Annotated in this window: 54 protein-coding genes, 2 tRNA genes and 4 pseudogenes (1 of these 60 running past the window's edge); 29 read left to right on the top strand and 31 right to left on the bottom strand. The window is 71.1% G+C overall.

Annotated features, from left to right (window positions below; translation table 11 throughout):
- A pseudogene (locus tag ON36_RS22680) lies at positions 1 to 404 on the top strand (acetyl-CoA C-acyltransferase); the annotation flags it as partial.
- Positions 405 to 471: 67 nt separating this feature from the next.
- On the opposite strand, the gene ON36_RS22685 reads toward ON36_RS22680, so the two are convergent.
- Together ON36_RS22685 and ON36_RS22690 are read right to left on the bottom strand one after the other, a co-directional pair.
- Complete coding sequence (locus tag ON36_RS22685) at positions 472 to 1,341, bottom strand: Bax inhibitor-1/YccA family protein (protein ID WP_043657272.1); 870 nt, start codon at positions 1,339 to 1,341, stop codon at positions 472 to 474.
- A gap of 151 nt (positions 1,342 to 1,492) precedes the next feature.
- Positions 1,493 to 2,641 carry a class I SAM-dependent methyltransferase gene (locus ON36_RS22690; RefSeq protein ID WP_043657275.1) on the bottom strand — a complete coding sequence of 383 codons (1,149 nt, stop codon included), beginning with the start codon at positions 2,639 to 2,641 and terminating at the stop codon, positions 1,493 to 1,495.
- Positions 2,642 to 3,036: 395 nt separating this feature from the next.
- Between ON36_RS22690 and ON36_RS22695 the strand changes: the two genes are divergently transcribed.
- The 7 genes from ON36_RS22695 to ON36_RS34255 all read left to right on the top strand — a co-directional run bounded on the left by ON36_RS22695 (position 3,037) and on the right by ON36_RS34255 (position 8,018).
- The gene (locus tag ON36_RS22695; protein ID WP_043657277.1) at positions 3,037 to 3,612 is read left to right on the top strand and encodes an AMIN-like domain-containing (lipo)protein; all 576 of its coding nucleotides are present in this window, start codon (positions 3,037 to 3,039) and stop codon (positions 3,610 to 3,612) included.
- Between the two features lie 57 nt (positions 3,613 to 3,669).
- Positions 3,670 to 4,116, top strand: a complete 447-nt coding sequence (locus ON36_RS32925; protein WP_245558166.1) for a DUF6153 family protein — start codon at positions 3,670 to 3,672, stop codon at positions 4,114 to 4,116.
- A gap of 84 nt (positions 4,117 to 4,200) precedes the next feature.
- Positions 4,201 to 4,812, top strand: coding sequence for a DUF305 domain-containing protein (locus ON36_RS22710; protein WP_043657281.1), 612 nt, complete (start codon positions 4,201 to 4,203; stop codon positions 4,810 to 4,812).
- A 106-nt stretch (positions 4,813 to 4,918) separates the two neighbouring features.
- The gene (locus tag ON36_RS22715) at positions 4,919 to 5,458 is read left to right on the top strand and encodes an Rv2240c family protein (protein ID WP_043657285.1); all 540 of its coding nucleotides are present in this window, start codon (positions 4,919 to 4,921) and stop codon (positions 5,456 to 5,458) included.
- 110 nt (positions 5,459 to 5,568) lie between these two features.
- Positions 5,569 to 6,846, top strand: a complete 1,278-nt coding sequence (locus ON36_RS22720; RefSeq protein WP_245558167.1) for a serine hydrolase domain-containing protein — start codon at positions 5,569 to 5,571, stop codon at positions 6,844 to 6,846.
- A gap of 71 nt (positions 6,847 to 6,917) precedes the next feature.
- Positions 6,918 to 7,643, top strand: coding sequence for a GntR family transcriptional regulator (locus ON36_RS22725; protein WP_043657288.1), 726 nt, complete (start codon positions 6,918 to 6,920; stop codon positions 7,641 to 7,643).
- Positions 7,644 to 7,727: 84 nt separating this feature from the next.
- Entirely contained in the window at positions 7,728 to 8,018 is a 291-nt protein-coding gene (locus tag ON36_RS34255) for a hypothetical protein (RefSeq protein ID WP_043657291.1), read from the top strand.
- Positions 8,019 to 8,068: 50 nt separating this feature from the next.
- Here the strand turns inward: ON36_RS34255 and ON36_RS22735 are convergent, their stop codons facing one another.
- From ON36_RS22735 to ON36_RS22745, 3 genes are read right to left on the bottom strand one after another with little or no spacing between them, the layout of a single operon-like run.
- The gene (locus ON36_RS22735; RefSeq protein ID WP_083885320.1) at positions 8,069 to 9,658 is read right to left on the bottom strand and encodes a GMC oxidoreductase; all 1,590 of its coding nucleotides are present in this window, start codon (positions 9,656 to 9,658) and stop codon (positions 8,069 to 8,071) included.
- A 57-nt stretch (positions 9,659 to 9,715) separates the two neighbouring features.
- Positions 9,716 to 10,339, bottom strand: a complete 624-nt coding sequence (locus tag ON36_RS22740; protein WP_043657294.1) for a DUF305 domain-containing protein — start codon at positions 10,337 to 10,339, stop codon at positions 9,716 to 9,718.
- A complete protein-coding gene (locus ON36_RS22745; RefSeq protein ID WP_043657298.1) occupies positions 10,336 to 11,859 on the bottom strand; it encodes an LVIVD repeat-containing protein in 1,524 nt (507 codons plus the stop codon). Before ON36_RS22745 ends, ON36_RS22740 begins: the two co-directional genes overlap by 4 nt.
- 83 nt (positions 11,860 to 11,942) lie before the next feature.
- Between ON36_RS22745 and ON36_RS22750 the strand changes: the two genes are divergently transcribed.
- The 3 genes from ON36_RS22750 (at position 11,943) to ON36_RS22755 (ending at position 12,994) form a co-directional block, all read left to right on the top strand.
- A complete protein-coding gene (locus ON36_RS22750) occupies positions 11,943 to 12,542 on the top strand; it encodes a TetR/AcrR family transcriptional regulator (protein ID WP_043657300.1) in 600 nt (199 codons plus the stop codon).
- A 69-nt stretch (positions 12,543 to 12,611) separates the two neighbouring features.
- Entirely contained in the window at positions 12,612 to 12,767 is a 156-nt protein-coding gene (locus ON36_RS35540; RefSeq protein WP_085999678.1) for a DUF6131 family protein, read from the top strand.
- Positions 12,768 to 12,781: 14 nt separating this feature from the next.
- Complete coding sequence (locus ON36_RS22755) at positions 12,782 to 12,994, top strand: hypothetical protein (protein ID WP_043657436.1); 213 nt, start codon at positions 12,782 to 12,784, stop codon at positions 12,992 to 12,994.
- Here ON36_RS22755 and ON36_RS22760 read toward each other — a convergent pair.
- Positions 12,988 to 13,446: an SRPBCC family protein gene (locus ON36_RS22760; RefSeq protein WP_043657303.1), complete on the bottom strand. Its 459-nt coding sequence runs from the start codon at positions 13,444 to 13,446 to the stop codon at positions 12,988 to 12,990. The genes ON36_RS22755 and ON36_RS22760 overlap by 7 nt on opposite strands.
- Before the next feature lie 120 nt (positions 13,447 to 13,566).
- Between ON36_RS22760 and ON36_RS22765 the strand changes: the two genes are divergently transcribed.
- From ON36_RS22765 to ON36_RS22795, 7 genes are all read left to right on the top strand, one after another.
- Positions 13,567 to 15,006 carry a peptide MFS transporter gene (locus tag ON36_RS22765; RefSeq protein WP_043657306.1) on the top strand — a complete coding sequence of 480 codons (1,440 nt, stop codon included), beginning with the start codon at positions 13,567 to 13,569 and terminating at the stop codon, positions 15,004 to 15,006.
- A gap of 51 nt (positions 15,007 to 15,057) precedes the next feature.
- The gene (locus ON36_RS22770) at positions 15,058 to 16,590 is read left to right on the top strand and encodes an amino acid permease (RefSeq protein ID WP_052314258.1); all 1,533 of its coding nucleotides are present in this window, start codon (positions 15,058 to 15,060) and stop codon (positions 16,588 to 16,590) included.
- A gap of 91 nt (positions 16,591 to 16,681) precedes the next feature.
- Complete coding sequence (locus ON36_RS22775) at positions 16,682 to 17,332, top strand: fasciclin domain-containing protein (RefSeq protein WP_043657441.1); 651 nt, start codon at positions 16,682 to 16,684, stop codon at positions 17,330 to 17,332.
- 122 nt (positions 17,333 to 17,454) lie between these two features.
- Positions 17,455 to 18,105, top strand: coding sequence for an ECF RNA polymerase sigma factor SigK (gene sigK, locus ON36_RS22780; protein WP_043657309.1), 651 nt, complete (start codon positions 17,455 to 17,457; stop codon positions 18,103 to 18,105).
- On the top strand, positions 18,102 to 18,833 hold the full coding sequence (locus tag ON36_RS32930) for an anti-sigma factor (protein WP_052314259.1): 732 nt from the start codon (positions 18,102 to 18,104) through the stop codon (positions 18,831 to 18,833). The genes sigK and ON36_RS32930 overlap by 4 nt, the downstream gene beginning before the upstream one ends.
- Positions 18,834 to 18,877: 44 nt before the next feature.
- Positions 18,878 to 20,563: a molybdopterin-dependent oxidoreductase gene (locus tag ON36_RS22790; RefSeq protein ID WP_043657312.1), complete on the top strand. Its 1,686-nt coding sequence runs from the start codon at positions 18,878 to 18,880 to the stop codon at positions 20,561 to 20,563.
- 118 nt (positions 20,564 to 20,681) lie between these two features.
- Positions 20,682 to 20,758, top strand: a tRNA-Leu gene (locus ON36_RS22795).
- A gap of 291 nt (positions 20,759 to 21,049) precedes the next feature.
- Here ON36_RS22795 and ON36_RS37110 read toward each other — a convergent pair.
- From ON36_RS37110 to ON36_RS22820, 9 genes and pseudogenes are all read right to left on the bottom strand, one after another.
- Entirely contained in the window at positions 21,050 to 21,358 is a 309-nt protein-coding gene (locus ON36_RS37110) for an immunity protein CdiI family protein (RefSeq protein ID WP_506330706.1), read from the bottom strand.
- 38 nt (positions 21,359 to 21,396) lie between these two features.
- The gene (locus tag ON36_RS33740; RefSeq protein WP_218001230.1) at positions 21,397 to 21,900 is read right to left on the bottom strand and encodes a hypothetical protein; all 504 of its coding nucleotides are present in this window, start codon (positions 21,898 to 21,900) and stop codon (positions 21,397 to 21,399) included.
- A 44-nt stretch (positions 21,901 to 21,944) separates the two neighbouring features.
- Complete coding sequence (locus ON36_RS34980) at positions 21,945 to 22,835, bottom strand: hypothetical protein (protein WP_157224983.1); 891 nt, start codon at positions 22,833 to 22,835, stop codon at positions 21,945 to 21,947.
- A gap of 4 nt (positions 22,836 to 22,839) precedes the next feature.
- Positions 22,840 to 23,142 carry a WXG100 family type VII secretion target gene (locus ON36_RS22800; protein ID WP_043657315.1) on the bottom strand — a complete coding sequence of 101 codons (303 nt, stop codon included), beginning with the start codon at positions 23,140 to 23,142 and terminating at the stop codon, positions 22,840 to 22,842.
- Positions 23,142 to 23,480, bottom strand: a complete 339-nt coding sequence (locus ON36_RS33745; protein ID WP_083885321.1) for a WXG100 family type VII secretion target — start codon at positions 23,478 to 23,480, stop codon at positions 23,142 to 23,144. Before ON36_RS33745 ends, ON36_RS22800 begins: the two co-directional genes overlap by 1 nt.
- A 108-nt stretch (positions 23,481 to 23,588) precedes the next feature.
- A pseudogene (locus ON36_RS36965) lies at positions 23,589 to 23,862 on the bottom strand (hypothetical protein); the annotation flags it as partial.
- A gap of 3 nt (positions 23,863 to 23,865) precedes the next feature.
- Positions 23,866 to 24,359: pseudogene (locus ON36_RS36970) on the bottom strand (pyruvate carboxylase); the annotation flags it as partial.
- 209 nt (positions 24,360 to 24,568) lie between these two features.
- Complete coding sequence (locus tag ON36_RS22815; RefSeq protein ID WP_043657322.1) at positions 24,569 to 25,018, bottom strand: cupin domain-containing protein; 450 nt, start codon at positions 25,016 to 25,018, stop codon at positions 24,569 to 24,571.
- A 41-nt stretch (positions 25,019 to 25,059) separates the two neighbouring features.
- Entirely contained in the window at positions 25,060 to 26,283 is a 1,224-nt protein-coding gene (locus tag ON36_RS22820; protein WP_043657324.1) for an acyl-CoA dehydrogenase family protein, read from the bottom strand.
- Positions 26,284 to 26,377: 94 nt separating this feature from the next.
- Here ON36_RS22820 and ON36_RS22825 point away from each other — a divergent pair, with 94 nt between their 5' ends.
- Positions 26,378 to 26,644 (top strand): YdeI/OmpD-associated family protein, encoded by a 267-nt coding sequence (locus ON36_RS22825; RefSeq protein WP_043657327.1) that lies wholly within the window; start codon positions 26,378 to 26,380, stop codon positions 26,642 to 26,644.
- A 2-nt stretch (positions 26,645 to 26,646) separates the two neighbouring features.
- On the opposite strand, the gene ON36_RS22830 is transcribed toward ON36_RS22825, so the two are convergent.
- From ON36_RS22830 to ON36_RS22875, 10 genes are all read right to left on the bottom strand, one after another.
- Positions 26,647 to 27,219 (bottom strand): TetR/AcrR family transcriptional regulator, encoded by a 573-nt coding sequence (locus ON36_RS22830; RefSeq protein WP_043657329.1) that lies wholly within the window; start codon positions 27,217 to 27,219, stop codon positions 26,647 to 26,649.
- The gene (locus tag ON36_RS22835) at positions 27,216 to 28,454 is read right to left on the bottom strand and encodes a cytochrome P450 (RefSeq protein WP_043657331.1); all 1,239 of its coding nucleotides are present in this window, start codon (positions 28,452 to 28,454) and stop codon (positions 27,216 to 27,218) included. The genes ON36_RS22830 and ON36_RS22835 overlap by 4 nt, the downstream gene beginning before the upstream one ends.
- 84 nt (positions 28,455 to 28,538) lie before the next feature.
- Positions 28,539 to 29,495: a Ppx/GppA phosphatase family protein gene (locus ON36_RS22840; RefSeq protein WP_043657333.1), complete on the bottom strand. Its 957-nt coding sequence runs from the start codon at positions 29,493 to 29,495 to the stop codon at positions 28,539 to 28,541.
- A gap of 106 nt (positions 29,496 to 29,601) precedes the next feature.
- Entirely contained in the window at positions 29,602 to 30,123 is a 522-nt protein-coding gene (locus ON36_RS22845; protein WP_043657335.1) for a DUF501 domain-containing protein, read from the bottom strand.
- Positions 30,120 to 30,758, bottom strand: a complete 639-nt coding sequence (locus tag ON36_RS22850) for an FtsB family cell division protein (protein WP_043657339.1) — start codon at positions 30,756 to 30,758, stop codon at positions 30,120 to 30,122. The genes ON36_RS22845 and ON36_RS22850 overlap by 4 nt, the downstream gene beginning before the upstream one ends.
- 49 nt (positions 30,759 to 30,807) lie before the next feature.
- Positions 30,808 to 32,094 (bottom strand): phosphopyruvate hydratase, encoded by a 1,287-nt coding sequence (eno, locus tag ON36_RS22855; RefSeq protein ID WP_043657342.1) that lies wholly within the window; start codon positions 32,092 to 32,094, stop codon positions 30,808 to 30,810.
- Between the two features lie 116 nt (positions 32,095 to 32,210).
- Positions 32,211 to 32,936 carry a lytic transglycosylase domain-containing protein gene (locus ON36_RS22860; protein ID WP_043657344.1) on the bottom strand — a complete coding sequence of 242 codons (726 nt, stop codon included), beginning with the start codon at positions 32,934 to 32,936 and terminating at the stop codon, positions 32,211 to 32,213.
- Between the two features lie 9 nt (positions 32,937 to 32,945).
- The gene (locus ON36_RS34985) at positions 32,946 to 35,537 is read right to left on the bottom strand and encodes an ABC transporter ATP-binding protein/permease (RefSeq protein ID WP_083885322.1); all 2,592 of its coding nucleotides are present in this window, start codon (positions 35,535 to 35,537) and stop codon (positions 32,946 to 32,948) included.
- Complete coding sequence (locus ON36_RS22870; protein ID WP_043657347.1) at positions 35,534 to 36,472, bottom strand: ABC transporter permease; 939 nt, start codon at positions 36,470 to 36,472, stop codon at positions 35,534 to 35,536. Before ON36_RS22870 ends, ON36_RS34985 begins: the two co-directional genes overlap by 4 nt.
- On the bottom strand, positions 36,469 to 37,980 hold the full coding sequence (locus ON36_RS22875; protein ID WP_043657350.1) for an ABC transporter substrate-binding protein: 1,512 nt from the start codon (positions 37,978 to 37,980) through the stop codon (positions 36,469 to 36,471). Before ON36_RS22875 ends, ON36_RS22870 begins: the two co-directional genes overlap by 4 nt.
- 321 nt (positions 37,981 to 38,301) lie before the next feature.
- On the opposite strand from ON36_RS22875, the gene ON36_RS22880 reads away from it, so the two are divergent.
- Genes ON36_RS22880 through ON36_RS22900 form a run of 5 tightly spaced genes read left to right on the top strand, consistent with a single transcriptional unit; the run spans position 38,302 to position 44,209 of the window.
- Positions 38,302 to 39,429 carry a TauD/TfdA family dioxygenase gene (locus ON36_RS22880; RefSeq protein ID WP_043657352.1) on the top strand — a complete coding sequence of 376 codons (1,128 nt, stop codon included), beginning with the start codon at positions 38,302 to 38,304 and terminating at the stop codon, positions 39,427 to 39,429.
- Entirely contained in the window at positions 39,398 to 40,411 is a 1,014-nt protein-coding gene (locus ON36_RS22885) for an ornithine cyclodeaminase (RefSeq protein ID WP_052314260.1), read from the top strand. Before ON36_RS22880 ends, ON36_RS22885 begins: the two co-directional genes overlap by 32 nt.
- Complete coding sequence (locus tag ON36_RS22890) at positions 40,402 to 41,748, top strand: alanine racemase (RefSeq protein WP_043657354.1); 1,347 nt, start codon at positions 40,402 to 40,404, stop codon at positions 41,746 to 41,748. The genes ON36_RS22885 and ON36_RS22890 overlap by 10 nt, the downstream gene beginning before the upstream one ends.
- 32 nt (positions 41,749 to 41,780) lie before the next feature.
- Entirely contained in the window at positions 41,781 to 42,815 is a 1,035-nt protein-coding gene (locus ON36_RS22895; protein WP_043657357.1) for a PLP-dependent cysteine synthase family protein, read from the top strand.
- Positions 42,812 to 44,209, top strand: coding sequence for an MATE family efflux transporter (locus tag ON36_RS22900; protein ID WP_043657359.1), 1,398 nt, complete (start codon positions 42,812 to 42,814; stop codon positions 44,207 to 44,209). Before ON36_RS22895 ends, ON36_RS22900 begins: the two co-directional genes overlap by 4 nt.
- A gap of 69 nt (positions 44,210 to 44,278) precedes the next feature.
- Here ON36_RS22900 and ON36_RS22905 read toward each other — a convergent pair whose 3' ends face one another.
- The 6 genes and pseudogenes from ON36_RS22905 to ON36_RS22930 all read right to left on the bottom strand — a co-directional run bounded on the left by ON36_RS22905 (position 44,279) and on the right by ON36_RS22930 (position 51,725).
- Entirely contained in the window at positions 44,279 to 44,854 is a 576-nt protein-coding gene (locus ON36_RS22905) for a TerD family protein (RefSeq protein ID WP_043657362.1), read from the bottom strand.
- 34 nt (positions 44,855 to 44,888) lie between these two features.
- On the bottom strand, positions 44,889 to 45,368 hold the full coding sequence (locus ON36_RS22910) for a pyridoxamine 5'-phosphate oxidase family protein (RefSeq protein WP_043657365.1): 480 nt from the start codon (positions 45,366 to 45,368) through the stop codon (positions 44,889 to 44,891).
- 146 nt (positions 45,369 to 45,514) lie between these two features.
- Positions 45,515 to 46,225 carry a nucleoside triphosphate pyrophosphohydrolase gene (locus ON36_RS22915; RefSeq protein WP_043657368.1) on the bottom strand — a complete coding sequence of 237 codons (711 nt, stop codon included), beginning with the start codon at positions 46,223 to 46,225 and terminating at the stop codon, positions 45,515 to 45,517.
- Positions 46,222 to 49,833, bottom strand: a complete 3,612-nt coding sequence (mfd, locus tag ON36_RS22920) for a transcription-repair coupling factor (protein ID WP_043657371.1) — start codon at positions 49,831 to 49,833, stop codon at positions 46,222 to 46,224. Before mfd ends, ON36_RS22915 begins: the two co-directional genes overlap by 4 nt.
- A 410-nt stretch (positions 49,834 to 50,243) precedes the next feature.
- Positions 50,244 to 50,889: pseudogene (locus ON36_RS22925) on the bottom strand (TetR family transcriptional regulator).
- Between the two features lie 170 nt (positions 50,890 to 51,059).
- Positions 51,060 to 51,725: a TetR/AcrR family transcriptional regulator gene (locus ON36_RS22930; RefSeq protein ID WP_043657374.1), complete on the bottom strand. Its 666-nt coding sequence runs from the start codon at positions 51,723 to 51,725 to the stop codon at positions 51,060 to 51,062.
- A gap of 224 nt (positions 51,726 to 51,949) precedes the next feature.
- On the opposite strand from ON36_RS22930, the gene ON36_RS22935 reads away from it, so the two are divergent.
- The 5 genes from ON36_RS22935 to ON36_RS22955 all read left to right on the top strand — a co-directional run.
- Positions 51,950 to 52,020: transfer RNA gene (locus tag ON36_RS22935), tRNA-Gln, on the top strand.
- Positions 52,021 to 52,117: 97 nt separating this feature from the next.
- Positions 52,118 to 53,608, top strand: a complete 1,491-nt coding sequence (gene glmU, locus ON36_RS22940) for a bifunctional UDP-N-acetylglucosamine diphosphorylase/glucosamine-1-phosphate N-acetyltransferase GlmU (RefSeq protein ID WP_043657377.1) — start codon at positions 52,118 to 52,120, stop codon at positions 53,606 to 53,608.
- Complete coding sequence (locus tag ON36_RS22945; protein WP_043657380.1) at positions 53,605 to 54,585, top strand: ribose-phosphate diphosphokinase; 981 nt, start codon at positions 53,605 to 53,607, stop codon at positions 54,583 to 54,585. The genes glmU and ON36_RS22945 overlap by 4 nt, the downstream gene beginning before the upstream one ends.
- Positions 54,586 to 54,823: 238 nt before the next feature.
- The gene (locus ON36_RS32935; protein ID WP_157224984.1) at positions 54,824 to 55,528 is read left to right on the top strand and encodes a hypothetical protein; all 705 of its coding nucleotides are present in this window, start codon (positions 54,824 to 54,826) and stop codon (positions 55,526 to 55,528) included.
- A 46-nt stretch (positions 55,529 to 55,574) separates the two neighbouring features.
- Positions 55,575 to 55,841: the 5' portion of a hypothetical protein gene (locus ON36_RS22955; protein ID WP_157224985.1), read on the top strand. The gene runs 63 nt beyond the window's last position; 267 of the gene's 330 nt are visible here — the first part of the coding sequence; the start codon lies at positions 55,575 to 55,577; its stop codon lies off the right edge, out of view.

Raw genomic sequence — 55,841 nt, forward strand, 5'->3', positions numbered from 1 at the left:
GCGACACCAAGGCCAAGGAGCTGGGCCTGACCCCGCTGGCCCGCATCGTCTCCACCGGCGTGTCCGGCCTGTCGCCGGAGATCATGGGTCTCGGCCCGATCGAGGCTGTGCGCCGCGCGCTGAAGCTGGCGGGCAAGAGCGTCTCCGACATCGACCTGTTCGAGATCAACGAGGCCTTCGCCGTGCAGGTGCTCGGCTCGGCGCGTGAGCTGAAGATCGACGAGGACAAGCTCAACGTCTCCGGTGGCGCGATCGCGCTGGGCCACCCGTTCGGCATGACCGGCGCCCGCATCACCACCACGCTGATCAACAACCTCCAGACCTACGACAAGCAGTTCGGTGTGGAGACCATGTGCGTCGGCGGCGGCCAGGGCATGGCGCTGGTCATCGAGCGCCTGAGCTGATCGACCGGGAAAGACCGAACCCCCGGCCTCCTGTGGAGGCCGGGGGTTCGTCGTCGTGCGGGGTCGATCAGTCGCGCTGGAAGTAGCTCAGCAGGCGCAGGATCTCGACGTAGAGCCAGACCAGGGTGACGGTCAGGCCGAGCGCGACGCCCCAGGCCGCCTTCGCCGGGGCACCGGCGCGGATCAGCTGGTCGGCGGCGTCGAAGTCGAGCAGGAAGCTGAACGCGGCGATCGCGATGCAGACCAGGCTGAACACGATGGCCAGGGCGCCACCGTCGCGCAGGCCGAAGCCGCCGTCGGTGAAGAAGCTCGCGATCAGGTTGCCCAGGGCGAGCACGACAACGCCGACCATCGCGCCGAGCAGCATGCGGGTGAAGCGCGGCGTGACGCGGATGGCGCCGGTCTTGTAGACGACCAGCATGCCGGCGAAGACGCCGAACGTGCCGAGCACCGCCTGACCGATCAGCGCGCTGCCGCCGACACCGCCGAAGGTGACGTCGGTGAACATCAGCGAGAGCGCGCCGAGGAACAGGCCCTCGAACGCCGCGTAGGACAGCACGATGGCCGGGTTGTCCATCTTGTTGCCGAAGCTGGCGACCAGGACGAGGACCAGGCCGACGAGGCCGCCGCCGATGACGAACAGCGGCGCGAGGCCGGGGCTGTTGTAGGACAGCGCGTAGGAGATGATGGCCGCCACGGTCAGCACGGCCAGGGTGATGCCGGTCTTGGTGACGACATCGTCGATGGTCATCGTGCGGGTGGCGGGCGCAGGCTGGTACGGCTGCTGGTAGGGCTGCTGACCGTACTGGCCGTACTGCTGCTGTCCGTACTGGTTACCGAACTGACCGGCACCGGCGGCGCCCGTGCCGAAGTTGGCGTAGTTGCCTGCCTCCTGCCGCGGGAGGTTCCGGAACACCGGATTCGATGTGCTGCGCACCTGTGTGCCTTTCTCGGAGTGGTTGCCGCTGTCACAGCCGGTTCGGGCTGCGGTCTCGACTTTTCCAACGCCCGGCAACCGGACAAGGTTCCCGAAACCACCGGACACCCAACCAGCCGGACAAATCGGACTCTACCCCGAAGGGCCGCCCTTATCCCTGTCCGTCACGAAGTCCACGCACCGACCGCGTGACCGTGAACTTCTGGTTGCGCCCGATGACGTCGGTGCGGCCCACCATGCGCGACATGACCCCGCGATAGTCCAGATGCGAGTTGTAGACCGTCCACAGTTCGCCGCCCGGCCGCAGCACCCGGCCGGTCTCGGCGAACATCTTGATGGCCGAACCGGTGTGCACCGCGGCCCCCACGTGGAACGGCGGGTTGCACAGCACCAGGTCGGCGCTGTTGTCGGCGGTGGCCGACATGGCGTCGTCGCGGACCACCGAAACCCGTTCCCCGACACCGTTGGCCACCGCCGTCGCCTGCGCCGAGGCCACGGCCGCCGCGGACTGGTCGGTGCCGAGCACGCGGATCGCGGGCCGGGACTTGGCCAGGGCTACGGCGAGAATGCCGGTGCCGCAGCCGAGGTCGACGGCGTCCCGGGCGTCGGGCTTCATGCGGTCGAGGTGCTCCAGCAGGAATCGGGTGCCGATGTCCAGGCGCGGGCCGGAGAAGGCGGCGCCGTGCGCGACGACCTCGCCGCCGAGTTCGGCGATGTACTCGCGCACGGGGAACCGCGTCGCGTCGACCGGGCGGGGGCCCGAGACCAGCAGCACCCGCGACTTCTGCCTGCCGCGACTGGCCCTGACCTCGGTGAAGAACTCGCCGAGCACGTCGTTCATGGCCGGGGTGAGGTACTTGTCGCGGCCGCCGGCGAACACGAGCACCGACGGGTCGGCGTAGCGGGCGATGGCCTCGGCGACCTCGGCGAGGCCCGAGAGCACGCGTGGCAACCGCATCAGCACCAGCCGCGCGCCCGTCAGCAGATCGGGCCCCAGCGGGGCGGCGCCGTAGCGATCGGCGAGCCCGAGCACGCGGGCGTTGTTGGCCAGGGCGAGTTCGCCGGTCAGCAGATCCTGGTGAACCCGGAGGCCGGTGTGGCCGTAGCGGGTGGCCGCGCCGAGGGTCAGCGCGCCGTAGCTGTCCCCGATGACGGCAATCGTCCCGCTATCCGCGCCGGTGAGCGCCTCGTCGGCGGTGTCGAGGAGGAGGCGATCGGCGGCATCCACCGCGTAGAGGTTCGGCGCCTCCACATCCGGATACCGGCGCAGCCGGGTCAACACATCCTCGACGATTTCCACGCCACAAGTGTGCTAGATCGTTGCCCCACGGTCACATCCACCCCGGAATTGCCGTGGTGTTGTTACTCACACTCGACTGTCTCGCGATGTAAAACACTGGATACGAACACTTCTCGGCGATTAGCGGGTTCCTAGCGTACCGGGGGCCGCGTCATTTGTTGACGAAACATGTTGTTCCGCAGATCTTCACCGCCGACGGCGCTCCGCCGGGGCGCTTCGACCGTCGATGTCCGTTTTCCGCCGTCGGACCGCGCGGCCCAGCGCGGACCCGGACCGATCGGTCCATCCGGCCGCCTGGACCTCTCCGGCACGAGGCCAGCAAACCTCGCCGTCCGGGCAACACGGCCGCCTCGCCTGCCCCCGTCCGGGCGCCCGACCGGTTTACCATCGGCACCATGCGTAACGTCCTGGTGCCCCTCCTCGCCGCCGCGGCCGTGGCCGTGGCCGGCTGCGCCACGGACAGCCCGGCGGCCGCGCCACCGTCGTCGACGACGCCCCCGGCGGGCACCTTCACCGACGCCACCGGCGCCCTGCCCGCCGACAGCGACCCGAAGACCGCCGAGGCGGGGCCCCGCGCCGCGCTGACCGTCACCGAGATCCGCCTCGGCAAACAGCCGGGCTTCGACCGGGTCGTCTACCAGTTCGGCGGGACCGGCACCCCGGGCTGGGACGTCCGCTACGTGGATCAGGCGGTGCGGGACGGCAGCGGCCGCACGGTCGACGTCGCGGGATCGATCCTCGAGGTGCGCATCCTGGGCGCGGTCTACCCCTTCGACACCACCGAGGTCCCCTACGCGGGCCCCGATCCCACCACCGATCCCGGCGTCCCGGAGATCACCGGCGTCTACAAGCCGCTCGTGTTCGAGGGCGTGGCGCAGTCCTTCATCGGGGTGCGCGGCGACCGCCCCGCGTTCACCGTGTCGAGCCTGACCGGTCCGACGCGGCTGGTCGTGGACATCGCCACCGGCTGAACCCGTACCGCGTGAGGGTATCGGCGGCGGCCGACGCCGCCTCGCTACACTGACCCCGTGGCCGATCGCCGAGAGCTTCCGCGCGCACCCGGGGTGTCCCGGGCGCTCGGCCTGCTCGCGCTGCTGGCGGGCATCGTCGCCATGCACGCGGCGGTCTTCGCGGGCCCGTCCGGCCACGAGACCACCGGGCACGCAATCCCGGCCCAGGCCGCCGGCTCGGCCCCGGGCCCGGCGGCCGCCCCGGCGCTCGCCCCCGCGGGCAGTCCCGACCACGAGGACTTCGGCTGCATCATGGCCGGCTGCGGCGAGCACGCCGGGCTGCACGGTTGCGTGTTCGTCCTGGTGGCCGCGGCCTTCGCCATCGCCCTCGTCCTGCTCTACCGGGTGCCCGGCACGGGGCCGGGCCCGGGCGGCGCGCTGCGCGGTTTCCGTCGCGCGCCGCGCGAGCGTGCGCCGCCGTGGACCGTGCTCTCCCTGGCTCAGCTCTCGATTCTGCGGATCTGACAGGTCGGCCCGGCCGTCCCACCAGGGACCGGTCGCGCCTCGTCCTGCCCATCGCACGTCGAATCCGATCCGAGGAGCACACCCATGTCCGTTTTCCGTGTCACCGCCGTCGCCGTCGCGACCGCCGCCACCCTGTTCGCCGCGGGCTGCGGCGACGACAGCGCGCCCGCCCCCGCCGCGACCTCGAACACCACGACGCCCGCCCCGACCGGCACGCAGGCGGCCGCCTACACCGAGGCCGACGTCACCTTCCTGCAGATGATGTACCCGCATCACGCGCAGGCCGTCGAGATGGCGCGGCTGGTCCCCTCCCGCTCGCAGAACCCGGAGCTGATCGCCCTGGCCGCGAACGTCGAGAAGGCGCAGGCGCCGGAGATGGAGCAGATCACCACCCTCCTGACCGGCTGGGGCAAACCGGCCCCCACCGCCGACATGGGCCACGGCGGCCACGGCGGTCACACCATGTCCGGCATGATGACGGCCGATCAGATGACCGCGCTCGCCGCCGCTTCCGGCCCCGCCTTCGACCGGATGTGGCTCGAGATGATGATCGATCATCACCTCGGCGCCGTCGAGATGGCGAAGACCGAGCTCGCGGCCGGGGTGAACACCGAGGCCCGCGCGCTGGCGACGGCGATCGTGGCCGACCAGGAGAAGGAGATCGCCCAGATGCGGGCCATGCTCGCTCAGCGCTGAGCGGTACCGCCGCGCCGGATCACCCGCTCCGGCGCGGCGGGCCAGGCTGACGCCACGCCCCGCGAGCCAGTACCGTCGATGTGTTGTCCCGAGGGAGGAGAGGGAGATGCGAGTACTGGAACGCGTGGGTCTTGGCACCGCGCTGGCTGCCACCGTGACCGGCGTTGTCCTGGTCAGCGCCTGCACCACCCAGGTCGACGGCAAGGCCGAGGTGAGCCAGCCGGAGCTGTCGGCCTACCGGTCGGAGGTCTCGGCCTCCTCGGCGGCGGCGTCGTCGTCCAAGGCCGCGGCGATCGCGCGGGTGACGCTCAACGCCTGCGACCAGATGCGCGCGGCGAACAGCAGCTCGGTGAAGTCGTTCAACGCCTACATCACCGCCAGCAACAATCACGCGCCCGACGAGAACACCAAGGCGACCGAGGCGGTGACCACCCTGCGCACCAACGCCAAGGAGCTGGACCGCAAGATCACCACCGACGTGCTCGCCGAGGTCGCGACCGCGCTCAAGGCCTACCGCGACGACACCAACGTGCTGGCCGACACCCTGGAACGCCGGGCGGGCACCGACGAGCTCAACGGTGTGATCGACAAGTTCAACACCACCAAGGACCACGCCATCGAGGTGTGCAGGCCGCACAGCAAGTGAGCCGCCCGTAACGCGTACAGCGCCGTTCACGATTCTCACCGCGGAGCGTAACCGAGAGGGAGATCGTGCACGTCTCGTTGAGAAGCATTGCAGCAGTTGCCGTTTCGAGTTTGAGTCTGGTTCTGGCACCCGCCGCGGCGCACGCGGACCCGGCCACCCCGCAGCAGTGCCGGGTCACCTCGGACCGGGCCCCGGCCACCGCCGACCCCGCCGCGGTCGCCCTCGATCCCGCCGGCGTCGCCGCGGCCATGGCGACGGCCGACGACTCGACCCGGTTCAACGTCCAGCTCTACCGCAACAACTGCCTGGTCGCGGCGGGCCCGCACAACGCCGCCTCGGGCGGGGTGGCGTGGAACCTGTGGAGCGGCACCAAGAGCGTGGTGTCCCTGGTCGCCGGCATCGCCGTCGATCAGGGCAGGCTGCGCGTCGACGACCCGATCGATCGGTACCTGCCGCCCGGCCTCGGCGATGCCGAACACCGCGCGATCACCGTGCGCAGCCTGCTCACCGAGTCCTCCGGGATGGAGGTGGCGGTCGCCGCCGAGGGCGCCGCGGGGCTGGTCCAGCTCGATCCCAACGTGGTCGCCCAGGCCATGGCCATGCCCATCGAGAAGCCGCAGGGCACCGAGTTCAAGTACAGCCAGCGCGCGGTCGACCTGCTGGCCTATGTGATCGGGCGCGCGGTCGACGAGGACTTCCAGACCTTCGCCCAGCGCACCCTTTTCGATCCGCTCGGCATCCAGCGCGGCGACTACTACTGGGCACGCGACCGCGCGGGCAACACCTACGGCCACGCGCACCTGATCCTGCCGCCGGACGACTTCGCCAAGCTCGGCCTGCTCGTCGCCAACCACGGCGCCTGGAACGAGCGGCAGGTGGTCTCGGCGGCGTACCTGCGCGAGGCGACCACCCCCTCGCCGACGCACCCCTGCTACGGCTACCTGTTCGTGGTCAACGGGCCGCAGTGCTCGCCGCAGTTTCCCGGCCTGCCCGCGGACGCGGTGAAGATGTCGGGCATGCTGCGCAACGACAGCTACATCGTCCCGAGCCTCGGCCTGGTGTTCAGCTGGACCGGTGTCAGCGTGCCCAACGGCCCGCTCGGGCTGACCCACCAGGTCATGCGGCAGCTGGTCGCGGCGTTCCGGGACGTGGCGATCCCGGATCCGGGCCCGTACCAGCCCCTGCCGGACGTGGCGGTCACCGATCCGATGATCGCGAATCCGGCGCCGTTCCTCGGCCTGGCCGGTATCGGCGACTACGCCTATCCCGGGTGCAGTTTCCTGTCCTGCCTGGGCGAACGCCCGAAGGCGCCGTTCTCGGACTGGCCGCCGGGCTGCTTCATCCTCGGCTGCGCGGGCACCGACGCGCGGACGCCGGGCATCCGGTAGCCGGGAGTATCCTGTCCGGGACCGGACAGGACCAGTAGGGACCTGCCGGAGGCGACCGGAGGAGGGTCCCCATGCCCGTTCCGCTGCGCGACAGCGCCGTGCCCAAACACGAACAGCTGCGCGCGATCCTGCTGCAGAAGTGCACCAGGGAGCTGCAGCCGGGCGATCTGATGACCAGCGAACGCAATCTCATGCAGGACTACGGCGTCAGCCGGATCACGGTCCGCGAGGCGATCGGGCAGCTGGTCAACGAGGGCTATCTCGTGCGCGTGCGCGGCAAGGGGACTTTCGTCGCGCACCGGCAGATGCAGTCGCGGTTGCACCTGGCCTCGTTCAGCGAGGAGATGCGCGCCCAGGGCCACGAGCCGACCACGCTGGTGCTCGCCGCCGAGCGGGCACCGGCGCCGGAGCCGACGCTGCGCGCCCTCGGGCTGCCGGGCGGCTCGTCCGCCTTCCACGTGCGGCGGCTGCGGCTGGCCGACGGCGATCCGGTCAGCGTCGACGACGGCTGGTTCCATCCCGAACTGCTGCCCGGCCTGATCGAGCACGACCTCACCGGCTCGCTCTACCAGCTCACGGCCCAGCGCTACGGGCGCGTGATCGAGCGCGCCGAGCAGACCGTCGACGCGCAGGCCGCCGATCCCGGCGTCGCCGAACTGCTCGACATCCGCAAGGGCGCACCGGTGTTGCACTTCGACCGGATCTCCTTCAGCGGCGACCACGCGGTCGAGCACACCGAGAGCTGGTACCGCTCGGATCGGTACCGGTTGCAGATGGAGGTCGGCAGGCGGAGCTGAGCAACCTGGGCCGAACACGTGTGAAATCGGCTTGTTTCAGATACCGTGGCCCCACTTTCCCAGTGCTAGGCCGGAGGTCTCCCCATGTCCCACCGAACAACTCTCGCGCGCGCGGCCTTCGTCGTCGCCACGGCCGCTGCCGCCGCGCTCGTCACCACCGGAACGGCGAGCGCCGCGGGCGGTCTCGACTGGGACCTCTTCCCGTCGGGCTCCGCCGAGATCGGCCCGCCCACCGGTAGCGCGGGCTCGGTCGACATCGGCCTGCCCACCGGTTCCGTCGACGCCGACTTCGGTTCCGGAGCGCCCAAGCCGCCCGCCTCCGGGTCCGGCACCGGCTCGGGCGGCACGGGCTCGGGCACCGGCTCGGGCAGCTGATCCCCACCGGGCCGTGCCACCCTCCCCCTCCGGGTGGCACGGCCCGGCGCTCAGATCAGCGTGCCGACATCGGTGCGCACCAGCGTGTCCAGCGCGCGCTCGGCGAGCGCGGCGATGGTCATCGACGGGTTGCAGGCGGCGGTGTTGCCCGGCATGAGGGCGCCGTCGAGGACGTAGAGCCCGCGCTGACCGAGCACCCGGCCGTCGAGATCGCACACGCTGCCCATGTTCGCCCCGCCCAGCGCGTGCCAGGTCGAGGGGAACACCGCGTTGGTGTCGACGACCTGCGCGGCCGGGCCCGCCACCCGCCGCACCGCCGCATCGATGTGGACCTGGATCGCGGCGTCGCCCTCGGTGGGCCAGCGCAGCGTCGCGCTGTCGGAACCGCCGTCGTAGACGAACTCGCCGCGGCCCCGGCTCACGCCGTAGCCGACCAGCATGGTGCTGCCCGCGTCCATCGCCAGCGGCGGGATCGAGGCCTGGATGAAGGTGTACGCCGCCTGCGGGTCGTCCCAGTTCCTGCTGCCGTAGACGACCGGGCCGCCCTGGGCCGCACCGAATCCCGCCGTCGGCTCGCGCCAGACGTAGATGCGGTCGGCGTTGGTGCCCCAGCCCTTGCCCAGCTCGTCGGGCAGGTCCGGGATCGCGCCCGTCGCGCCCGCGCGCACCAGCAGCCGGGTGGTGTTGAGGCTGCCCGCGGCCAGCACGAGCGCCGAGGTGGTGATGATCTTGTTCTCCAGGACCGTGCCCGAGGTGTCGAGCCGGTCAACCCGCACCACCCAGCGACCGTCCGGCGCCCGCTCGACGCCGGTGACCTCGTGCAGGGTCTGCACGTCGACCAGCCCGGTCGCTTCGGCGGCGGCGATGTAGGTGACGTCGACGGAGTTCTTGCCGCCGTTGTTCACCCCCATCGCGCCGTCGCCGTTGGTGTAGGAGGGCTTCATCTCCCCGCGCAGCTCGGCCAGCGCGTAGTTCCAGTCGATCGGCATGGGGATCTTCGAGACCGGGAAGCCCGCGGCCCTTGTCCGTTCGGCGAAGACGCGGGCGGCCGCGTACGGCGCGCTGTCGACCAACTCGTCCGGGGCGGTGGCCAGCCTCAGCATGCGCGCGACCCGGGGGTAGAAGACCTGGTCCATGCGGCCCCAGTCCAGCCCGGCCGGGAAGTGCGCCTCGAAGACCTCGCGCGTCGGCTGCAGCGACATGCCCTGGTACACCAGCGATCCGCCGCCGAGGCCCGCCGCGCACAGGGCGGTCATCCCGGTGCCCGCGACCGCTTCCACCAGACCGGTGTACTTCTCGAACAGCAGCGGCGTGCCGAACAGCGCCGGGCTGGAGCGGTGCCACAGCAGCCGCTTGTCGGGCCGGGTGGCGTGCGGGAAGGTCTCGGAGTTCGGGCCGGTCGCCCAGCGCCGACCCCGTTCGAGCAGCAGCACCGGCACGCCGGCCTGGGCGAGCCGCAGCGCGGTGACGCCGCCGCCGAAGCCGGAGCCGATCACCACCACGCGGCGGTCCTCGCGGGTCAGCGGGACGCCACCGACGCGGGCCGCGATCCCGCCGCGCGCCGAGGCGGTGCCCGCGGCGGCGAGCAGCAGGCCCGCGGCGGCGCCGCTGAACAGGGAACGGCGGGTCATCGTCGCCATAGCACTACCTTCATCGTGTCGTTGCTGTCGTTCGGGTCGTTCGGGATCGGTCGCGGGTCATCCGCCGCGCCGGTCGAGCAGCAGGGACAGCAGGCCGATCTCCTGCCCCTGGGTGCGCACCATGTCGCGGGCGCTGCGTTCGACCTCGCCCCCGGTGAGCAGCGCGTCGGCCGCCGCGGCCATCTCGACGCCGCCCGCGTGGTGGCGCCGCATCAGCTCGAGGAACAGCACCTCGGCCCGCGTGCCGCGCGCGGCGGAGAGCTCGTCGAGTTCGGCGGCGGTGGCCATGCCCGGCATGGGGGCGCCGGAGGGGTGCGTGGCCGCCGCGTGGTCGTGGCCGCCGGAGGCGGGCATCCACGCCATCGGGCGCTCGCCGGTGACCGGCGCGCCCGCCAGCCGCAGCCAGCCCAGCAGCATGCCCAGTTCGGTGCGCTGGCCGTCGGCGATCTGGCGGGCCAGCGCGACCACGTAGGGGTCGGCGGCGGGGTCGAGCCGCTGGGTGAGCAGGAGGGCCTGGCCGTGGTGGGCCACCATGTCCTGGACGAACCCGATCTCGGTGTCGCTCAGGACGGGTCGCGCCGCGGGCGGCGACAGCGCCGGCCGCAGCGCCGCGCCCATGACGAGCAGCAGCGCGGCGAGCGCGACTCCGGCGGCGACCCGGAAACCGCTGCGGCGACTCATGATCCGGTGGTCGAGTCCTGGCCGGGCGGTGGCGTGTAGACCTGCGGGGACAGCTCGAGCGCCAGGAATCCGTTGTCGGCGCAGGTGGTCCAGATCTGGTTGCCGCGCCATTCCGGCGGCGAGAAGCACCAGTCGGTCGACAGGTCACCGAAGGCCACGGTGCCGGTGCGCGCGCTCCACGCCTGCGCCGGGTCGAAGCGGCCCGCCAGCATCGCCTGCGCGACCGAGGGCGCCGCCAGGACCGGCGGCCCGATGATCGAGGCCAGCGCGTGCGGCGAGTTCCACAGCTCGGTGTTCTCCCCCGTCCGCGCGGGCGGGTTGAAGTAGCCGATCTCGCGGAAGTTCCCCGGCTCGCGCACGTCGAAGACCCGGATGCCCGAGGAGGTCCAGCCGCAGGCGAGGGCGGTGGGGTCGACCGGCCGGTCGGCGGCGCAGTAGTGGGCGTCGTAGGCGAACAGCGAACCGCCCGAGGCCGAGGCGAGCATCGAGTCCTGATGCTCGGGCAGGTTGATCTCGAGCTTGATCGAGGCGGTGACGCGCGGGTTCCGGTCGTCGGAGACGTCGATGAGTTTCACTCCGCCGGAACCGGCTTCGTCGACGGCGAAGACGTAGGGCGTCCCGCCGTAGGTCACCGGTACGGCGTGCTGGGTGGCCCAGCCGTCCGACCACGGCAGGGCGGCGAGCTCGCGCACCTCCGGCCGCGGATCGCGCCGCTGGACCGCGCCGATGTCGAAGATCTTCATCCCGCCGAGGTTGTCGGCGAGGTAGAGGCGGTTGCCGTCGGGCGAGACGCCGAGTCCGTGCATGGACAGGCCGGGCAGACCCTGCCACACCACCTTCGGGTTCGCCGGGTCGGCCAGGTCGACGGCGCTGACCAGGCCGGGCGCGGTGCCCGAGCTCCAGTAGGTGCGGCCGTCCGGGGAGAAGCCGCCCTCGTGCGCGGTGATGGGCAGCGGCAGCGACAGGTCGGTGCCGGTGCCGGGATTGAGCAGGCGCGGGTGCGCGCAGTCGCTGATGTCGTAGACCGAGAGCATGCCCGCGCCGGTGAGGGCGGGCACGCCTGCGCCGACGAGCAGCTTGCGCGCCTTGTTGACCTTCAGGCTCTCCCAGGTGCCCGCCAGCATGGCCGGTTCGGCCAGCGTGGCGGTGCGCACGGGCGCGGCGGGATCGCTCACGTCGACGACGTGCACGCCCGCGTCGGGGCCGAGCAGGTCGCCGGGGAAGAAGGTGCCGACGTAGGCGCAGTGGTCGAAGGTGACCGAGGTGATGCCGCCGCCGCGCCCGCCGAGGGCGCCGAGCAGCCGCATGTTGCAGCGGAAGCCGTCCCTGGAGCGGCCGCTGTCGCGGTCGGCGGCGGGGACGTCGCCCTGGAGGCCGGATTCGGGCGCGGAACCGGGCAGGCAGTCGGCGCGGGTGGCGGCCGGCGCGGAATGCGCGACGACGGCGCCGAGGGGAAGCAGGAGGGCGGCGGTCAGGGCGAGACCGGAGCGCCGCAGCGCGCGGGTGGAGAATGCGATCATTTCTTGTTCGTCGCCCCGGCGAGGAGGGGCGCCTTTCACGAAGTAGTAACCGTGTTACCGGGCGCCGACGCTACCATTCCGGTGTGAGCAGGGGAACAGAATCGGACGGATCGGCAAGAATTGTCGCGGTGGTGCTCGATCTGCTGAATTCCGAAGGCTACGAGGCCGTCCAGCTCCGGACCGTCGCCGCCCGCGCCCACGTCTCGCTCACCCGGATCTACCGGCACTTCCCCACCCGCGACGAACTGATCATCGCCGCGCTCGCGCAGTGGATGGACGAGAACGCCTACGCCGCGATCACCCCGCCCGCCGCCGACGCCTCCGTCCGCGACAGCATCACCCAGGTCCTGCGCTGCGTCTTCGAGCCCTGGGAGCGCAACCCCAAGATGCTCGAGGCCTACCACTTCGCGCGCACCGGACCGGGGGGCCAGCGCCTCGACGAACAGGGCCTCGGCGTCGTCCTCCCCGTCGCCGAACCCGTCCTGCGCGACCTCGACCCCACCTACCTGCAGGACCTGGTGCTCATCCTGGGCAACATGGCGCTCGCGCTCATCGGACGCTTCGCCACCGGCACCCTCGAGATCACCGAGATCCTGCCCACCCTGGAGCGCACGGTCTACCGGCTCACCGCCGACAACGCCGCGCTCACGGCCCGGAAATCCGACCTGTTTCCGCCCTCCTGAACCGGGCATGTCTGAGCACACAGACGGACAACCCGGTCCGTCGCTCGCAGTGGTACAGGTGAAAGCTCGATGATTATTCTCGGAGCCGTCCTCTTCCTCGCCGGACTGTTGTTCGGTGTTCCCATCCTGGAGACGATCGGCATCGTCGTCCTGGTGATCGGTCTCGTTCTGCTGCTGGCCGGCTCCATCGGACGGCCGGTCGGCGGCAGGCGACACTATTACTGACGGAGGTGGGCACGATGACCAGCGTCCGCAGTATCCTCCCCGTCCTCATCCTGATCTGGCTCATCATCGGCGCGGTCGCCGCGGGCCAGCGGGGATACATCACCGATCGCGACCAGAACTGCGCCACCCTGGGGACGCTCGCCGTCACCGTGGTGGCCGGGCCGCTCAACTACCTGGGCGTCAACCCGAAGGTCGACAACTGCGACCTGCCGCAGCCGAGTCAGTGATCGGGGCGGGGCCGTCCGTCGCGCGCGATGATCAAGGCCGCCAGCCGGTTCAGTGATTCCTGGTTGCGCGCGGCGAACAGCAGGTCCTGAGCGGGCCCGGGCACGAGGTGCCCGGGCCCGCTGATCGCGCGTTCGACCATGTCGATGGTCGTGTAGCCGGGCTGGGTCTCGGTGAGGGTCAGGCGGATACCCGCCGACCCCAGCGACCAGAGCCTGGCCTCCAGCTCCAGCCGATGCGGGCGCTCGACCGAGCGCACCACGGTCGTGTCGCGGACCAGCACCGGCCACAGTCCCACGCTGTAGTGGATGCGGCTGCCGACCGCGGGCCAGTCCGGGTCGACCCGGCGGATGTGGGACGCGCCGACCACCCAGCTCGCGTACAGCCAGCCGTCGGCGAGCGTGGCGAAGGCACGTTCGCACGGCACCGGCACCGTCACGCGAGCAGTCAGCATCGGCCCCAGGATAATTCGATTCCGCCGCCGGATCACGGCGAGAGAGCGGCCGCGGCACGCCGAGGGCACGGAAGCCACAAAATTGCCGTCCGGCGCGGCCGGGCGTGCGATCGTTCAAGAATGTCGGCGGAGAGAACGTTCTTCGGTCACCCCATCGGGCTGACGAACCTGTTCGGTGTGGAGCTGTGGGAACGATTCTCGTTCTACGGCATGACGACCATCCTGGGCTACTACCTCTACTACTCGGTCACCGAGGGCGGCCTCGGCCTGTCGCAGAGCACCGGGGTGGGCATCGTCGGCGCCTACGGCGGCCTGGTCTACCTGTCCACGGTGCTCGGCGGCTGGGTCGCCGACCGGTTGCTGGGCATGGAACGCACGGTGTTCTACGGCGGCGTGATCGTCATGGCCGGCCACATCGCCCTCGCGATCATCCCCGGACTCGGCGGCGTCGGCATCGGCCTCGTCCTGGTCGCCCTGGGCAGCGGCGCGCTCAAGGCCAACGCCTCCTCCCTGCTCGGTACCCTCTACGCACCCGGCGACGGCCGCGTCGACGGCGGCTTCACCCTCTTCTACCTCGGCATCAACATCGGCGCCTTCGCCGGCCCGCTGCTGACCGGCCTGCTGCAACGGGAGTGGGGCTTCCACGCCGGTTTCGCCGCCGCCGCGATCGGCATGGCCATCGGCCTGACCCAGTACGTCGTGTTCCGGGGCAATCTGGGCGGGCACGGCCGCGAGGTACCCAACCCGATCACCCGGCGCGAGCTGGCCCCGGTGCTGATCGGCGTCGCCGTCGCCGCCGTCGTGGTCGCCGTCGCCGCGTTCACCGGGCTGGTCACCCTGGACAACCTGCCCGACGTCACCACCGGGGTCATCGCGCTGGCCTCGGTCGTCTACTTCGCCGTCCTGCTGACCAGTCCCAAGGTCAACGCCGTCGAACGCACCCGGGTGCGCGCCTTCATCCCGCTGTTCCTCGCCAACGCCGTGTTCTGGTCGCTGTTCCAGCAGATCTTCACCGTGCTCGCCGTCTACTCCGACGAGCGGGTGAACTGGGACATCTTCGGCTGGGACGCCCCGCCCAGCTGGATCGGCTCGGTGGAACCGGTATGGATCATCGCGCTCTCGCCGCTGTTCGCCATGATGTGGACCCGGCTGGGCAACCGGGCGCCGAGCACGCCGGTCAAGTTCGCGCTCGGCGTGATCGGCATGGGCCTGGCGTTCTGGTGTTTCCTGCTGCTCACCGGGTACGACGGCAAGACGGTCCCGGTGCTGGCGGTGTTCGCGATCCTCGGGGCGTTCGCGGTCTCGGAGCTGCTGCTCTCGCCGATCGGCCTGGCCGTCACCACGCAGCTGGCGCCCGCGGCCTACCGCTCCCAGATGATGGCGCTGTACTTCTTCTCCGTCGGCATCGGCACCTCCATGGCGGGCACCCTGGCCCGCTGGTACGACACCGACGACGAAGCGCCATACTTCGGCGTCCTCGGCGGCGTGACGGTGCTGGTCGGCCTGATCGTGTTCGCCCTGGCGCCCTGGATCAAGCGGCACATGGAAGGTGTGCACTGACCCGCTCGGCCGGGTACTCCCCGACAGACGTACGACCGAAGGAGAAACACCGTGACGACGCCGGAAGACGCAGCGGCGGCCAGCAAGTCCGCCGTTCGCTGGGGTGGGCTGTTGCGCACCAAGACCGTCGAGCAGTCCATCCTCGATACCGACGATCCCGACTCACGGTTGCGCAAGGACCTCACCGCCTGGGATCTGACCATCTTCGGCGTCGCCGTGGTGGTCGGCGCGGGCATCTTCACCCTGACCGCGCGCACCGCGGGCAATGTCGCGGGACCGTCGGTGTCGCTGGCGTTCGTCTTCGCCGCGATCGCCTGCGGCCTCACGGCGGTCTGCTACGCCGAGTTCGCCTCCACCGTCCCGGTCGCGGGCAGCGCCTACACCTACTCCTACGCCACCTTCGGTGAACTCGTCGCCTGGATCATCGGCTGGGACCTCATCCTCGAATTCGCCCTCGCCGCCTCGGTGGTCGCCAAGGGCTGGTCGCAGTACCTGGGCACCGTCTTCGGCGACACCCAGACCACCATGCATCTGGGCTCGGTCACCTTCGACTGGGGCGCGGTGCTGCTCATCGCCGTCCTCGGTGTGCTGCTCGCGATCGGCACCAAGGTGTCCTCGCGGGTGTCGGCGATCGCGGTCGCGATCAAGCTCGCGGTGATCGCGCTGGTGCTCGTCGTCGGCATCACGTTCTTCCAGCCGGAGAACCTCACGCCCTACATCCCGCCCTCGGAGCCCGGCGACGCGGGCAGCGGCCTGCACCAGTCGCTGTTCTCCTTCCTCACCGGCGCGGGCAACAGCACCTTCGGCTGGTACGGCCTGCTCGCCGCGGCGAGCCTGGTCTTCTTCGCGTTCATCGGATTCGACGTCGTGGCCACCGCGGCCGAGGAGACCAAGAACCCGCAGAAGGCGGTGCCGCGCGGCATCCTCGGTTCGCTGGTCATCGTGACCGTGCTCTACGTGGCCGTCTCGCTGGTGCTCACCGGCATGGTGCCCTACACCGAGCTCTCCGGGAAGGACGCCACCCTCGCGACGGCGTTCGCGATCAACGGCGTCGACTGGGCCAAGTCGCTGATCTCCATCGGCGCCCTGGCCGGCCTGACGACGGTGGTCATGGTGCTGTTCCTCGGGCAGACCCGGGTCCTGTTCGCGATGTCCCGCGACGGCCTGCTGCCGCGCTGGCTCGCCCACACCGGCACCCGCGGCACCCCGGTGCGGCTGACCGCCATCGTCGGCGTGATCTGCGCGGTGCTGGCCGGATTCGTCGACTTCGGCACGCTCGAGGAGATGGTGAACATCGGCACGCTGTTCGCCTTCGTCCTGGTCTCGGTCGGCGTGGTCGTCCTGCGCCGCACCCGCCCCGACCTGCCGCGCGGTTTCCGGGTGCCGTGGGTCCCGTTCATCCCGATCCTCGCGGTCCTGGCCTGCCTGTGGCTGATGGTGAATCTGTCGGTGGAGACCTGGCTGCGCTTCCTGATCTGGATGGCGATCGGTTTCGTCGTCTACTTCGCCTACGGCCGTCGCCACTCGGTGCTCGGCAAGGCCGAGAAAGCCCTGCGCGCGGAGGCATCCGACCCGGCTCCGTGAACCGCACCCATCCGGGGTACTGCGCAGGCCGAAATCCTTTCCGTCTTCAGCCGCGGCCGCTCGGCCGCCTGTACGAAAGTGACGGATGACGATGCGACCCCTGCGCAGTACCTTCGTGGCGGCCCTGCTGGTCGGTTCGGTGGTCGGGCTGACCGCCTGTTCCAGCGACAGCGACAGCTCCAGCACGAGCACGACTTCGGCGATGCCCGCGATGACCACCTCGGCCTCGGCCCCGGGCACCGCCACCGCGGCGGCGCCGGTCGGCCCCGGCTGTGCCCAGTACGCCGCCCAGGTCCCCACCGGCCCCGGCTCGGTGGCGGGCATGGCCAAGGATCCGGTGGCCGTGGCCGCCTCCAACAACCCGATGCTGACCACCCTGGTCGCGGCCGTGTCGGGCAAACTCAACCCCCAGGTCAACCTGGTCGACACGCTCAACGGCGGCCAGTTCACCGTGTTCGCCCCGGTCGACTCGGCCTTCGCGAAGATCGACCCGGCCACCGTCGAGTCCCTGAAGACCGATTCGGCCACCCTGACCAAGATCCTGACCTACCACGTCGTGCCCGGCCGGATCGAGCCCGCCCAGATCCCCGGCACCCACAAGACCGTCGAAGGCGCCGATGTCACGGTCACCGGTTCCGGCGACAACCTCGTGGTCAACGACGCGAAGGTGCTGTGCGGCGGCGTCCAGACCGCCAACGCCACGGTCTACATGATCGACACCGTGCTCATGCCACCGGCGTGACCGTGCGTGCGGCGCCCCCGCTCCGGGCAGTACGGTCGGGAGAGGATTTTTTTCACGGCACCCATCCGCCGGGACGGGCACGCCGAAATCCCTCCCATGCGCATTCGAGCAGGGGCACAACGATGACGCACGTCCCGGGATCCTCGCCGATCCGTCTGCAGTCGGCCGACGCCGAGCCGCCACCCGCCTGCCCCGCGGGTGGCGGTCCGGACGAGGCCGCGCAGGCGCGGCTGGCGCGCCTCCTCGGCGAGATCGCCACGGGAAACCGGCCGTCTTTCACCGCCTTCTACCGGGCGACCAGCCCGCGGGTCTTCGGGCTCGCGCTGCGGGTGGTGCGCAACCACTCCGCGGCCGAGGAGATCACCCAGGAGGTGTTCCTCCAGGTCTGGTCGCTGGCCGCCGACTACGACCCGCTGCGGGCCAGCCCGATCGGCTGGCTGATGATGCTCACCCACCGGCGGGCCGTCGACCGGGTGCGCGCCGAGCAGTCGGCCTCCCAGCGCGACCTGGTGTTCGGGCACTGTCACCTCGGCCGCGACCACGACACCGTCGCCGAGGAGGTGTCGCAGCGGCTCGACGAACAGTCGGTGCTGGACTGCCTGGACACCATGACCGAACTCCAGCGGGAGGCGGTCGCGCTCGCCTACTACGGCGGGCGCACCTACGTCGAGGTCGCCGAGACCCTGGCGGTGCCGTTGCCGACGGTGAAGAGCCGGATCCGCGACGGGTTGAAGAGGCTCGAGAACTGCTTGACCGGAGGGAATCCCCGATGAGCGAGACAGATCGGCGCACCCCCTGGTCGTGGTTCGACGAGGCGTACCCGTACGCCCTCGACGCGCTCGACGAGCGGGAACGCCGGGAGATCGACGACCGGCTGCGCGAGGCCGGAGCCACCGTCGCCGCCGACTTCCACGCCGCGGTGCGCCGGATCCAGGAGACGTTGGCCGCGCTCAGCGCGGTGGACGCGGTGCCGCCACCCGCGCGGCTGGAGGCGGCGCTGGAAAGGGCGCTCGACGAGCGCACCGTCGGGCGCGTGCATCCGCTGCGTCGCCGGGCCCGCCCCGGTTTCGGCGGACGCTGGTTCGCGGTGGCCGCGGCGGTGGTCGTGGTGGCGGGCGCGGCGCTCGGCATCACCGCCGTCGTCGACCGGTCCGGCGACGCTCCGGGCACCGTCACCGCCCAGCAGGTGCTCGACCGGCCCGACAGCCGGACGGGTTCGGCGCCGATGGCCGGGGGCGGCGAGATGACCGTGGCCGTGTCGAACGAACTCGGCGCCGCGGCGGTCGCCTTCCACGACATGCCCGCACTGCCCGCCGACCGCGCCTATCAGCTGTGGCGGGTGCCCGCGGGCGGCACGCCGGAGTCGGTGGCGGTCGTCGCCGGTCCCGGCATGGTCGTGGCGACCGTGCGGCCCACCGACACCCTCGCCGTCACCGTCGAACCCGCGGGCGGCTCGCCCGCTCCGACCACGACGCCACTCGGCAGTATGACCGTCGGCTGACCCGCGCGGCGGGCCCTGCCGACATCCCCTTCCAGGAGGTCAGCATGGCCCGCCGTGCATCCCGTCCGCTCTCCGCTCTCGCCGCCGCGCTCGCGGGCATCGCCGCCGCGGCCCTGTTCCTCGGCGTCGGCGACCTGATCGCGGTCCTCGTCGACCCGGCCGCCTCCCCGTTCTTCGTCCTCGGCGCCACCGTCGTCGACCACACGCCGAACTGGTTGAAGGACAGCGCGATCCGCTGGTTCGGCGCCAACGACAAACTGGCCCTGTCGATCACGATGGCCGTCGTCATGACCCTCGCGGCCGCCGCGATCGGCGTCCTCGCCCGCCGCCGCCCCGCCGCAGGCGCCACGATCCTGGCCGCGCTGGGGCTCGGCGTGGCGGGGGCGGCCCTCCTCCGCCCCTCGGCCACCCCCTGGTTCGCCGCGCCGTCCGTCGTGGCCACCGCCGCCGCCGTGCTCGCGCTCCTGGCGCTGGTCACCAGGCGAGCCGTCCCCGCCGCCCGGCGCCCGGATGGGCGCGCCGGACGTGAGGTCGGCCGTCCCGCCCCCGAGGAGCCGCACGCACTCGCGCTCCCGCCCGCGAAGCCGGACCGGGACCAACCCGGTGCGCCGCCCTCGGACGCTCAGGCCGACCGAATCGGACAGGGCGCACCGCCACCCCCCGGCCGACCACGTCGCGCCTTCCTCTGCACCCTCGCCGCCGTCGCCGCGGGCGCGGCCGCGGCGGGTGCGGCGGGCCGCTCTCTCGGTTCCCGCCTGCACGACATCGCCGCCGACCGGGCCGCTTTCGTCCTGCCCCGCGCGAGTGCGGCCCCGCCGGTCGCGCCGGGCACGGACCTCCGGCTCCCCGGCCTCACCCCGTTCCTCACCGCGAACGAGGACTTCTACCGCGTGGACACCGCCCTCCAGCTCCCCGCGCTGACCCGCGCGAACTGGCGCCTGCGCATCCACGGCATGGTGGACCGCGAGATCCGCCTCGACTTCGACGAGCTGTCCGCCCGCACCGCTGTCGAGTCGATCGTCACCCTGACCTGCGTCTCCAACGAGGTCGGCGGGGATCTGGCCGGCACCGCCCGCTGGACCGGCTACCGCCTCACCGACCTGCTCGCCGAGGCGGGCCCCGCCCCCGGCGCCGACATGGTGCTGTCCCGCAGCATCGACGGGTTCACCGCGTCCACCCCCCTGGCCGCGCTTCTCGGCAACCCCGACGCTCTGTTGGCCGTCGGCATGAACGGCACACCGCTGCCCGTCACGCACGGCTACCCGGCGCGCATGATCGTCCCCGGCCTCTACGGCTACGTCTCCGCCACGAAGTGGGTCGTCGATCTGGAGGTCACCCGCTTCGACCGCGCCGAGGCGTACTGGACCCGCCGTGGCTGGTCGCCGCGCGCCCCCATCGAGACCGCCTCACGCATCGACGTCCCCGCCGCCTTCGCCACCCTCCCGGCGGGCCCCGTCACCGTCGCGGGCGTCGCCTGGGCCCAGACGCGCGGCATCGCCGCCGTCGAGGTCCAGGTCGACGACGGCCCCTGGCAGCCCGCCACCCTCGCGGCCGCCTATTCCCTCGACACCTGGCGCCAATGGTCGTTCGCCTGGCAGGCCACCCCCGGCACCCATACCCTTCGTGTACGCGCCACCGACTCCACCGGCCGCCCCCAGACCCCCGACCGCACGCCTCCATTCCCCGACGGCGCCACCGGCCACCACACCCGCGTCCTCACCATCCGCTGACTCCCCACCCCCGAAACCCCGCCCACCAGGCGTTTCCCACGCCCCGCGACACGCCGAACGCCCCACTGCACCCGCTCGATTCCGGTACAACCGTACGAGTCGTTACGCTGTCCGGGACGCCCCTATAGCCCAATTGGCAGAGGCAGCGGACTTAAAATCCGTCGAGTCTGGGTTCGAGTCCCAGTGGGGGCACCAAAGGGCCAGGTCAGCCCTGGTTGCCGACTCGACGGACCAGCAACCCAGCGGCTGCACCCAAGAAACATCAAGAATTCCCAGCCAGTCGGCCGTCAGCCGCCCGATGATCCAGCATCCACGCCTGGTTCCTTCTCCAAGACATCCGATGAATCCGGAGCCAGCTCCGCCGCATGTGCCGCGGGCTCGCCCACCTTCAACCTCCGCACGTGACCCGGAAGGTCGCCGGACCGCTCACACTTCGGCCCAGACCGCAGACCCGACGGGAAATCCAGGTCCGCCACAAACGACCGATCACGCCAAGGAACACGGTGGCGAGTATTCGATTTCATAGCGATACCCGATTTCCTCCCTGAGTCGCTCCGCCAGAACCCTACCTACATCCCAGAACCGTTTCTCATCCGACGGAGAACTAAAACTTGGATCGCGCGGATCATCGGTGAGATCGTATATCGAATCCCATTCCTCCGCCCATCCGTTCAGGTCATCTGCCAAATGATTCGATATTCCGAGCGACGCCGGATCAACGTTCTCACATACTCCCCCACGGCATTTCCACGTCGCGAAGCACTGAACCTCTGGGAGTAGCTTGATATATGCCACACTGAACCTTTCCTATCGTGTAGAGCTTCACAGAGAAATTAGGATACCGGGTTGGCGCCTACGATAAATCCATTTCCGCCTACAGTGACGGCGACTTTGACAATTTTACCATTATGCATGACCTCGTAGACGGGGCGATCTCGCCCGGACACCCCCACCTGCTTCCCCTCAGTAACCGCCTTTACGACAACTTCGTCGATCTCATCCTTGGCGATCCCCTTTGCCTCAAATTCCTCTGAATGTCGCAGTACGTGCTGCAATCCGGCGCGATCATTTCCATTCTCAAGGAATACCACTCTGCCCGACGGATCGCGACCTATTTGGACAATGTTATTGCGATCGAATTTTGTTCCCGCAGCCTCAAGCTCTTTGATAAGCGCTTCCCGTTCCGCAATTGTCGATGCAAGTCCTGTCCTCGGCACACCTTGGTCAGCAGATCCCTTCCCTGTGTCGCCAATGTCAGCGAGCAGGATCGGTAAATTGGCAATTTTGGCGAGGTTGTCGGTGTTTAGATCGGTGGAGGTGAAGACTATCCCGATCAAGGCCGTGAGGAAGGTGTTGATGGGCGGGACTATGTATAGAGTTGCTAGGTTGAGGAATTCGTCTTCGTCGGACTTATTTGAGTTCGGGGACTTGCCGTCTGATTTCTGCGGTTTTTCGAAGGGCCGGTCTTTTTCTTGATCTGTATGCGATTTATGGCGATCCAGATCGCGTAGCCGACCGCCACACCCGCGAAGTTGGTGTCGATGTCCTTCCGCATTTTGGTTAAGCCCGTGCTGTGGGCTTCTACAGCGGCGGCGATGTCGAGTGCGGCGGTTTCGATTTCTCGTGCACAGTTGCGAAGTGTGGTCAAATGGGCGACCAGGTTCGGGACGTCTTTTGCAGTTGAACCGTAGGCGCGCTGGAGTCCATCAGCGGTCACCTTGACTCTAAGGCTTGCGTCTGCCACCGGCGTGGAGGTGGAGAATGTCTTCCATTTGGACGCCGCTTTGGCCAATTTGTCTGTGTCACCGTCGGGTATTTGACCGCCGTTAACATTTGCGCTGACTCTATCGTACAGCCCGGGAATGTTGCATTCGAGGCCGTCGCTATTCTTGGTCTTTGACGGGCCGATGCCGAGGACCAAGTGGGGAGGAAATGCTCGCTCCGTAGGCAAGGTTGGGCGAGTAGGTGGATCACCCTTCTTCGGATCGCGGTTAGCTTCGTATTCTTTTAGAGCCCAGTTGTACGCAGTGGCGGTTAGTACATCACCCATATGTTGCAAGGTCTTCACGAAATACGGGGCCGTGACTGTCATCGCTGTCGCGCGACTGTCATACGACTTGGTCCAGGCGTCTACCGCGTTGTAGGCGCCTGCCATACCGCCCACCTCTATAAGAATGGATTGTAAGGAGTTGTAGACCGTTTCATATTCCTGTGCGAGGGCGTAGCATTCTTTTGCTGCATCGATGTAGCTCTTTGGAGCGATTGATGCCAATCGATTAGCCGCCGCTCATTCGTAGGTTGATTTCTTCGGCGGCTTTGTAGGCGTCGCGGGCGGTGACCGCGGCGGTATGCATCTCCTGGAGTCCCTCTATCACGGTGGTTGCGCCGGTCAGCCAGTCTCGGAAGGCTTGTTCCTGGGCGTCTGCGGCTGCGCCGTTCCAGCCCTGCTGTATGGTGGCGACGCGTTGGGTGATTCCGTCGAGGCTTTCGGTGAGGAAGCCGATGAATCCGTTGGCGCGGCTGACGAGTTGGTCGAGGGCGTCGAGGTCGAAGCTGAAGTCGCGGGTGTTCTCGGGCATTAGAGGTTCAGTTTCGGTAGGTCGAGTGAGCTTAGGTTGCCTGCGTTGGATGTGTCTTGTGCGGCTACGGCTTTGGCTGCGACGCCCAGTAGTTCGCCCATGGTGGCGAGGGCGGCCAGCACGGTGGTGGCACCCTCCTTTGTCGTGGTCCAGCCGGTGCCGAACGAGTCGGCTGCCGCTCCGGTCCAGGTGCCAAGAGTGCCTGTTACTTCGCGGTCGAGTGATTCGAGGCCGGTGCGCAGCGACGCGGCGACTTGTTCGATGTAGACGCCAGCGTCGGTGACCTCGGCTGGAACCATCGTGAAATCAGTGATGGGTGTGGAAGATTCGCCTGCCATCTGACCCCCTTGATCCGTAGTACGACTTCGAATCTAGTTGTCGGCACTAAGGTTTACAACCAGGGCGACGCGGGTCGTGGGCGATGCCCTGGCTTGGCGCAGGCGGTCCAAGCGGCCGGCCATGTCCTTGATCGCGAACACGTGGGCGCCCCGCGTCGACGATCTGTTCGGCCAGCTTCAGGTAATAGTCCAGGGTGTAGAGGTTTTCGCCCGGGTCGGACAGGTCGCCGATTGAGGACAGCGCCACTTCGGCGAGGGCGGTTCCGGTTTCGCGCACGGCGTCGATGGCAGGGCGCATCTGGTCGACATTGTTGAGCGCGTCGAAGAGGCGGAAGATGTCCACACCGGTGGCGCTGGCCTCTGCCACGAAAGCACGGGTGACCTGGAACCGCAGCGCCACATCGTAGGTCGCGCCGCCCCATGCCTCGATCGAGAGCAGCTCTGGTGGCAACCGCGCCACATGCCCGGACACCGCGAGCAATCCGCTGGTGTGTACCCGCGTCGCCAGCAGCGACTGGTGCGCGTCGCGGAAGGTTGGTGTCGGTGACACCGAGCGCCTTCTGTTCGCGCATCGCCGTCACAAACCCTTCCGGACCGAGCGCGCAGGCGCTGGCGCGAACCGGCGGGCGGGTCGACCGTCATGTCGATGGCGGGCAGCTTGTCATGCGGGTACACCATGGTCGGGCGCGCGCCGTAGGGCTTGTCGACCGTGACATCGCCCAGGTACTCCAGGATCTTGGGGGCACGGTCGGCCGAGGTGTGGCGGGCGAGCAGTTCGGGACGCTCGTCGATGAACGAGGTCGTGGCCAGGCCGGCCTGGAAATCGGGGTCGTCCAGGACCGTTTGCAGGAGCGGGATATCGGTGGTTGCACCAAGAATTCACCGTGAATGTACGTGATCATCCGTGAGCAATCAGCCATACAATTCCGACATCACCACAGGTAGACCGCCGATCGTGATTACCTGTGACCGGCCGTGAAGGTCCATTCGCTCCGGAACCACACCCGTCGAGTCCGGGTTCGAGTCCCAGTGGGGGCACTTCATCGGGGCTGGTCGGGGGTGGGAACGGCGCCGCGGCGCGGGCCCGGTTACGCGCAGTCCGGTGCGGGCGAGTCGACGAAGAGGGGTTCGCCCGCCCGGTTGACGTAGGCGACGTACAGGACGGCGGGGTCGGCGCCGAGGTTGCGGCCGACGTGCACGTGGTCGGGGCCGACGGTTTCCGACAGGCCCTGACCGGCGGCGTAGGTGACGGGCACGCAGTCGGTCTCGTAGCGGGTCACCTCGCCCGCGGTCACGAAGGCGAGCACGGCGCCGTCGTGATAGTGCCAGCCGAGGGTGCCGCCGGGCGCGACGGTGATGCGCCGGAAGGTGTACACGCCGGGCAGCCCGGCGAAGGGGCCGAAGCCGCTCACGTCGACCTGGGACAGCTGTTCGACACGCACCCCCGAGGACGGCGTGGCCGACGCCGAGGGCGCGAGAGCGCCGATCGCGGCGGCTACCACCACGGCGCCGGCGAGGGCATTCCGGTGGATGCGCATCCTCGGAGTATACGAGCGGCCCTCCGGCGCGAACAGGGCTCTTATCCGGCGATCAGCCCCTTGGCGATGTGGGTGACCTGGATTTCGTTGCTGCCGGCGTAGATCATGAGCGACTTGGCGTCGCGGGCGAGCTGTTCGACCTTGTACTCGGCCATGTAGCCGTTGCCGCCGAAGAGCTGCACGGCCTCCATGGCGACCTCGGTGGCGGCGCGCGAGGAGTACAGCTTCATCGCCGACGCTTCGGCGAGGGAGACCCGCTCGCCCGCGGCGGTGCGTTCGATGGCGTTGAAGACCATGTTCTGCACGTTGATGCGCGCGATCTCCATCTCGGCCAGCTTGAGCTGGATGAGCTGGAACTGGGCGATCTCTCGGCCCCACAGCTTGCGCGACTTGGCGTAATCGACGCACAGCCGGTGGCATTCGTTGATGATGCCGAGCGCCAGCGACGCGATGCCGATGCGTTCGGCGGCGAAGGATTCCTTGGCGCTGTCCTTGCCGTCGTTCCCGGCCACGCTCTCGGATTCGCCGAGGAGCCGGTCGGGGGTGAGGCGGACGTTCTCGAAGAAGAGTTCGCCGGTGGGCGACGAGTTCATGCCCATCTTCTTGAACGGCGGGCTCTGGACGAAGCCGGGCATGCCCTTGTCGAGGACGAAGGTCAGCACCTTGCGGTCGCGGCGGTCGGTGCCGTCCTGCTCGTCGAGCTTGGCGTAGACGACGGTGACGTCGGCGTAGGGGCCGTTGGTGATGAAGGTCTTGCGGCCGTTGAGGATGTAGTCCGCCCCGTCGCGCCGGACGTAGGACTTCATGCCGCCGAAGGCGTCGGAGCCGGAGTCGGGTTCGGTGATGGCCCAGGCGCCGACCTTCTCCATCGTGACGAGTTCGGGCAGCCACCGCCTCTTCTGCGCCAGGGTGCCCCGGCTGCGGATGGTCGCGGCGGTGAGGCCGAGGCTCACGCCCATCGAGGCGACGAGCCCGAGGCTCACCCCGGCGAGTTCGCTGTTGAGGATGACGCCCATGCTGCCCGCGCCGCTGAATCCGCCGGACTTGCCCGAGCCGGTGGTGCCCGCCTCTTCCTTGGCGAGGGCCTTGGCCAGCCCGTCGCGGGCCATCTCGTCGAGCCCGAAGGTGGCGTACAGCTTCCGGATGATGTCGAACGGCGGCAGCACGCCGCTCTCCAGCGCCTCGATGTGCGGGGTGACCTCCTTGGCGATGAAACCGCGCACCGCGTCGCGGAACATCAGGTCTTCGTCGGACCACTGGTACATGTCTTGACTCCTGGGGGATCGCCGGAACTCTGCCTCGAATATAGAACACGTTCTAGTTGACTCGGCGTCGTTCCCGGTCCGCTACCGTGGGGACATGACTGGTCAGCCGGTTCCGGGCGGGGTGGTGCACGACCTGCCCGCCGACCTGCGGGCGGCGCTGGCCGCGAACGCGGTGGCCTTGGCCGCCTGGCGCGACATCACCCCGCTGGCCCGCAACGAGTTCATCTGCTGGGTGGAGGACGCGAAACAGCCCGCGACCCGAGAGCGCCGGATCCGGCGCACCCAGGAGGAGCTCGAGGAGGGGCAGCGGCGGCCGTGCTGCTGGCCCGGCTGCGCGCACCGGGAGCGCACCGGGCGGTGACCTCAGCGCCCCTGGCGGGCACCCGTCAGCAGGGGCGCGACGAACTCCTCCAGCATGAGCCGCTCGTCGGTCGCGTCGCGGCCGGGCGTGGTGAGCAGCGAGACGATCACGCGGGTCAGCCAGCGGGCCAGCCGCCCGCGCTCGGGGTCGCTGTGCTCGGTGTCGGCGAACATCGAGGCCGCCAGGGACTCGATGACGTCGGAGTCGCGGCTGATACTGCCCGCCGTGGCCGCGTCGCCGCGGAACCAGGCGATGAGCAGCGGGTCGGCGCGGACCTCGCGCACCGCGCCGAGCATGGCGGCGATGACGCGCTCGGCGGGATCGGCGATCCCGGCGACCTCGTCGCCGAGGCGGGCGACGATGCGGCGGGTCTCGCGGTGCACGAAGGCCACCCGCACCGCCTGGCGGTTCTCGAAGTAGCGATACAGCGTCGCGCGCGAGCACCCGGCCGCCTTGGCGATGTCGCCCATCCCGACCGCGTCGACGCCCCGCTCGGCGAACAGTTCGGCGGCCGCGTCGAGGATGCGCTCGGCGGCCAGGTCCGCGCGGCCGGCGGCCAGCCAGTCCCCGCTCACGCCGCACCCTCGGCACGGAAGGGCACGGACACGGGCCAGCGCACGTAGTTGCCCTGCGACCACCGCACCGCCGCGAGGTCGACGGTGTAGTCGGGGCACCGGGCGAGCAGTTCCTCCAGGGCGACCCGTGCCTGCATCCGGGCGGCCGCGGCGCCGAGGCAGTGGTGATGGCCGTGGCTGAAGGTGAGGATCCGCTTGGGGTTGCGGCGGACGTCGAGTTCTCCTGCGGTGGGACCGAATTCGCGGTCGTCGCGGTTGGCCGAGCCGTAGAGCAGCAGGACGCGGCGGCCGGCGGGAATGGTGGTGTCGCCGATGGTGACCTCGCGGGTAGTGGTGCGGGCGAGCCCCTGCACGGGCGAGGTCATCCGGAGGAATTCCTCGACCGAATCTCCGATGAGCGACGGGTCGTCGAGGAGCAGCCTGCGCTGGTCCGGGTGCGCGGTGAGCAGCTGGACGGCGCCGCCCAGGTTGCCGGTGGTGGTGTCGTTGCCGCCGGTGATCATGGTGAAGGCGAAGCCGAGCATGGCGATCATGCCCTCGTCGCCGTCGTCGCCGAGGCCGGAGGCGAGCAGGTGGGAAATGGTGTCGTCGCCGGGTTCGACGCGGCGCCGGGCGATCAGTTCGGTGAAGTAGCCGACCAGTTCGCCGACCGCGGTGAAGGCGTGCTGGTCGCCCGCGGCGAGTCCGGCGCCCGCGACCGCGCCGCCGACGATGTTCTCGGTCCAGGCGTCGAACCTGCCGTGGTCGGCTTCGGGGACCCCGAGATAGTGCGCGACCACCATGGTCGGCAGCGGCTTGAGCAGTTCGGCCACGATGTCGCCCTCGCCCGCGGCGCGCAGCCGCTCGATGCGCTCGACGACGAACCGCCGGACCGCGGGCTCCACCGAATTCACCTGGCGCGGCGTGAAACCGGGCGCGACCCGCCGCCGGAACCCGGTGTGCTCGGGCGGGTCCATGAACACGAACGGTTTGACCCCGCCGAACCCCGCCGCCGCCAGATCCACGTAGTCGACGGTGAGCCCGGACGCCGAGGAGAACACCTCGGGGTCGCGCGCCGCGGCCCACACGTCGGCGTGCCGGGACAGCACGTAGTAGTCGTGCTCCTCCCGTCCGTCGGGAACCACCCGGTGCACCGGGTCGTGATCCCGCAGCGCCGCGTACATGGGCCAGGGGTCACGCCAGGACTCGCCCGACCGGAGCTCGAACCCGACCGAACGAGGCAATGTGGTGCTCATGACTCGACGGTAAGACAGATATGCACTTTTGTCTAGCAGCGCGGGCCGAGAAAAACCCCGCGCGAGGGCGGGGTTCTCGGAGGGTCAGACGGCCTGCACGACCGACAGCGCGATGCCGTCGAGGATGTCGTGCTCGCTGACGACGAGTTCTTTCACGCCCGCGCGGCGCGCCAGTTCGTCGGCGAGTTCCTCGGTGATGACCGCGCCGCCGCCGATGACGTCCACCCGGCCGGGATGCATGGGGCCGAGCGCGGCCCGCTGGTCGTGATCCATGGCGATGAGCCGATCGCAGACCTGGTGCACCTGGTCGAGGGTCAGCCGCGTGAGATGCACGCGCGTGGAGTCGTATTCGGGCAGGTCGAGGGCGACGGCGGTGATGGTGGTCATGGTGCCCGCGACCCCGACCCAGGTGCGCACGCTGTCCACGGGCACGCGGTCGAAGGCCTCGTCGAGCTTCGCACGGGCGAATTCCCGTGCGGCCGCGATCTCTTCGGCGGTCGGCGGGTTGCCCGGCAGGCAGCGTTCGGTGATGCGGACGCAGCCGATGTCGGCGGAATAGGCCGCCCGCACGCCCGCGCCGTCGCCGACGACGAGTTCGGTGGAGCCGCCGCCGAGGTCGACGACCACGAACGGGCCCGCCTCGCTGGGCAGTTCGCCCACCGCGCCGGCGAACGACAGGCGCGCCTCCTCGTCGCCGGTGATGACCTCGGCGACCGCGCCGGGCACCACGCGGCCGAGCTCGGCGCGGGTCATCGCGAAGAAGTCCTCGCGATTGGCCGCGTCGCGGGTGGCCGAGGTGGCGACCATCCGCACCTTGGCGACGCCGTGGGCGCGCATCAGGTCCACGTAGTCGGCGAGGGCGGCCCGGGTGCGCTCGATCGCCTCGGGCGCGAGCCGGCCGGTCGCGTCGACGCCCTGACCGAGCCGCACGATGCGCATCTCCCGGTGCACGTCGGTCAGGACGCCGTCGGCGTCCGCCTCGGCGATCAGCAGACGGATCGAGTTCGTGCCGCAGTCCACGGCGGCGATGCGCTCACCCATGAGGTTTCCTCCAGATCTCCGACGTCACGCCGTGCACCGGGCGCTGCCCGCGATTATGCCGGGCGACGCGACGGCCGACCGCGCCGCAGGTCCGGACAGGCCGGGCCTAGCGCTCCTCGGCGGTGGACCGGGCGGCGGGCCAGTCCGCCGGGATGGCGGTCCCACGCAGCCCGGCGTCCGCGGCCAGCGCCACCGCTTCGTCGCCGAACGGATTGACCCCGGGCCCCTTGGCCAGCGAGTGCGCGATCAGCACGTGCAGGCACTTCACCCGGTCGGGCATGCCGCCGCCGCTGAAGTCGGTGCCCAGAGACTCGATCTCGTCGCGTTCGGCCAGGTAGGACTCGTGCGCGGCGCGGTAGGCGGCGGCCAGCTCGGGATCGTTCTGCAACCGCTCGGTCATCTCGCGCATGACCCCGGCCGACTCCTGGCGGCTCGCCTCGGCGGTGAGCCGCGGGTCCGTCAGGTAGTACAGGGTGGGGAACGGGGTGCCGTCGGGCAGGCGCGGCGCGGTCTTGACCACGGCGGGCAGGCCGTCGGGGGTGCGGTAGGCGACGGCGAGCACGCCGCGCGGGGCGCGGCCCAGCTGCTCGGCGATGATCTCCAGATCGTGCTCGGTCGGTGCGGTCACCTCTGTCCTTCCGGGGCGGGCGGGGGCGCGGCGGGCGGCGGACCGGGAGTGGTCGGCGACGCCTTGGCGGGCTGGGGTTCGGAGATGCTGCGCCACATGTCGGTGTACCAGGGGTCCGGCGCGGGGGCGCGGGTGCTCATCGGGGGCGGCGCGGGCTCCTCGATGCCGGGGATCTGCACGATGTAGGGGGTCTCCCCCGGCATCACCAGACGCAGCCGGTCGCGGGCCTCGGAGCGGATGAACGCCGGATCCTGTTGCTGGGCACGGCGATTGCGCAACGCGTCCAGATCGGCTTCGAGTTCCTGGCGCTGCGCGGCGAGCTGGGCGGCCTCGGCGCGCTGACTGAAGTACGTGCGGGTCGGCACGGCCAGGGTGAGCGCGAGGCCGCACAGCACGGCCGCCAGGATGACGGCCTTGCCGGTGGAGAGCCCGAGGATGGTGTGTTCGGCGCGGGGCGCGCCCCGCCGGGCCTTCGCGGGCCGCGCCGCCGTCGTGTCGGGACGGCGGCGGGTGGTGCGTTTGGCGGCGGCGGGGCGACCCGCGTCGAGCGGGGTGGTGCGTGAGCGCGTGGCCCGCGACGTGCGGCGGTCCCCTCGTCCGGCCGGACTGGTCCCGCGCGCGCGTCGCTCGGTCATCGGCGCCTCACCCCGTCATCTCTCTGCTCCTGCGGTACTGCCGTCCTGCTCAGCCTTCGAACGTGAAACGCGGGAAGGCCACGTCACCGGCGTAGCGGGCCGAGTCGCCCAGGGCGTCCTCGATACGCAGCAGCTGGTTGTACTTGGCGACCCGCTCCGAACGCGCGGGCGCGCCGGTCTTGATCTGACCCGACCCGACGGCGACCGCGAGGTCGGCGATGGTGGTGTCCTCGGTCTCGCCGGAACGGTGCGACATCATGGTCTTGTAGCCGTTGCGGTGGGCCAGCTCGACCGCGTCGAGGGTCTCGGTCAGGGTGCCGATCTGGTTGACCTTCACCAGCAGCGCGTTGGCCGCGCCCTTGGCGATGCCCTCTTCCAGACGCTCGGGGTTGGTGACGAACAGGTCGTCGCCGACGAGCTGCACCTTGTCGCCGATGGCGTCGGTGAGCGCGACCCAGCCGTCCCAGTCGTCCTCCGACAGCGGGTCCTCGATGGAGACCAGCGGGTAGGAGGCGGCGAGCTCGGCGTAGAAGCGGCCCATCTCCTCAGCGGAGCGGACGCTGCCCTCGAACTTGTAACCGCTACCGGCGGTGTAGAACTCGGTGGCGGCCACGTCCAGGGCCAGGGCCACATCGGTGCCCAGCTTGTAGCCGGCCTTCTCGATGGCGACCGAGATCAGGTCGAGGGCCTCCTTGGTGCCCGCGACGTCGGGGGCGAAGCCGCCCTCGTCGCCGAGGCCGGTGGACAGGCCCTTGCTCTTGAGCACCGACTTGAGCGAGTGGTAGACCTCCGCGCCCCAGCGCAGCGACTCGCGGAAGGTCGGGGCGCCGATCGGGGCGACCATGAACTCCTGGACGTCGACGCCGGTGTCGGCGTGGGCGCCGCCGTTGAGGATGTTCATCATCGGCACGGGCAGCACGTGGGCGTTCGGGCCGCCCAGGTAGCGGAAGAGCTCGAGGCCCGAGGACTCGGCGGCGGCGCGGGCCACGGCCAGCGAGACGCCGAGCAGGGCGTTGGCGCCGAGGCGCGACTTGTCGGGGGTACCGTCGAGGTCGAGCAGGACCTGGTCGACGGTGCGCTGCTCGACCGCGTCGAGGCCGATGATCGCCGGGGCGATCTCGTCGAGGACGCCCTCGACGGCCTTGGTGACGCCCTTGCCGTTGTAGCGGTCGCCGCCGTCACGCAGCTCGACGGCCTCGTGCTCGCCGGTGGAGGCGCCGGAGGGAACGTCGGCCCTGGTCAGGGTGCCGTCGTCGAGGGCGATCTCGACCTCGACGGTGGGGTTGCCGCGCGAATCGAGAATCTCGCGCGCTCCGACCTGTTCGATGATGGCCACGAAAACGACTCCTTACGACTGTTGGCACGGTAGGTCTGCCTGCGGATGGCCGTGCGGTGCGAGCCTATCGTCTCGCTGTTCACCGAACGAACCGGCACTCCGGGTCCGGGGTGGGTTTACGCGCGCACGCCGATGCTGTAGGCCGCCGCGCGGTCGCGCACGACGCGCATGTAACTGCGGGACTGGTTGTAGGCGTAGAGGGCCTGCTGCCAGCCGCCCGCCGAGGTGAGGTCGCCGCCGCGCGAGCACAGGTAGCGGGCGGCGGTGAGGGCGGCGTCGTCGATGTTCTGCGGGTCCGCGACCCCGTCGCCGTTGGCGTCGACGCCCCAGCGCTTCCAGGTCTCGGGGATGAACTGCAGCGGACCGACCGCGCGGTCGAAGGTGTCGTCGCCGTCGAGTCGCCCGCCGTCGGTGTCGCGGATCTCGGCGTTGCCGCGGGTGCCGTCGAGGGCGACGCCGATGATGCGCGGCCGGACGGTGCCGTCGGCGTCGACGTGGGCGCCGCGGTGGGTGCCGTGCCCGCTCTCCACGCTGCCGATCCCGGCCAGGGTGGTCCAGCCGATGCCGCACTCGGGTTCGGACCTGGCCAGCACGGCGGCGGCGTAGCCGTAGGCCTGGAGCGCGGTCGGCTCGATGCCGAGCGCGTCCGCCTGCTGCCCGGCCCAGTCGTGTAACTGGTCCGATGCCCGGCCGGGCGCGTCGACATCGATCGCGGGCAGGGGCGCGCCCGCCCCCGGCGGCATGTCACCGGGGATGGCGACCTTGGAGCCGCACCCGGCCAGCAGCGCCGCCACCGCTACCGCGGCCAGCAGACAGGCAGTCTTCGTAGACACCACAACCATGATCCAGATTCACGGCGGATAGTCCACATCGGCGGTGGTCAGGGGCGGCGCAGGGGCACCGCCGAGCTCCACCCGCCGGTGACACCAGGTGTCGACGACGGCGCTGTCGTGGCTGATGATCAGCAGGGCGGTCCCGCGTTCGGTGCGGAACCGGTCCAGCGCGCGCAGCACCACCGCGGCGGTGCCGGGGTCCAGCGCGGAGGTCGTCTCGTCGCAGATCAGGACGCGCGGGTCCGCGGCGAGGGCGCGGGCGAGGGCGACCCGCTGACGCTGCCCGCCGGAGAGTTCGTGCGGGTAGCGGCCGGCCAGCTCGGGCGCCAGATCGACGGTGGCGAGCAGCTCGGCGACCCGCGCCTCCAGCGCGGCGCGCGGCACCCGTCCGCGCCTGCGCACCGGCCGGGCCAGGGCCCGCCCGACGGTGCGCCGAGGGTTGAGCGCCCCGCGCGGATCCTGGTGCACCAGTTGCACATCGGCGGGCGCCGGGCGGTCGCCGGCCGATCCCGCCCAGGCGATCGTGCCGTCCGACGGCGGGCGCAGGCCCGCGAGCGTGCGGGCCAGGGTGGTCTTCCCGGCGCCCGACGGCCCGACCAGCGCCACGGACTCGCCCGGCGACAGGGTCAGATCGAGGCCGTCGACGAGCACCCGTCCGCCCACCGACACACCGATCCCCCGCGCGCGCAGCACGCTCGAATCCGCCGTTCCCCCGGCACGATCGGACGACCGGCCGCCGCAGCGGCCCACCGGCGCCGAATGGTCCGGCACGCTCGAATCCGGCGTCCCCTCGGCAAGATCCAACGACCGGCCGACGCCACCGCACACCGGCGCCGAATGGTCCGGCACGCTCGAATCCGGCGTCCCCCGGGCACAGTCGGACGACCGGACGCCGTGACCGCCCGCCGGCGCACGGGGCGCGCTCGCACGCACCCCCTGCGCGGCGGGATCGGACAGCCTGCCGTCCGCGCTGTCCACCGGCGCCTCGGCGTCGTCCTCGCGCCTCCTCGGCGCGTCCGCGCCGGACATCGGATCCGGCGGCGCGGCGAGGTCGACCACCGCGTGCGCGACGGCCGCTACGGTCGCCAGGTCGTGGCTGGACAGGACGACGGTGACGCCGTGCGCCTCGGCGAGGTCGGCCAGGCGGCGGGCGATGTCGGTGCGGAGTTCGCCCTGGAGGCCGGCCAGGGGTTCGTCGAGGACGAGGATGTCGGTGCGGCGCAGCAGGGCCTTGGCGAGCGCGACGCGGCGCTGCTGGCCGCCCGACAGGTGACCGCAGCGCCTGCGCAGCAGCGCCGGGTCGAGGCCGAGCGCGGTCAGGGTGTCCGCGCGGTCGGCCTCGGTCGCGCGGGGCGCCGCTTCGGCGAGGACCGCCCCGACCCGCCGCAGCGGGTTCAGCTCCGAGCCCGGGTCCTGGCCGATGTAGGTGACCCGGTCGCGGCGGAAGGCGCGCAGGGCGTCGGGGTCGAGCGCGAGGACATCGGTGCCCCGGACGGTCACGGACCCGCCGGTGCGCCGCGCGCCCGGGGGCAGGTGCCCGAGCAGGGCACGCAGCACCGTCGACTTGCCGGAGCCCGACGGCCCGGTCAGCGCGGTGACCGCGCCCGCCTTCGCCTGGAACGACAGCGGCGCGACGAGGACCGCGCCGGAATCCGCCGCCGCGGAGAAACATTCGACGCGCACGGGCACGCCGCGATCGTCCGGCGGCTCCGCCGGCGCCGGTGCGACCCGCGCCGCGTGATCCGGCGCGGGGCGAGGGCGACCCGGCCCGGACGCCACCGACCGCCGCGCGCCGGCGACGGTGTCGCGCCCGGCCACCACCAGGTTGACCCCCACCGCGATCAGCGCGATGGCGGCGCTGGGCGCCAGGACCGCCCACGGGTTGAGCAGGAGACCGGAGGCGTTGTCGCGCACCATGCTCGCCCAGTCCACCTCGCCGAGGGCGCCGGGCAGGGAGAGGAACGCCACGGTCGACACGAGGTACACGCCGACCACGAACCGCAGGCCGAGCTGTGCCGCGAAGACCGCGCGCAGGTTCGGCAGGACCTCGCGGAAGACCAGGTAGGGCAGGGATTCGCCTGCCGCGACGGCGACTTCGACGTAGCCGCCCGCCACCACCGGCGCGGCCGCGGCGGCGAAGATCCGCGCGCAGTACGGGATCCCGAAGATCCAGGAGACCACGACGAGCCCGGCCGCGCCCGCCTCGGGCCAGGCCGTCAGCACCAGCACCGTGCCGAGCACCGCGGGCACCAGGATCACCAGGTCGCCGAGGGTCTCGACCACCCGGCCGACCCGGGGCCGCAGCACCGCGACGATCCCCAGCACGGCCGAGAACACCGTCACCGTCGCCGCGACGACCGCGGCGACGAGCAGTAGGCCCCAGCCGCCGGCCAGCAATCGGCTGAGGACGTCACGGCCGAGGCGGTCGGTGCCCAGCGGCGCGTCCCCGCCGGGCCCGGCGAACGGCATGCCGACCGGTGCCTCCAGCGGGTGCGGGGCCAGCGCGGGCCCCACGCAGGCCGCCGCGACCAGCAGGGCGACGAACAGCAGGGCGACGGGGTGACGACCGGTGCGGCGCGCGAGGACGCCGATCCGCGCCGGGGGCTTCATCGCAGCTCCCGCATCGCCCAGGCCCGGGTCGCGTCCGCGATCACGAGCAGCCCCATGATCACCACCCCGGTCACCGCGACCACGGCCGCGACCAGCGAGGTGTCCCGGTCGGCCACCGAACCGGCCAGTAGCGCGCCGACTCCCGGGTAGTTGAAGAGCGTCTCGACCACCAGCGCGCCGCCGAGCAGCATGCCCACCGAGGTGGCGTACCCGGCGAGCACCGTGGGCAGCGCGAACGGGAACATGTGCCGCAGCACCACGATCCGGGGCGGCAGGCCGTCGAGCACGGCGGCCTCGACGTGCGGCAGCCGCGCCACGTCGGCCAGCGCCGAGCGCACGATCCGGGTGTTCCAGCCGATCTGGGGTATGGCCAGCGCCAGGACGGGCAGCACCAGCATCTCCGGGCCCGCGGGCCAGCCGTCGCGCCCGGTCACGGTCACCGCGGGCAGCAGGCCGGTGGCCAGCGAGAACACCAGGATGAGCAGCGTCCCGACCACGAATTCCGGTATCGCGACCCCGACCACCGTGACCGGTTGCAGCAGGCGCGCGCCCAGCGCGTCCGGTCGCACCGTCCACCACACGCCGAGCGCGAGCGAGCCGACCACGGTCAGCGCCAGGGCGATGCCGCCGAGCAGCAGCGTGGGCGGCACGGCGTCGGCCAGCAGCGCGCCGATGGGCCTGCCGCGCGCGGTGGTGCCGAAGTCGCCGGTGAGCACGCCCGAGATCCAGTGCGCGAACTGGAGGGGCAGGGCCCGGTCCAGCCCGAGTTCGTGCCGCGCGGCCGCGAGCTGCGCCTGCGTCGCGTCGCGCCCGAGCGCGGCCCGCGCCGCGTCGCCCGGCAGCAGGTCGACCGCGACGAACACCACGGCGAGCAGGGCGACGAGCAGCGCGACGCGACGCGCCGCCACCCGGATCAGCACGCCGAGCGCGGTCATGCCAGCCAGGCGCGTTCCAGCTGCACCCGCCCGAAACCGCCGAGGGTGGGCAGGCCGGACACGCCGGTGCGGGCGACGTCGACCCCGTCGGCCATCCCCCACACCAGGTAGCCGCCGCGCTCGAACTGGATGCGCTGGACCTCGCGGCAGGCCGCGGCGAGGGCGGTCTCGTCGGTCGCGGCGAGGGCGCGGGCGGTGGCGGCGTCGAACTCCGGGTCGCGGAAGGCGGTCTCGTTGCGGTTGGAGCCGGAGGTCATGAGCTTGGCGGCCAGGAACAGCACCGAGTCGTTGGTGCCCCAGGACACGGTGTAGAGCGGGGCGGTCAGCCAGGTGCGGTCGTAGAAGGCGCCCGATTCGGCCACCTGCACCTCGAGCCGCAGGCCGATCTCGCCGAGCTGGGTCGCCAGCACCCGGGCGGACTCGACCTCGCCCGCGACCTCGGCCTTGGTGACGAGGGCGTGGGTGCGACCGGTGTCGAAGTTCGCCTCGCGCAACAGCGTTCGCGCCCGGTCGACGTCGCGCGCCCGCGACAGCGCGGTGTCGTAGAGCGGGTCGGCGGTGCCGAGCACGTCGGCGGCGGTCCTGCCGAAGCCGGAGTAGACCTGGTCGACCAGGCGCTGCCGGTCCACGCCGAGCCGCACGGCCGCGCGCACCCGGGGGTCGGCGAACGGTCCGTCGGCGGTGCGCATGGCGAGGCCGACCATGGTGTCGTCGGCGCGGCGGATCACCCGCAGGTCGCCGCGTGCCGCGGCGGCGCGGCCCGCGATGGCGCCGACGTTGGAGGCCAGGTCGAGCTGACCGCCGAGCACCGCGTTGCTCAGGGCGTCGGCGCTGCCGAAGGCGGTGATCTCGATGGCGTCGAGCGGGGGCGCGCCGCCGTGCCAGCGTTCGTTGCGCACCAGCCGGGTGGTGTCGCCGCCGGCGGAGTCGAGCCGGAACGGGCCGCTGCCGACGCTCGCGGTGAAGTCGGTGGTGCCCGCGGGCACGGTGAAGGTCATCAACCGGAGCAGCAGCGGCAGTTGCGTATTGGGCTCGTCGAGGGTGAACACCACCCGGTTCGCGCCGTCGGCGGCGATGCCCGCCTCGGGCACCGGCATCTTGGACGCGCCGCCCACCGCCCGCAGCCTGCGCATCGACCAGACCACGTCCTCGGCGGTGACCGGCGCGCCGCTGTGGAAGGCGGCCCCGGGCGCGAGGGTGAAACTCCACCGCCGCTGTGCCGCATCGGCTTCCCACGCGGTGGCCAGGCGCGGGGCGACGGTCGGGTTCGCGCCGGGCACGGTGAGCGCGTCGTAGAGCAGGGACGCGGCGAGGAAGTCGCTGTCGTTGGCGAGGTTGGCGTGCGGGTCGACCTCGCGGCGGGCGGCCGCGCCGAGCGCGCCGACGCGCAGTGTGCCGCCGCGCTGTGGCCCGGACGACGGATCGCCGGTGCCCGCGCAGGCCGCGGCCAGCAGCGCGGCCGAGACGCCGATTCCCGTGTGCAGGAACCGGCGGCGTGTGAATCCCATGATCTGCCTCCCTGGAACGACATGCGCCCACCCCGACCGGGCGCAAACAGGCCAGGTGAGGCTAACCTGAATCGCACTGGCGTGGTTGAGCTTCCTCCCGACCGTCATCGAACCGCAGCCCCGCGTTCGGCGGCGGGACACGCGGCCGGACCCCGCGATACCGGCGTGATCCGGCCTCGGGTACAACACTCATGCCATAGTTGTTCGCTATTCCCGAATGTTCGATTAGGTAAGCCTTGCTTAATTGATTCGTAGGCACTAGCTTCGCACATCGAGTCACCCCACCTGCCGGATGCCGACCGATGCGAAGAAGGGACAGCGGTGAAAGGCGTTCTCTCCGAACGAAATACGCTTCACCCGCCGAATATCGAGAACCGCGAGCTCAGCGCACACGCCGGCTGGGCCGTGCGCGCCATCGCCGCGCACATTCGCGACACCTTAGGTGACCTGTGCCATACCGAGGCAGGACTGGCGCACCCCGAGGTCGTCGCCGCGGTGGCCGACTTCGCGCCCGAACTGCCCGAGTCCGCGCGCCGCGCGGTACGCCCGCCCGGCGGCACCGGCGGCGCCGTCGTCATCCGCGCGCTGCCGGTCCACGACGCGGAATTCGGTCCCACACCGCAGAATTGGCGCGCCGCCGCGGCGCTGCCGACCCGCGCCTCCCTCGAACTCGACCTGGCGATGCTGCTGCTCGCGCGCGCCGCGGGCGAGCCCTTCGGCTGGGCCGGGCAGCAGGACGGCAGGCTGGTCAACAACATCGTCCCCGCGGCCGGTCACGAACAGGAGCAGTCCGGGGCCAGCAGTTCGGTGCTGCTGAGCCCGCACACCGAGGACGCCTTCCACGCCGCCCGGGCGAACCTGCTCCTGCTGGCCTGCCTGCGAAATCCCGACGGCGTCGCCACCACGGTCTCCTCGGTCCGCGAGGTCGACCTCGACGACGCCGACCGCGCCCTGCTCCGCACCCCGACGCTGCCGATCCTGCCCGACGTCTCCTACGGCGACGGCCACGAGCGCTTCCGCCCACCGCCGCTGCCCACCCTCTGGGAATCCGAAAACGGCGGCGGCACAACGCTTCGCTACGATCCCGCCTACACCCCGCTCGACGACGCGGAGCCGCCGTTCCGCCGGGCCTACGCCCGGCTCACCGCGGAGCTCGCGCGGGTGTGCCGGGCGCCCGCCCTGGCGCCGGGCGAGATCCTGCTGGTCGACAACGACGTCGCGGTGCACGGCCGGGTCCCGTTCCGCGCCCGCTACGACGGCACCGACCGCTGGCTCAAACGCGTCAACATCCGCCTGCCCGAACGACGCAGGCATCCGGCCGAGGCGACCGAGAATGGGTACGGGCAGCGCGTGGTCGCGCCGTTCCGGACCGGCACCACCCGGCTCACCACCGGGGCAGCAGAGCGGGATACGACCGATGACGATCGAGGATCCGTTGAACAACCGTGACCGTGTGACGCCGCTGCGCGTCCTCTCGCGCAGCGATCTGGCCGAGGTGCCGATCACGCCGGGCGAGGTCGTCCGGGCCGTCGAGGAGGCCTATCTCGCCTTCGCCGCGGGCGAGTCCGACAACCCGCGCAAGCTCAGCGTCGCCCACCCCGAGGGCTGGTCGGTGTCCTACGCCATGCTCGGCCGCGACGGCCGCAGGCGGGTGGTGGCCATGAAGACCTCCTACAAGTTCGACCCGGGCCACGACCGCAGCACCAAGCGGTACTTCACCACCATCACCCTCTACGACGACACCACCGGCGCGCCCATCGCCATGATGGACTGCGCCCGGGTCGGCGCCCTGCGCACCCCGGCGGTGTCGGCGCTGCTGGTGCGCGAGACCATCCGCCGCGGCGCCGAGAGCGCGCTGCTCATCGGCACCGGCACGCAGGGCAGGCACGCGTTGCCGCACCTGCTGGCCGCCAATCCCGGGCTGCGCAAGCTCGCGGTCTACGGCACGCACGCCGAGGGGCTGGCCGCCGTGCGCGACCAGCTGGCCGTCTGGCACCCGCACGCGCTGCTCGAGGTGGTCGACGACCCGTACGAGGCGGCGGGCGGCGCCGACGTGGTACTGGCGACCGCGGGTCCCGGCACCGAGGTCGCGCTCGAATCCCGGCATCTGGCACCGGGTTCGGTGGCGGTGCTGGTCGGCTACGGGCTGGCCCCCTCGGCGCTGGTCGACGCCGACCGGGTGATCGCGACCAGCGCCGAGCAGATGGCGCTGACCGGCACCGACATGGCGGGCCCGGACGGGACCCTCCGCTCGGTGGACGCCGAACTCCCCGCGGTGCTCACCCGCCGCAAGCCCGGCCGCCGCACCGACGAGGAGAAGATCTTCGTCTACAACAGCGGCCTCGTCCTCACCGACATCGCCGTGGCGCACGCGCTGGCCGAGATCGCGATCGCCCAGGGCCGGGGCACCGAGGTGCCGCTGTGGGACTGACCGGGCCGACCGCGGCGCCGCCCCTGCCCGCGCACCGCGATCCGTGGGAGTCCCGCCTGCTCGGCGACGAGGACCTGCTCGGCGACATCGCCGCGGCGATCGGCGGCCCGTTCCACGTCCTGTACCCCGAGCGGGTCACGGCCAACATCGCCGCCTTCCGCGAGACCTTCGACCAGGCCGGCGTCACGGGCGCGATCTACTACGGCAAGAAGGCGAACAAGGCGGCCTGTGTGGCGCGCGCCTGCGCCGAGGCGGGCGCGGGCATCGACGTCGCGGGCACCGGCGAACTGGTCGCCGCGCTGGCCGCGGGCGTCCGGGGCGCCGACCTGGTCGTCACCGGGCCCGCCAAATCCGAGGACCTGCTCTGGCTGGCCGCCCGGCACGGCGCGCTGATCGCCGTGGACGCGCTCGACGAGCTGGCCCGCCTGACCGCGCTCGGCCCGCCCGCCCGCGCGCTGCTGCGCGTCCTGCCCGAGGGGCGGACGAGCCGGTTCGGGCTGGACGCCGAGGAGCTCGCCGCCGCCGTGGCCTCGATCGATCCGTCCGGCCCGATCACCCTGGAGGGCTTCAGCTTCCACCTGTCCGGCTACGCCGCCGCCCCGCGCGCCGAACTCGCCGCCGAACTCGTCGGCCGCTGCCTGGGCGCCCGCGCGCTCGGGCACCGGGCCGACACGATCAGCATCGGCGGCGGATTCGGCGTCGACTACGTCGGCGCGGCGGACTGGGCCCGCTTCGGCGACCCGGACCCGCGCTGGTTCCACGGTGACCCGCCGCGCGGCGGGTACTACCCGTACCACTTCCCGGCGCCGGGGGCCGCGATGCTGGGCGAGATACTCGGGCACCACGCCGCGCCGGGCACCGGCACGCTCGCGGACCTGGTGCGCGCCAACGGCATCCGCTTGGCGATCGAGCCCGGCCGCGCCCTGCTCGATCGCGCGGGCAGCACCGTCTTCCGCGTCCAGGGCGTGAAGACCCGCACCGCGCACGGTCATCCCTACGACATCGTCACCGTCGACGGCACCAGCCTGAGCCTGTCCGAGCAGTGGTTCGACAGCGAATACCTGCCCGACCCCGTGCTGTGGCCCGTGACGCCCGGCGAGCCGACCGCCACCGTGGTCGGGGCCGCCACCTGCCTGGAGTCCGACCTGCTCAGCCGCCGCCGCGTCCCGCTGACCCGGCGGGCGCGCGTCGGCGACCTGCTGGTCTACCCGAACACCGCCGGGTACCAGATGGACTCCAACGAATCCGCGTTCCACGAACTGCCCGTCCCGCCGAAGGTCGTCCTGCGCCCGACGCGCGACCGCCTGCGCTGGACCCTCGACGCCCCACCCCGCTGATTCCGCACCGAACCCGATGGAGGAGTACCCCCATGGCTGTCGTCACGCGCGTGACGGATCTGATCGGCCGCACCCCCCTGTTCGAGCTCGCCGCCACCGACACCGGTACCCGGCTGCTGCTCAAGCTCGAACAGTTCAACCCGACCGGCGCCGCCAAGATCCGCATGGCGCGCTCGATGATCGATGACGCCGAGCAGCGGGGTTTGCTGCGCGATGGCGGGCATATCATCGAGTCCACGTCCGGAAACACCGGGCTCGGCCTGGCGGTGGTCGCTGCCGAACGCGGCTACCGGTTCACCGCCGTGGTCGACAACCACGCCTGCAAGGACAAGCTGCGCGCAATGGCCGCCATGGGCACCGACCTGGTGTTCGTCGCCGACGACGGCGACGACGACCTGGCCACCTCGGCTCGCGAGGACCTCGCCGAGGCGATGGCCGCCGCCCGCGCGGACGCCTACTTCACCGAACAGCACAACAACGACGCCAACGCCGTCGGCTACTACGCCGTCGCCGAGGAGTTGCTGGAGGACCTCGGCCACGTCGACGTGCTGTTCTCGGCGGTCGGCACCGGCGGGTCGCTGTTCGGCACCGCCACCCGGCTGCGCCAGCTCGGCTGCGTGCCCCGGGTGATCGGGGTCGAGCCGGTCGGGTCCATCGCCTTCGGCGGCCCCGGCGGGCCGTACTGGCAGTCCGGCACCGGCACCCCGCCCGGCGCCACCATCGGCACCGCGGTGGACTACGCCCTGCTCGACGAGGGGGTGAAGGTGTCCGACTCCGACGCCTTCGCCGCCGCCCGCGCCATCGCGCGCAAGCTCGGGCTGCTGCTCGGCGGGTCGGCGGGCGGGTCGGTCTTCGGCGCCCTGCAGCGGCTCGAGGAGTTCCCGGCCGGGTCGACCGTGGTCACCATCGTCTGCGACGGCGGCGAGAAGTACCTCGACACGGTGTTCGACGACGAGTGGATGGGCGCGCGGGAGCTGCTCGACCCCATCACCGAGGCCGAGGTCGGCGTCCTGCTCGACCGCTACGCGCCCGCCACGCGGACGCCCCGACTGGTGCCGGCGCGGTGACCGGGGACGCCGCCACCTCCGACGGCCGCCGCCTGGCGGCCCTGGCCACCCCGATCGCGCTGACCCAGCTCGCGCAGATCGCGGTCTCCACCACCAACATCGCGCTCATGGGCACCCTCGGCGTCACCGAGGTCGCGGCGGGCGGGCTGGCGCTGGTGCTGTTCAACCAGATCCGCACCATGTGCGTCGGGCTGATCACCGGCAGCGGCAATCAGATCGCCGCCGCGGTCGGCGCGGCGGGCAAGCGCGGCGAACCCGCCGACGACGAGGTCCGCGACATCGTGCGCGGCAGCTTCGTCATCGCCACCGCCGCAGGCCTGCTCGGCGCGGTCCTGCTCGTCGGTCTCGGCTGGCTGCTGCCCTGGCTGGGGCAGGACGCCGCCGTCCTCGACCACGCCCGGCCCCTGATGATCGCGCTCGCGCCGGGCCTGCTGCCCTGCCTGTGGTTCCAGGTCCTGCGCCAGTACACCGTCGGCATGCAGCGACCACAGGCCCTGCTGCTGGTGACCCTCGGTTCGGTCGTGCTGAACCTGGTGCTCGCGCTGACGTTCATGCACGGTTGGCTCGGCATGCCCGCGCTGGGCTTGACCGGCATCGGCGTGGCGACCTCGCTGGTCTTCCTGCTCACCTTCGGCGTGTTCTGGGCGATGGTGCACTACGACGACCGGATCGGCCCGACCCTGCCGACCACGCCGTTCCCGGTGCGCTGGGCCACCCTGCGCGACGAACTGCGCCTCGGTACCCCGATCGCGCTGACCTACGGCTCCGAGGCAGGCATGTTCTCGGTGCTCGCGCTGGTCATGGGCAGTTTCGGGCCCGCCGCCCTTGCCGCGCACAACGTCGTCTACCAGGTCATCTACATCGTGTTCCAGGTCGCGATCGGCCTGTCGCACGGCGCGTCGATCCTGGTCAGCCACGCCGTGGCCCGCGACGAGTCCGGCCACGCCCGCACCGTGGCGTGGCTGGCCCTGCGCTACGCGGGGATCGTCGCCGCGGTCACCGGGGTCTTCTACGTCCTGACCCCGGACGCGGTGCTGCGCCCCTTCCTCGACCCCGCCGACACCGAGACCGTCGCCATCGCGCACACCCTGCTGCTGATCGGCATCGTCCTGCAGTTCTTCGACGCCGCGCAGAACATCGGCACCGGCCTGCTCCGCGGCCTGAAGGAGACCTCCGCGGGTTTCCGCCTCTCCCTCGTCGGCTACTGGGCCGTCGGCCTGCCCGCCGCCCTGCTGCTGGCCTTCCCGCTCCACCTCGGCCCCGCCGGGGTCTGGTGGGGCCTCACCGCGGGCCTGGCCGCGACCGCGCTGCTGATGCTGCGCAAGTACTTCGCCCTGCTCGTCGCCCGGGTCCCGGCGCGGCCCACCCGCGTCCCGGCCGCCCAGAACTCCTGATACGCGAAAGGTCCGCGGCGAGCGTCTCGCCGCGGACCTCGCCGCGTGTGCGCGGGGCGCGCCCGCTCCTCAGACGTTGACGCCGTAGTCGCGGGCGATGCCGGCCAGGCCGGAGGCGTAGCCCTGGCCGATGGCGCGGAACTTCCATTCGCCGCTGTGGCGGTAGAGCTCGCCGAACACCATGGCCGTCTCGGTGGAGGCGTCCTCGGACAGGTCGTAGCGGGCCAGTTCGGCGCCGGTGTTCGCGTCGACGACGCGGATGTAGGCGTTGCGGATCTGGCCGAAGGACTGGCCCCGTGCGTCGGCGTCGTGGATGGACACCGGGAAGAAGATGTTCGTGATCTGCGGCGGCGCGGCGGCCAGGTCGACGTTGATGACCTCGTCGTCGCCGTCGCCCTCGCCGGTGAGGTTGTCGCCCGTGTGCTCGATCGAGCCGTCGGGCGAACGGAGGTTGTTGTAGAACACGAAATGCTGGTCCGACAGGACCTTCAGGTTCTGGCCGGTGGCCAGCGCGCTCGCGTCGAGGTCGTAGTCGGCGCCGGTGGTCGTCCGGACGTCCCAGCCCAGGCCGACCGAGACCTTGGTGAGGTTGGCCGCCTGCTTCGACAGCGACACGTTGCCGCCCTTGGCCAGTGTGACGCTCATGTAATGTCCCTTCCCTCCGGCGCCGGGCGCCGAATCACTTCTCGTTCTCCGCCCAGGATCGTAGGGTTTCGACCCGGTTCTCGAGCGATCGGAGCTCGGTATCGTCCAGCACGGTTCGCTGGATACCCCGATCGACGGCGAACGCGGACTGCCGATGGTCGTCGATCACCTCGACATCGATCCGCACGGCGGTGTAGTCCGGCGAGGTCGGCATACCCTCGGCGAGCACCGTCGCGCGGCCCCTGGCACAGAGGGCGACGTTACCGCCACCGAGGATGAGCAGGGCGACCTCGGGCCGCTCCCGCAGGCGCGCCAGCGAACCGCGATCGGACTTGAGGCTGATCAGGATTCGCCGGTCACCGGCGCGCACCGGCCAGGACACGGGGATGGCGTGCGGGCCCGGATCGGTGGTGACCAGCACGGCGATGGTCTCCTGCGGCCACACCGGCAGGACGGTCAGCTCGGGATGCTCGTTCGACATGTCGGTTTCCACTGGCTGTACTTCGGCTGCCATCGTCAGTTCACCTCATCGATCGTCGGACGCGAGCTCGCGCTCCCCGTCGAGTCTAAAGCGCTGCGTCCCTTGCCCGCTGGCGTCGGAGCGATCGGCCCGGCAACTCTCGGCAAGTTCTCAGGCGCGCCGTGGTTGCCGACGGGTAGCTACGGCCAGTACCGGCGCCAGTCCGCGGCGCTCAGGGGCGCGCGTTCGCCGCGGTCCGCCTCGGCCGCGTCCTCGGCCGCGCGGACGTCCTTCGCGAAGTCGAGAGTGGCCTTGCGCAACCGTTCCTCGGCGCTGTCGGGACCGTCGAGGTGGACCAGCCGCAGCCCCTCGGGCACCAGATCGGCGGGCAGCCCGGCGCGGGCGCTGCGGGCGCGCACCTTCTCCGCCAGCGCGAGGGCGGGCTGGGCCATCGCGATCCCGTCGAGGCAGGACCGGCGCGCCTTCTCCGCCGACTTCCGTTCCTCCCAGGCCTTCTCCTGCGCCGCGATCTTCTCCGCCACGTCGGCTCCGGGATCGAGATCGCCCGCGAGCAGGTGCGGGCTGCGGTGCACCAGCTTGGCCACCAGCGCCGCGGCGACGTCGGCCACCGTGAACTCCCCCGCCGCCTGGGCGATCCGGGAATGGAACAGCACCTGCAACAGCAGGTCGCCGAGCTCCTCCTTGATGGTCTCGGCGTCCGCGTCCTGGATCGCGTCGAGGAGCTCGTAGGTCTCCTCCAGCAGGTACGGGCGCAGCGAGTCGTGGGTCTGGGTGGACTCCCAGCCGCCGAACCGCCACAGCCGGTCCATCACGTCGACGGCGCCGGACAGGTCGGCGGCGATCTCGGCGGCGGCCCGGGCGAGATCGGTGTCGTGCTCCCGGTCGGTCATCGGGCGGCCGCCACCTCCGGCAGCGACAGGTCGACCGCGCCGGGGGCCTTGCCGTCCAGGGCCAGCAGCAGGTCGGCGACGAAGCGCAGCACCGCCAGGTCGCGCACCCGGTCGGCGCCGACGCTGTCCTCGACCCGCGGCAGCGGCAGCTGCACCAGGCCGCTGGCAGCGCGGTAGGTGGCGCTCGGGTAGAGGCGCTTGAGCCGGAGCTGCTTGGAATCGGGCAGATTCAGCGGGGCGATCTTCAGCGTCGTCCCGGTGACCGCGATCTCGGTGACCTCGTAGGAGCGGGCCAGCAGCCGCAGCTTGGCCACCGACACCAGCCTGCCGACCTCGACCGGCAGCGGGCCGTAGCGGTCGACGAGTTCCTCGACCACCGCCGAGAGCGCCGAATCCTCCTGGGCCGCAGCCAGTTTCCGGTAGGCCTCGAGGCGCAGCCGGTCCGAGGCGATGTAGTCGGGCGGGATGTGCGCGTCCACCGGGAGATCGATGCGCACCTCCTTGAGCTCCTCGGTGACGATGGGCTTGCCGTCGGCGGCGGCGCGGTAGGCCTCCACGGCTTCGCCGACCAGACGCACGTACAGATCGAAGCCGACACCCGCGACGTGACCGGACTGCTCGGCGCCGAGCACGTTGCCCGCGCCGCGGATCTCGAGGTCCTTCATGGCCACCGCCATGCCCGCGCCCAGGTCGGAGTTTTGGGCGATGGTGGCCAGCCGGTCGTAGGCGGTCTCGGTGAGCGGCTTCTCCGGCGGGTACAGGAAGTAGGCGTAGCCGCGCTCACGGGACCGGCCGACCCGGCCGCGCAGCTGGTGCAGCTGCGACAGGCCGAGCGAGTCGGCGCGCTCCACGATCAGGGTGTTGGCGTTGGAGATGTCCAGGCCGGTCTCGATGATGGTGGTGCAGACCAGCACGTCGAACTCGCGCTGCCAGAAACCCTGCACGGTGCGCTCGAGCTGGTCCTCGTTCATCTGGCCGTGCGCGACGACCACCCGTGCCTCCGGCACCAGATCGCGGATCCGCTTGGCCGCCTTGTCGATCGAGGACACCCGGTTGTGTACGTAGAACACCTGCCCGTCACGCATGAGCTCGCGGCGGATGGCGGCGGTCACCTGCTTGTCGTTGTAGGCGCCCACGTAGGTGAGCACCGGGTGGCGTTCCTCGGGCGGGGTCAGGATGGTCGACATCTCGCGGATGCCCGCCAGGCTCATCTCCAGCGTGCGCGGGATCGGGGTCGCCGACATGGTGAGCACGTCGACATGGGTGCGGAGCGCCTTGATGTGCTCCTTGTGCTCGACGCCGAAGCGCTGCTCCTCGTCGACGACGACCAGGCCCAGATCCTTCCAGCGCACGCCGGTCTGCAGCAGGCGGTGCGTGCCGACGACGATGTCGACCTCGCCGTCGGCCATGCCCGCCATGATCTCCTTCGACTCGGCGGGATCGGTGAAGCGCGACAGGCCCTTCACGGTCACGGGGAAGCCGGCCATCCGCTCGGTGAAGGTCTGCAGGTGCTGCTGGGCCAGCAGGGTGGTCGGCACCAGCACGACGACCTGCTTGCCGTCCTGGACCGCCTTGAACGCCGCGCGCACCGCGATCTCGGTCTTGCCGTAGCCGACATCGCCGCAGACGACGCGGTCCATCGGGACGGGCTTCTCCATGTCGGCCTTGACCTCGGTGATCGCGGTCATCTGGTCGACGGTCTCGGTGAACGCGAAGGCGTCCTCCATCTCCTGCTGCCACGGCGTGTCCGGGCCGAAGGCGTGCCCCGGCGCGGCCTGGCGGGCGGCGTAGAGCTGCACGAGCTCGCCGGCGATCTCGCGAACGGCCTTGCGCGCCTTGCGTTTCGTGTTCGCCCAGTCCGAACCGCCGAGCTTGGACAGGCTCGGCATCTCGCCGCCGACGTAGCGGGACAGCTGGTCGAGGGACTCCATCGGCACGAACAGGCGGTCGCCCGGCTGGCCCCGCTTGCCGGGCGCGTACTCGATGACCAGGTACTCGCGGCGGGCGCCGCCGATGGTGCGCTCGATCATCTCCACGAACCGGCCGATGCCGTGCTGGTCGTGCACCACCATGTCGCCGGACTCCAGCGCCAGCGGGTCGACCTGGTTGCGGCGCTTGGCGGGCAACCGCTTGCCCTCGCCGGGCGCGGTGACCCGGTTGCCGGTCAGGTCGGACTCGGCGACGACGACCAGGCCGGCGTCGTCGAAGATCAGGCCGTCGTGCAGTGAGCCGCACAGCACGCCGACCACGCCCGGTTCCGGCGCCGCGCCCGGGTCGAGGGCCGCGGCGGGGACCTCGGCCTCGCCGAGGCGCTCCAGGATGCGCTGGGCCGTACCGTGCCCGGTCACCACGACGACCGCGCGGCCGCCGGTGGTGACGTGCGCCCGCAGCGAGGCGAAGATCGTGGCGACCAGTTCCTCGGAGCCGCGCGCGGTCGGCCCCGGCTGCACCGGCAGGGTGACCTCGCTCGGGTCGCCGGAGCTCAGCGGGCTCAGCGTCCACCAGGGCAGGCCGCGCTCGTCGGCGCTCTCGCGGATCTCCGACAGGCCGCGATAGCCGGAGGCGGCCAGGTCGAGGCCGTGCGCGCCCAGCGGCGCGTCACCGCCGAACGAGGCCGCGGTCCAGGACGCCTCGAGGAATTCCTCGCCGGTGCGGACCAGGTCGGCGGCGCGGGTGCGGATCTTCTCCGGATCGCACAGCAGCAGATGCGCGCCCTCGGGCACGGCCTCGGTGAGCAGGCTGAGATGGCCCGGCGCGAGCACCGGCAGCAGCGCCTCCATGCCGTCGACCGGGATGCCCTCGGCGATCTTGTCCAGCATCTCGACCAGGGCGGCGTCCGCGGCGAACTCGACCGCCACCGCGGCCGCGCGTTCGCGCACCGGCGCCGTGAGCAGCAGTTCCCGGCAGGGCGGGGCGACCACCGATTCCACCGAGACCTCGGTCAGCGAGCGCTGATCGGCCACCGCGAACGGACGCAGCTCGGTGACCTCGTCGCCCCAGAACTCCACGCGCACCGGGTGATCCGCGGTCGGCGGGAAGAGGTCGAGGATGCCGCCGCGCACGGCGAACTCGCCGCGCTTGCCGACCATGTCGACGCGGGTGTACGCGAATTCGACCAGCCGCGCGAGCAGGGCGTCGAAGTCCTGCTCGGCGCCGACGCGCAGCACGATGGGTTCGATGTCGCCCAGGCCCGCGGTCATCGGCTGCATGAGCGAGCGCACCGTGGTCACCACCACGCGCAACGGCGCCGGGTAGACCGGGTCCTCGGGATGGGCGAGCCGCCGCAGCACCTCCAGCCTGCGGCCGACCGTGTCCGCGCCCGGCGAGAGCCGCTCGTGCGGCAGCGTCTCCCAGGACGGGAACAGCGCGACCGAGTCGCCGAGGATCTCGGCCAGCTCCACGGTGAGGTCGTCGGCTTCGCGCCCGGTGGCGGTGACCACGACCAGCGGCCGCTGCCGCGCGATCGCCGCGGACACGAACGGACGCACCGCCGACGGCGCGACCAGCTCGACGCCGGACTTCCCGACCAGCTCGGCAACGGTCCGCAGCGCCGCGTCACCCCCCGCCGCTTCGGCCAGCCCGGCAAGCGGTGGACGCAGGGAAGACATGGACGCAACTCCTACTGCACGACGGCGACGAACCAGGGCGCTCCGAGTCTAGTCACCACACCCGACATCGATCCGGGCCTCCCCACCGCCCCGGCCGACGCCACCACCCGGACTCCGGGCCGCGACCGGCAGGCCACCCCCGACGAGCCCCGAAGCACCGTGACCGAGCACACCGACGGCGAGCCCCGAAGGACCACGACCCGACCACGCCGCCGCACCGCCGCGCCGACGCGCCACGCGCCGAACCACGCAACCACCACGGGCCGACCCCGAGGAGGCCCCGCCGCGCAGCGGCGGTCGCGGCCGCCCCGTCGAACAGCGACGCGAGACAAAGCGCCGCAGGCGCGAGTATCGCGTCGCTGTTCGACGGGGCACGAGGGGCCGCGACTCGAGCGCGCCAGCGCTCCAAGTTACGTGACGTAGCGGCGGAGGCGCCTGGCGGCGAACTCGCGGAAGTAGGACAGTTTCTCCGCGGGCACGATCGCGGGCAGCAGGAAGTACCAGGCGCGTTCCATGCGTGCCGCCATCTGTTCCATCGCCTCGGTGCCGACCGCGACGATGTGCACGCCCGCGGTGACCTCCTGCAGGAGCAGCCCGACCACCTCGGCGTCGAGTTCGGCGTGCAGGTCGCCCTGGGCTATCGCCCGTTCGGCCAGCACGCGGTAGGTCTCGCCCCAGGTCTTGGCGATGTTGTCGCCCGCCGCGCCGCGATAGTCGCCGATCTGGTGGGTGAGCTTGAGCATCGCCCCGACCATCGGGTCGTTCATCGACAGGTCGGCGACCACGTAGGTGATGCCGATGCACGCCTCGAGCGCGGGCACGCGGGAGTCGAAGAAGCCCTGACACGAGCCGACCAGTCGCTCGTTGCCCTGATCGACAACGGCGCGCGAGCTCTTCCTTGGACCCGAAGTGAAAGTACAAGGCGCCCTTGGTCACATTGGACTGCGCGATGATCTCGCTCAGGCTCGCGTTCGCGTAGCCGAGCCGTAGAAAGACATCGGCAGCGCCCGCGAGGACGGAGTCGCGGGTGATCTCCGCGCGTGCTTGCCTAGCCATCAGATCCGCCTGTCATCCAAAAATCCCAGCCATCCTGAAGTAGACCGACATCTGTGAAGTAGATCGACATCCCGCCCGGCAGCACCCATGAGGATGGGTGAACCGTACCACCAGCCGGGCGTATACCAGCCGAATCGGGAATCCGCCGGTTTACACCCGCAAACACCCAGTTATCCGGCGGCGCCGGACCCGGCCTTCCTGTTCCATTCGGAGCTGAGCCGGGGTTCGGCTTCCAGATGGCTCAGTCCGTTCCAGCAGAGATTGACCAGATGCTCGGCGACCACCTCTTTCGGCGGCGTCCGTTCGTCCAGCCACCATGTCGCCGTGGTCGAGACCATGCCGACCAGCGCCTGGGCGTAGAGCGGGGCCAGGCTGGTGTCGAAGCCCCGGCGGCCGAAATCGCCGGCCAGGATGTGGGCGACCTGGTTGACCGCCTCGTTCAGCAGGCTCGAGTAGCGGCCGTCGCCGGAGGAGGCGGGCTGATCGCGCACCAGGATCCGGAAGCCGTCGGTGCGCTCCTCGATGTAGGTCAGCAGCGCGAGGGCGACCTGCTCGAGACGGACTCGTGACCGGTTCTGGGTGAGCGAGGAGGTGATCATCTCCAGCAGCATCGACATCTCCCTGTCGACCACCACCGCGTAGAGGCCCTCCTTGCCGCCGAAATGCTCGTAGACCACCGGCTTGGACACCTGGGCACGCTGCGCGATCTCCTCGATCGAGGTCGCGTCGTAGCCCCGCTCGGCGAACAGCGTGCGGCCGATCTCGACCAGTTGCTCGCGTCGCTGCGTGCCGGTCATCCGCGGCCGGGACACCCGCCCCGGTTCGTTCGACGACATCGATCTGCCTTTCCGCTACTCCTGCTCGGCGAAAGTCAACCAACTGTTCCAGATCCCGGCCGACGCCTCGCCGACCCCCTCCTGTCCACGCCACGGCACACCCCCGATGCGCGACTCTCCGGCGCCGCCCCCGGGCAGGAATCGCGGAACCACGGGCCGATGTGCGAGGATCTGACCGTGCCGTGACACAGCGGCGGTTCCCCTGAGACCCGCCGGTGTGGCGATCCGCCGTAGTGTAATGGCAGCACCTCTGATTTTGGCTCAGATAGTTCAGGTTCGAGTCCTGGCGGCGGAGCACACGGACACAGTGACGTATCGTCGGCCCGCACCCCGAGTGCGCCGAACCGCAGTTACACAGCACACTCGCTGACAAAAGCAGCCGAGGGAGATCCATGCCATCGCAGACCGCCGTCGTCGTTCTCGCCGCCGGAGCCGGGACACGAATGCGGTCGAAGACCCCGAAAGTGCTGCACCCCTTGGCCGGTCGCAGCATGCTCGCGCACGCGCTGCACGCCGCCGCCGAGATCGACCCGGCCTACCTGATCACCGTCATCGGCCACGACCGCGACAAGGTCGGCGCCGCCGCCGCCGAGGTCGGGGAAGAGCTGGGCCGCAAGATCATTCCCGCGGTGCAGGAGCAGCAGCTCGGCACCGGGCACGCCGTGCAGTGCGCGCTGACCGCGGTCCCCGAGGACTTCGACGGCGACCTGCTCGTCACCTCCGCCGACGTGCCGCTGCTGGACGGGCACACCCTGTCCGCGCTGCTCGACGAGCACCGCAGCTACGCCGAGCGCCCGGCGGTCACCGTGCTGACCTTCGTCCCGCCGGACGCCAACGGCTACGGCCGCATCGTGCGCGACGCCGACGGCCAGGTCGCCGAGATCGTCGAGCACGCCGACGCCACCCCGGAGCAGACCAGCATCAAGGAGGTCAACTCCGGCGTCTACGCCTTCGACGCCGGCGTGCTGCGCGCCATGATCGGCAAGCTGTCGACCGCCAACGCCCAGCACGAGCTCTACCTCACCGACGTGCTGCGGCTGGCCCGCGAGGCCGGGCACCCGGTGCACGGCGCGCGCCTGGTCGACGCCAACAAGGTCACCGGCGTCAACGACCGGGTCCAGCTGTCGCAGGCCGGGCGCACCCTCAACCGCTACATCGTCGAGCGCCACATGCGCGCGGGCGTCACGATCATCGACCCCGAGACCACCTGGATCGACGCGGGCGTGCGGATCGGGCGCGACGTCGTGCTGCGCCCGAACACCCAGCTCTTCGGCACCACGGTCGTCGGCGAGGACGCCCAGGTCGGCCCGGACACCACCCTCACCGACGTCATCGTCGGGCAGGGCGCCAGCGTGATCCGCACCCACGGCGAGCGGGCCGAGATCGGCGACGACGCCACCGTCGGCCCCTACAGCTACCTGCGCCCGGGCACCAAGCTCGGCGAGGCGGGCAAGCTCGGCGCCTTCGTCGAGACCAAGAACGCCACCATCGGCGACCACTCGAAGGTGCCGCACCTGACCTACGTCGGCGACGCGACCATCGGCGAGTACAGCAACATCGGCGCTTCCAGCGTGTTCGTGAACTACGACGGCGTGAACAAGCACCACACCGTGGTCGGTTCCCATGTGCGCACCGGCAGCGACACCATGTTCATCGCTCCGGTCACCGTGGGTGACGGCGCGTATACGGGTGCGGGTACTGTGCTGCGTAGAAGCGTTCCGCCGGGGGCACTCGCGGTGTCAGGTGGACCACAGCGCATCATTGAGAACTGGGTGCAGCGTTACCGTCCAGGAACCGCTGCGGCGCGCGCGGCGGCGGAAGCCATCGCGGCACACGAGATGTCGAGTCAGACAATCGAGCAAAAGGATGGCAAACAGCAGTGACCGCGTTCTCGATCGACAACCAGAAGAACTTGATGCTCTTCGCCGGCCGGTCGCACCCCGAGCTGGCCGAGCAGGTCGCCAAGGAACTGGACGTCGATATCACCCCGCAGACCGCGCGTGACTTCGCCAACGGCGAGATCTTCGTCCGGTTCGAGGAGTCGGTGCGTGGCTCCGACGCGTTCGTCCTGCAGAGCTTCCCCGCGCCGCTGAACCAGTGGCTGATGGAACAGCTCATCATGATCGACGCCCTCAAGCGTGGTTCGGCGAAGCGGATCACCGCCATCCTGCCGTTCTACCCGTACGCCCGCCAGGACAAGAAGCACCGCGGCCGCGAGCCCATCTCGGCCCGCCTCGTCGCCGACCTGCTCAAGACCGCGGGCGCCGACCGGATCATCACCGTCGACCTGCACACCGACCAGATCCAGGGCTTCTTCGACGGCCCCGTCGACCACATGCACGCCCTGGTGCAGCTCTCGGAGTACATCCGCACCAACTACCCCTCCGACAACCTGGCCGTCGTCTCCCCCGACGCGGGCCGCGTGAAGGTCGCCGAGAAGTGGGCCGACGCGCTGGGCGGCACCCCGCTGGCGTTCATCCACAAGACCCGCGACCCGCTGGTCCCCAACCAGGTGAAGTCCAACCGCGTCGTCGGTGACGTCGAGGGCCGCACCTGCGTGCTGATCGACGACATGATCGACACCGGCGGCACCATCGCCGGCGCGGTCAAGGTCCTCAAGGAGGCCGGCGCGGGCGACGTCATCATCGCCGCCACCCACGGCGTGCTGAGCGACCCGGCCGCCGAGCGTCTGGCCAACTGCGGCGCCCGCGAGGTCGTCATCACCAACACCCTGCCGATCGACGAGGAGAAGAAGTTCCCCACGCTGACCGTGCTGTCCATCGCGCCCCTGCTGGCGCGCACGATCCGCGAGGTCTTCGAGAACGGTTCCGTCACGGGCCTCTTCAACGGCAACGCCTGAGTTGTTTTTTGGAGCGCTGGCGCGCTCGAGTCGCGGCCCTTTGTGCCCCGACGAAAAGAATCCCGATCCTCGCGGCTGCGCCGCATGGGGTCGGGGTTCTTTTCGTCGGGGCGGCCGCGACCGCCGCTGCCCGGCGGGGCCTCCGAGGTCGGCCCGTGGGGGCTGGGTCGTCGTGGCGGGGTGAGTTGTCGTGGCGGGTGGTAGTAAGGACACATCGGACGACTACCCGGGGGGAACGATGAGCGAAGCGCAGGAGCCGATCGATCTCGGCAAGGGGCGTCCGCGCGACGCGGAACCCGCCCCCGCTCCCCGGCCGCAGGACGCGCCGCCGGGCGGCACGGCGCCGGGAGCAGGGCCGTCCGCCGCGCCGCCGTCGGGCCCGGCACCGGTCCCCCGGGCGGAGGAGCCGTGGGCGGGGTTGGAGAGTGCGGCGATCCCGCCCGCGCCCGGACCGCCGCCCGTGCCGGAGATGCCGCCCTATCCCGGACCGCCGCCCGCCCCGGCGGGCTACCGCTACCCCATGCCGGGCCATCCCCAGGCCCCCTACCCGCAGCCGGGGTATCCCCAGGCCGGGTACCCGCGGTATCCGGCGGGCCCGCAATATCCCTACCCCACGCCGTACCAGGTGCCGGGGACCCCGGTCCCCATGCCGCCCGGCTACCAGCCCTACCCGCGCCAGTTCTACGGCTACCGCGAGAACACGCCCGTCCTGACCATCATGAGCTGGGTGTGCCTCGGCGTGTCGCTGTTCGGCGGCCTGATGATGTGCGGGCTGCCGACGCTGGTCGCCGCGCCCGCGGGGCTGGTCACGGGCATCATCGGGCATCGCAAGGGCGAGTCGACCGCGATCGGGGCGGCCATCGCCAACGGCATCGTCGTCGTGCTCATGCTCATCGGGATCGTGCTGCTCGTCGCGGGCATCGGGTTCGGCGGCTGGACGTAGCGCCGCGGTTCCCCGCCCCGGGCGCGCGGGGGCGGATACTGGAACCATGAGTCGTGAACCACTGGACATGGACATGGGCGACGACGACCAGGCCGACGACATCGTCGCCTACGAGCGCACCGTCGAGGACCCGCCCGCCGACTACGTGATCCGCAATCACGAGGCCGACGACGACGGCTACCTCGGCATCGGCGAGGAACTCGAGCAGGAGTGGTCGCGGCGCGGCGAGGCCCGGGAGGCCGTCGCCGAGGACGAGCGCCCCGCCGAGGTGGCCGCGGTGGACATCGTGGGCGACGACACCCTCTTCGCCAGG

The sequence above is a fragment of the Nocardia thailandica NBRC 100428 genome (assembly GCF_000308795.1).
In the GTDB taxonomy this organism is placed as follows: domain Bacteria; phylum Actinomycetota; class Actinomycetes; order Mycobacteriales; family Mycobacteriaceae; genus Nocardia; species Nocardia thailandica.

Coding starts and splice junctions, on each gene's coding strand:
- ON36_RS22840 (WP_043657333.1), bottom strand. CDS start 29,495: ATGGGTGAGCGCATCGCCGCCGTGGACTGCGGCACGAACTCGATCCGT.
- ON36_RS34255 (WP_043657291.1), top strand. CDS start 7,728: ATGTCCCACCGAACAACTCTCGCGCGCGCGGCCTTCGTCGTCGCCACG.
- ON36_RS22775 (WP_043657441.1), top strand. CDS start 16,682: ATGCGACCCCTGCGCAGTACCTTCGTGGCGGCCCTGCTGGTCGGTTCG.
- ON36_RS22850 (WP_043657339.1), bottom strand. CDS start 30,758: ATGACCGAGCGACGCGCGCGCGGGACCAGTCCGGCCGGACGAGGGGAC.
- ON36_RS22715 (WP_043657285.1), top strand. CDS start 4,919: ATGCGAGTACTGGAACGCGTGGGTCTTGGCACCGCGCTGGCTGCCACC.
- ON36_RS22930 (WP_043657374.1), bottom strand. CDS start 51,725: ATGTCGTCGAACGAACCGGGGCGGGTGTCCCGGCCGCGGATGACCGGC.
- ON36_RS22860 (WP_043657344.1), bottom strand. CDS start 32,936: ATGGTTGTGGTGTCTACGAAGACTGCCTGTCTGCTGGCCGCGGTAGCG.
- ON36_RS32930 (WP_052314259.1), top strand. CDS start 18,102: ATGAGCGAGACAGATCGGCGCACCCCCTGGTCGTGGTTCGACGAGGCG.
- ON36_RS22735 (WP_083885320.1), bottom strand. CDS start 9,658: ATGGCGACGATGACCCGCCGTTCCCTGTTCAGCGGCGCCGCCGCGGGC.
- ON36_RS32935 (WP_157224984.1), top strand. CDS start 54,824: ATGAGCGAAGCGCAGGAGCCGATCGATCTCGGCAAGGGGCGTCCGCGC.
- ON36_RS22910 (WP_043657365.1), bottom strand. CDS start 45,368: ATGGCAGCCGAAGTACAGCCAGTGGAAACCGACATGTCGAACGAGCAT.
- mfd (WP_043657371.1), bottom strand. CDS start 49,833: ATGTCTTCCCTGCGTCCACCGCTTGCCGGGCTGGCCGAAGCGGCGGGG.
- ON36_RS22825 (WP_043657327.1), top strand. CDS start 26,378: ATGACTGGTCAGCCGGTTCCGGGCGGGGTGGTGCACGACCTGCCCGCC.
- ON36_RS22710 (WP_043657281.1), top strand. CDS start 4,201: ATGTCCGTTTTCCGTGTCACCGCCGTCGCCGTCGCGACCGCCGCCACC.
- ON36_RS22765 (WP_043657306.1), top strand. CDS start 13,567: ATGTCGGCGGAGAGAACGTTCTTCGGTCACCCCATCGGGCTGACGAAC.
- ON36_RS22885 (WP_052314260.1), top strand. CDS start 39,398: ATGACGATCGAGGATCCGTTGAACAACCGTGACCGTGTGACGCCGCTG.
- ON36_RS22695 (WP_043657277.1), top strand. CDS start 3,037: ATGCGTAACGTCCTGGTGCCCCTCCTCGCCGCCGCGGCCGTGGCCGTG.
- ON36_RS22815 (WP_043657322.1), bottom strand. CDS start 25,018: ATGCGCATCCACCGGAATGCCCTCGCCGGCGCCGTGGTGGTAGCCGCC.
- ON36_RS33745 (WP_083885321.1), bottom strand. CDS start 23,480: ATGGCAGGCGAATCTTCCACACCCATCACTGATTTCACGATGGTTCCA.
- ON36_RS22745 (WP_043657298.1), bottom strand. CDS start 11,859: ATGATCGCATTCTCCACCCGCGCGCTGCGGCGCTCCGGTCTCGCCCTG.
- sigK (WP_043657309.1), top strand. CDS start 17,455: ATGACGCACGTCCCGGGATCCTCGCCGATCCGTCTGCAGTCGGCCGAC.
- ON36_RS22915 (WP_043657368.1), bottom strand. CDS start 46,225: ATGACCGACCGGGAGCACGACACCGATCTCGCCCGGGCCGCCGCCGAG.
- ON36_RS22790 (WP_043657312.1), top strand. CDS start 18,878: ATGGCCCGCCGTGCATCCCGTCCGCTCTCCGCTCTCGCCGCCGCGCTC.
- ON36_RS22835 (WP_043657331.1), bottom strand. CDS start 28,454: ATGAGCACCACATTGCCTCGTTCGGTCGGGTTCGAGCTCCGGTCGGGC.
- ON36_RS22820 (WP_043657324.1), bottom strand. CDS start 26,283: ATGTACCAGTGGTCCGACGAAGACCTGATGTTCCGCGACGCGGTGCGC.
- ON36_RS22870 (WP_043657347.1), bottom strand. CDS start 36,472: ATGACCGCGCTCGGCGTGCTGATCCGGGTGGCGGCGCGTCGCGTCGCG.
- ON36_RS22875 (WP_043657350.1), bottom strand. CDS start 37,980: ATGGGATTCACACGCCGCCGGTTCCTGCACACGGGAATCGGCGTCTCG.
- ON36_RS22800 (WP_043657315.1), bottom strand. CDS start 23,142: ATGCCCGAGAACACCCGCGACTTCAGCTTCGACCTCGACGCCCTCGAC.
- ON36_RS22895 (WP_043657357.1), top strand. CDS start 41,781: ATGGCTGTCGTCACGCGCGTGACGGATCTGATCGGCCGCACCCCCCTG.
- glmU (WP_043657377.1), top strand. CDS start 52,118: ATGCCATCGCAGACCGCCGTCGTCGTTCTCGCCGCCGGAGCCGGGACA.
- ON36_RS22740 (WP_043657294.1), bottom strand. CDS start 10,339: ATGAGTCGCCGCAGCGGTTTCCGGGTCGCCGCCGGAGTCGCGCTCGCC.
- ON36_RS22755 (WP_043657436.1), top strand. CDS start 12,782: ATGACCAGCGTCCGCAGTATCCTCCCCGTCCTCATCCTGATCTGGCTC.
- ON36_RS34985 (WP_083885322.1), bottom strand. CDS start 35,537: ATGAAGCCCCCGGCGCGGATCGGCGTCCTCGCGCGCCGCACCGGTCGT.
- ON36_RS22760 (WP_043657303.1), bottom strand. CDS start 13,446: ATGCTGACTGCTCGCGTGACGGTGCCGGTGCCGTGCGAACGTGCCTTC.
- ON36_RS22905 (WP_043657362.1), bottom strand. CDS start 44,854: ATGAGCGTCACACTGGCCAAGGGCGGCAACGTGTCGCTGTCGAAGCAG.
- ON36_RS35540 (WP_085999678.1), top strand. CDS start 12,612: ATGATTATTCTCGGAGCCGTCCTCTTCCTCGCCGGACTGTTGTTCGGT.
- ON36_RS22725 (WP_043657288.1), top strand. CDS start 6,918: ATGCCCGTTCCGCTGCGCGACAGCGCCGTGCCCAAACACGAACAGCTG.